The sequence below is a fragment of the Serratia sp. H402Y genome (assembly GCF_051172415.1).
Taxonomy (GTDB): domain Bacteria; phylum Pseudomonadota; class Gammaproteobacteria; order Enterobacterales; family Enterobacteriaceae; genus Serratia; species Serratia ureilytica.
In genome coordinates, this window is the sequence record NZ_JBPIYZ010000001.1 from 2759953 (window position 1) to 2814429 (window position 54477).

Here is a 54477-nt window from a genome sequence, read left to right on the forward strand (position 1 = left end):
AAGTCCGATCAGCGTTTTTCAGCTTTATTGTTGTCCAGTTTGCGCCGGGGCGCCAGCGCCGTTAGAATTCGCGGCATCCCTTGAATTTCGAGCCATTGACCGTGAACCACGCCCCCATCCAAACCGCAACGCTAACCTGGAACGAACAGGGTACACCTGTTTCGAAACAGTTTGATGACGTCTATTTTTCCAATCAGGATGGGCTGGAAGAAACCCGCTACGTCTTCCTGCACGGCAATCGGCTGCCGCAACGTTTCGCCGCCCATCCGCGCTCGCTGTTTGTCGTGGCGGAAACCGGGTTCGGCACCGGGCTCAATTTCCTCACGCTGTGGCAGGCCTTCGCCGGCTTCCGTCAGGCCGAGCCGGACGCAGCGCTGCAGCGCCTGCACTTTATCAGCTTCGAAAAATTCCCCCTGCAGCAGGCTGACCTGGCGGCGGCGCATGCACGCTGGCCGGAGTTGGCGCCTTATGCCGACGAGCTGCGCGCCCAGTGGCCGCTGCCGTTGCCGGGTTGCCATCGCCTGCTGTTAGCCGAAGGCCGCATTACGCTCGATCTGTGGTTCGGCGACGTCAACGATCTGCTGCCGCAGTTTGACGCCAGCATGAATAACCAGGTGGATGCCTGGTTCCTCGACGGTTTCGCGCCGGCAAAAAACCCCGACATGTGGACCGATCAACTGTTCGTCGCCATGGCGCGCTTCGCCCGGCCGGGAGGCAGCTTCGCCACCTTTACCGCCGCCGGCTTCGTGCGCCGCGGCTTGCAACAGGCCGGTTTTCAGGTCAACCGCTGCAAAGGCTTCGGCCAAAAGCGTGAGATGCTCGCCGGCGAGCTCCCGGCCGATGCGCAGCCCGCCGCACATCCGGCGCCCTGGTATCGACGCCCGGCGGCGGACAACACCGCCGACATCGCCCTGATCGGCGGCGGCGTCGCCAGCGCGCTCACCGCGCTGGCCTTGCTGCGCCGCGGCGCCACCGTCACGCTGTACTGCGCCGATGAGCAGGCGGCCGAGGGCGCATCCGGCAACCGCCAGGGCGCGATTTATCCTTTGCTGAACGGCAGCGGCGACGCGCTGGAGAGCTTTTTCAGCGCCGCGTTTCCCTTCGCCCGCCGCCAATACGATGCCCTGTTGCAACAAGGCGTCGCCTTTGATCACCAGTGGTGCGGCGTCAGCCAGTTGGCCTATGACGAAAAGAGCGGCGCCAAGATCGCCAATATGCTGAAAACCGACTGGCCGCAGGCCTTGGCGATGGCGGCCGACCGCGAGACGCTCAGCGAACGGTGCGGCGTCGATACCGGCTTTGGCGGCATCACCTACCCGCTAGGCGGCTGGCTCTGCCCGGCCGAGCTGACGCGCGGCGCTATCGCGCTGGCGCAGCGTCAGGGCTTGGTCTGCCACTACCGGCACGATGCACAGAGGTTGGCGCAGGAAGAAAACGGCTGGCGCATCGATTTCGCCAACGGCGACAGCCGGCGCCATGCGACGGTGATCCTGGCCAACGGCCATCGGTTGGCCGAACTGGCGCCGACGGAAGCCCTGCCGCTGTATTCGGTACGCGGGCAGGTGTCGCATATCCCGACCTCGCCGGCCCTCGGTCAATTGAAACAGGTATTGTGTTACGACGGCTACCTGACGCCGGTTAATGCCAACAACGGCCACCACTGCATTGGCGCCAGCTACCAGCGCGGCGACATCGCCACCGACTACCGCGAGCAGGAGCAACAGGAGAACCGCGAGCGCCTGCTGCGCTGTCTGCCGGAGCAGGCCTGGCCGCAGCAGGTGGACGTCAGCGCTCATCAGGCGCGCTGCGGCGTGCGCAGCGCCACCCGCGATCATCTGCCGATGGTCGGCGCGCTGCCGGACTATCAGGCCACGCTGGCACAGTATCAGGATTTGCAGCGGCAGAACCAGCGCGGCGAAACCGTCGCCGATGCGCCGGTCTATCCCGGTCTGTTCGCTATCGGCGGGTTAGGCTCGCGCGGCTTGTGCTCGGCGCCGTTGGCGGCGGAAATTTTGGCGGCGCAGCTGTTCGGCGAACCGTTGCCGGGTGATGCGCGCCTGCTGGCGGCGTTGAATCCGAATCGGATGTGGGTGCGGAAATTGCTGAAAGGACGTGCGGTTTAATCAACCTTGAGGGGCGCGGCGACGCGCCCCGGCATGACGATCAGGCGGCAGGGGTTGCAGCCTGATAGAGGTTTTCCCACATGCCGCGCACCAGGATCTGATCCGGCGGCGAGAGTTCCCCGGCGGCGATCGCTTTGTGCAGGCTCTCCTCCACCCGCGCTTTCAGCGCTTCGGCGGTGTGTTCGCCCTGCTCTTCCGCCTCGGCCACCGCCAGCGTCAGATGACCGCGCAGGTAGCCACCGGCAAACAGTTCATCATCGCTGGCGTGCTCTACCATGTCATCAATCAGCGCCAAAATGCGCGCTTCAAATTCTGCGATCATCAAATTTCCTCATTAAATAACGGGCTGTGGCGTCAGTTGAGATCTTCCGGATACGGAAAGTGCTCGGCCGCCAACGGTGGCGTATTGTAGAACGATTGCAACGCCTGAATAAAGCGCGCAGGCCTTGTGGGTATTCCCTGCTCCAGCAGCGCCAATACCCGGGCGCGCACCTTGCGTTGGAACGCGATGCGATCCGGCTCGCAGTCGCCGTTCAGGTTGTCGCAGCTGACGTTGAACGGGAAACCGGCCGCCACGCAGAACATCCATTCCAGCGCCTGCGGTTTGATCTCTACCGCTTCAAATTCGCTCTGGGTCTGCGCGTCCCGCCCATCCGGGCAATACCAATAGCCGAAGTCCACCAATTGACGGCGCGCTTCACCGGCGATGCACCAGTGCGAAATTTCGTGCAGGCCGCTGGCGTAGAAACCGTGGGCGAACACGATGCGGTGATACGGCAATTCGTCGTCGGCCGGCAGGTAGATCGGTTCGTCGTCGCCCTTCACCAGGCGGGTGTTGTAGTCATCGCTGAAGCAGCGATTGAAGATCTCGATCAACTGCTCATAATGATGGCGGGTCTGCGTGTCTGACATAAAAAACTCTATAACCACAAAAATAAAGAGGCCATTATACCCGATAACCGGCGGGGGGATACGGGCGCATAAACGGCGCCCATTTTCATCGTCAGCCGTGCACGAAGGCGGACAGCCACTGCTGAATCTCTGCACCGTGATTGTCGTAAAGCAGCTTGAGGCTCATCACCAGCGAGACGATCACGATCATCGGCCGAATCAATTTCTGGCCACGGGTCAGCACCATGTGCGCGCCCAAACGCGCCCCCAGCACCTGCCCCACCAGCATCACCAGACCGATGCTCCACACCACCTTGCCGCCGATGATGAACAGCGCCAACCCGCCGACGTTGGAGGTAAAGTTCAGCACTTTGGCGTGCGCCGTAGACTTGGCGAGGTTGAAACCGCACAGCGTCACGTAGGCCAGCGCGTAGAATGAGCCGGCGCCGGGGCCGAAGAAACCGTCGTAAAACCCGACGCAACCGCCGGCTACCAGCCCGAACGGCAAGGCGCCGAGGCGGCGTTGACGATCTTCCTCACCCAGTCGCGGCATCAACAAGAAATAGAGACCGATGCCGATCACCAGCAGCGGCAACATCTGCCGCAGCAAATCGGCGCGCATGTGCTGCACCAGAATCGCACCGGCGATCGAGCCGATCAGCGTCAGAAAAATCGTCAGCTTCTGGTCGTTGAGGTTCACCGCTCGCCGACGAATGAAGTACAGACTGGCGGAGAAAGAGCCGCCGACCGACTGCAGCTTATTGGTCGCCAGCGCCTGCGCCGGAGGAACCCCCACTGCCAGCAAGGCCGGCACCGTCAGTAATCCGCCGCCGCCGGCGATGGAGTCGATAAACCCCGCCAGCAGCGCTACCGCAAACAACACCCCGAGCATCTCGGGGCCAATGACGAACCAGTCCATGTGTTATTCCGCTGAGAAATGGTGATCCAGCAATGCCTGACAGGTAGGCGGTAACGGCGGCGGCACGGGTTTGCCCGGCTTCGCGTTCGGCTGATGCGGTACGAACCAGCTCGCCAGTTCGGCGCCGCAGCCATCGCCCGGCGGCGGCGTATCCTGCTCCTGGCACTCCAGGCTGCCGGCCGGACAACGCAGACGCACGTGCATGTGCGCACGGTGGCCGAACCACGGCCGCACCTTGTGCAGCCAGGCGCGATCGGCGCCGGCGTCCAGGCACAGACGCTGCTTGATCGCCGGGTTGACGAAGATGCGCGTCACGTCCGCATCCTGCGCCGCCAGTTTGATCAGCGACTCAATCTGCGGTTGCCATTGGCTCGCCACCACCTGTTTGCCGTCGCCCGACACCAGGTCGATCGGCTGCGGCTTGAGCAATTGCTGCGCGCTCCAGCGTTGGCGCGGCAGCTGCAGCCAGATGTCGACGTCGAGCCCAGACTGGTGGCTGGCGTGGCCGCTGCTGAAGCGCCCGCCGGCCGGCATCGCCATGTCGCCGATCAGCACCGTGCCCAGCGCTTTCTGGTTCGCTTTGCTGCTGAGACGCTGTATGAACGCCAGCAGATCCGGATGGCCGAAATAGCGGCGCTGGTCGGTACGCATCACCTGATAGTCCGGTGAATTCAGCGGCAACGGCTGCGCGCCGATGATGCAGCCGTTGGCGAAACCGCCCACCGCCTGCGGCGCGCCGGCCACCGGATGGTCGATTTTCTGCCACGGCGTCAGCGCCATGGCGGAAGCGGAGGCCGTCAGGGCCACCAGGCCCAACATCCAGTTTTTCATGGCGATTACCAGCGAGGCACGTCGGAAACCACATCACCGTTTTGCGCACGCTGGCGCAGCAGGTGATCCATCAACACGATCGCCATCATCGCTTCTGCGATCGGTACGGCGCGGATGCCCACGCACGGATCGTGGCGACCGCGGGTCACCATTTCCACCGCTTCCCCGTGGCGATTGATGGTGCGGCCCGGCACCATGATGCTGGAGGTTGGCTTCAGCGCCAGATGCGCGATCACCGGTTGGCCGCTGCTGATGCCGCCGAGAATGCCGCCGGCATGGTTGCTTTGGAAGCCTTCCGGGGTGATTTCATCGCGGTTTTCGCTGCCGCGTTTGGTCACCACGGCAAATCCGTCGCCGATCTCCACGCCTTTCACCGCGTTGATGCTCATCAGCGCGTGCGCCAGATCGGCATCGAGGCGGTCAAACACCGGCTCGCCCAGGCCAACCGGCACGTTTTCCGCAATCACGCTGACCTTGGCGCCGATGGAGTCACCCTCTTTTTTCAGCGCGCGCATCAGTTCGTCCAGCGCTTCCAGCTTGTCCGGATCCGGGCAGAAGAACGGGTTCTGTTCGACCTGATCCCAGTCTTTCAGCTCGCAGGTCACGTCGCCGATCTGCGCCAGATAGCCGCGCACCTGCACGCCGAACTTCTGCTGCAGGTATTTCTTGGCGATAGCGCCCGCCGCGACGCGCATGGCGGTTTCACGCGCCGAAGAGCGGCCGCCGCCGCGATAGTCGCGCAGACCGTATTTCTGTTCGTAGGTGTAGTCGGCATGCCCGGGACGGAACACGTCTTTGATGGCGCTGTAGTCTTGCGAGCGCTGATCGGTGTTTTCAATGATCAGGCCGATGCTGGTGCCGGTGGTCACGCCTTCGAATACGCCGGAGAGAATGCGCACCTGATCCGGTTCGCGACGCTGGGTGGTGTAACGCGAGGTGCCCGGACGACGGCGGTCCAGATCGTGTTGCAAATCGGCTTCGGTGAGCGGGATGCCGGGCGGCACGCCGTCGACGATACAACCCAGCGCCACCCCGTGAGATTCACCGAAGGTGGTGACGCGGAAAATCTGCCCAATACTGTTTCCTGCCATCACGGCTCCTTACCGTTAGTCTTTTATCGTTATGAGGCCCGCCATGCGGGCCTTGGAAATGCGGCTTAGCTGCGATAGAGGCTGAAGTGATCCTTGCAATCCACCAGCTGCTGTTTGGTCAGCATGAACACGCCGTCGCCGCCGTTTTCGAATTCCAGCCAGGTGAACGGGATGTCCGGATATTGTTCCATCAGATGTACCATGCTGTTGCCCACTTCACAAATCAGCACGCCGTCGTCGGTCAGGTAGTCCGGCGCGCAGGCCAGGATGCGGCGCACCAGCTTCAGGCCGTCGCTGCCCGCCGCCAGACCCAGTTCCGGCTCAAAGCGGAACTCCTGCGGCAGATCCGACATGTCTTCCGCATCGACGTACGGCGGGTTGGTGACGATCAGATCGTACTGGATCGCGGGAACGTCGCGGAACAGATCGGAACGGATCGGGATCACCTGGTGCTCGACGCCGTGCGCCTGAATATTGCGCTCGGTCACCGCCAGCACTTCGCTGGAGATGTCCACCGCGTCCACTTCCGCTTCCGGGAAAGCGTAGCCACAGGCGATGGCGATGCAGCCGCTGCCGGTGCACATGTCGAGAATATGGCGCGGCGGGTGCGGGATCAGCGCGCTGAAACGATCGTTGATCAACTCGCCGATCGGCGAGCGCGGCACCAGCACGCGTTCGTCGACGTAGAATTCCATGCCGCAGAACCAGGCCTTGTTGGTCAGGTAGGCGACCGGGATACGCTCGTTGACGCGGCGGATCACGCGCTCAACGATGCGATGGCGCTCGCTGGAAGTCAGACGAGCGGTATGCATGTCCTCCGGAATGTCCAACGGCAGAAACAGGCTTGGCAGCACCAATTGCACCGCTTCGTCCCACGGATTGTCGGTTCCGTGACCATAATAGATATTGGCGGCGTTGAAACGGCTTACCGTCCAGCGCAGCATATCTTGAATGGTGTGCAGTTCGTTCACTGCTTCGTCGACGAAAATTTTGTCCAATTTGCCCTCCGGCAGGCGCTGTGTTTCATGATTTAGCCGCATAGTTTGCCATGAAGCCCGCGACAAATCACGCGCGCCCCTCGCGCTTTTCACTCTGGCCCGAGTTTTGCGTCGACAGCGCTCATTCACAAGGTAAACTAGCGAAATAAACGATTTCCGGTGAATGAAGCATGAAGAACAAGCCCCCTCTGAGCAAAGACGAACAACAGCTCTTCAGAGAGTCGGTGGCGGGTGCAAAAAAGCTGCGCCAGGACACCATCGTCCACCGCCCGCCGAAGCTCAAGGTCAAACAGGTTGCGCCGCAGCGGCTGCGGCAGGAGCAGGTCGATGCCAGCTATTATTTTTCAGATGAATATCAGCCGCAGCTGGAAGAGGAAGGCCCGACGCGCTACGTGCGCCCCGGCAGCAGCCCGTATGAGCTGAAGAAGCTGCGACGCGGCGATTATTCGCCGGAGCTGTTTCTTGATTTGCACGGCCTGACTCAGCTGCAGGCCAAGCAGGAATTGGGGGCGCTGATCGCCGCCTGCAAACGCGAGCATGTGCACTGCGCCTGCGTGATGCACGGGCACGGCAAACACATTCTCAAACAGCAAACGCCGCTGTGGCTGGCGCAGCATCCCGACGTGCTGGCGTTCCATCAGGCGCCGAAGGAATGGGGCGGCAACGCCGCCGTCCTGCTGTTGGTGGAGCTGGCAGAATAGCCTCCCGCAGAAACGACTCAGGGCGATGTCAGACATCGCCCTGAGTTTATTCCGCACCGCATCCGCGGCTCACACTTTGGCCATCACCTGCGACGGGCTGACCTGCCATTCAAATTTGCCGTAGCTGCCGTCCGCCGGCAGATCGACGTTGGCGATCGCCGAGGTCGCGAACATCGGCGGGCACTCGCCCGGACACAGTTCCGCCACCAGATACCCCACCAGCGGCAGGTGCGACACGATCAGCACCGAGCTCACCCCTTGCATCGCCAGCGCCTGAAGATAGCTGCCGACTTGTTCGGCGTTCCCGCCCGGCGTCAGTTCGGGCAGCACTTCTTCGCCCTCCGGCAGCGTCAAGGCTTCACGCACCGTCGCCAGCGTCTGTTCGGCCCGCAGATAGGGGCTGACCAGCACGCGTTCAATATCCACAGACTTGGTGTTCAACCAGGCCGCCATCTGACGGGACTCGTCGCGGCCGCACAGGGTAAGGGGCCTTACCGCATCGCTGGCTGCCTCGAGCGCCGCCTCTCCGTGACGCATAATCAAAACTTGCATATTGCACCGCTGTTGTTGACAAAGTAACGCTATACAGAAACGCCGTGCGTGCTGTACCGCCGAGTTTTACAACCCCAAAGCCAAAGCTTTAAAACGATAACGCGCCGTCTCTTTATGGCGGCCGGGCATTTTGCCTGAAAGTTTGCGTAAAGAAAATGCTGTTTTTTACAGCAATCCTCCCCGGGCAAACCTCGATTGCTCATAGAACAATCAATTCAACGGGTTAAATTTTAACCTTTTCGCCATGAAAATTATTGATGGCGCTCAAGCTAACTTACCGCTGCCGCAGCCTTGCTGTACAGCCTCACGGGCTGACGCTGTCGCAAGGAGTGATGGCGATCACAACGCGGCCCTGTTGCAACTATAGTGCAAATCGGGCCGCCCTGCGTTCAACTCCCCAGCGGGTAAAAACGTTCGCCCTGCTGCGCCATGCGCTGCAGGCGCTCGCACGGCGCGAAGTGCTCGCCGTGCTGCTGACGCAGGTAGTCCAGCGTCTTCACCACTTTCTCGGCGCCGAGTTCATCCATATAACGGAACGGGCCGCCAAGGAACGGCGGGAAACCGATGCCGAATACCGCACCGATGTCGCCGTCGCGCGCGCTGCGGATCACGCCTTCATCCAGGCAGCGCGCCGCTTCGTTCAGCATCATCATCACGCAGCGCTGGGCAATGGTCGCCGGCAGCATGTGCGCCTTCGGCGTGACGCCGAGCAACGTATACAATGAGGTATCCGCGCGCTTACGCCGCTGACGCTGCTGCCCCTCGCTCGGGTAAAGATAGAAGCCGCGGCCGTTCTTGCGCCCTTTGCGCCCGTCCTTCAGCACCGCATCGAACGCGGCAGGCGCGGCGAAGCGCGGCCCCAGCGCCTCAACCAGCACCGGAATGATCTTGGTGCCGACGTCGATGCCCACTTCGTCCAACAGGGTGATGGGGCCGACCGGGAAGCCGAAGTCCACCAGCGCTTTGTCCAGCGATTCAATGGGCTCGCCTTCCAGCAGGCAGCGCGCCGCTTCGTTGATGTACGGCGCCAGGATGCGGTTGACATAAAAACCGGCGCTGTCGCCCACCACGATGGCGGTCTTGCCCTGCTTGTGCGCCAGCGCCACGGTGGTGGCGATGGTTTGTTCGCTGGTGCCAGCGTGCGGGATCACTTCCACCAACGGCATTTTGTCCACCGGGCTGAAGTAGTGCAGACCGATCACCTGCTGCGGCCGCTGGGCCTGTTCGGCGATTTGACCGATAGGCAGCGAGGAAGTATTGGAGGCGAACACGGTATGCGGTGCACAGTTCGCTTCGACCTCGGCCACCATCTTCTGCTTCAGCGCCAGATCCTCAAACACCGCCTCGACCACGATATCCACCTGCTCGAAGCCGGTGTAATCGGTAGAGCCGGAGATCAACATCATCTGCTTTTGCCGTTCCGCCGGGCGCATGCGCTTGCTGCGCACCCGCTTGCCGAGCACGTCCCAACTGTATTTCAGCGCATGATTGATGCCGGTTTCATTGATATCTTTGATGCGAACCGGCAAACCGCCGCGCGTGGCGGTGACGCAGGCGATGCCGCCACCCATCAGGCCGCCGCCGAGAATGCCTACGCGATGCAAGGCGCGCGGCTGAGCATCGCCGCCCCGCTCTTTTTTCAGCGCGGTGGAAGCGAAGAACAGGCTGCGCAACGCCGCCGATTGCGGCGTCATCGCCAGTTCGCCAAAGGCGCGCGCTTCGGCTTCATAGCCGCTGGCGCTGCCGTGATCCAGCCCGGTGCGCACCACCTGAATGATGCGCTCCGCCGCCGGGTAGTTGCCGTGCGTTTTCGCCAACGTTTTCTTGCGCACGATGCTGAACAGCAGATTTCTGCCCAGCGGGCCGTTGAGCAGGCGATCCTGCCACGGCAGCTCGCGCTGATGCTTCCAGCCCTGTTTCACCCGCTCGATGGCGGTCTGCAGCAAAATCGATTGCGGCACGGCGTCGTCCACCAGCCCCATGCGCAGCGCCTGGCGGGCGCGAATGTGCTTGCCGGTCAGGATCATGTCCAGCGCCTTGGCGGCGCCTATCAGGCGCGGCAGGCGCTGAGTGCCACCGGAGCCCGGCAGCAGGCCCAGCTGCACTTCCGGCAGACCGAGCGCGGTTTTGTCATCCAGCGAACAGACGCGGCCGTGGCAGGCCAGCGCCAATTCCAGCCCGCCGCCCAGGCAGGCGCCGTGGATGGCCGCCACCACCGGTACCGGGAAGGCGGCGATCTGCGCCAGCGTGCTCTGCCCTTTCTTGGCCAGCGTTTCCGCCTCTTTGGCGCTGGTGCAGGCGGCGATCATGGTGATATCAGCGCCGGCGATAAACGAGTCCGGCTTGCCGGAAACGATCACCAGCCCTTCCAGCGCAGTATGCTGCTGCGCGCGGATCAGCACGTCGTTAACCTGTTCGACGAACTCGGCCTTGAGCGTATTGACCTTGTCGCCCGGCACGTCGATGGTGATCACCCCGATGTTGTCGGGGCGGATCGTCAGTTGAAAGGCCGACGGTTTGGCGCGCTGCTCGTGCAATGCGTTTTCGACGCTCATCATTCCACCTCCACGATCATCGCGGCCCCTAACCCGCCGGCGGCGCAGGCGGTGGTCAGGCCCAGCCCGCCGCCGCGGCGTTTCAGCTCACGCAGCGTCTGGGTAATCATGCGCGCGCCGGTGGCGGCGAACGGGTGACCATAGGCGATAGAACCGCCCAATACGTTGAATTTGTCCATGTCCACTTCGCCGATTGCCTGGCTGCGGCCAAGCTTCTCGCGGGCGAACGCTTCGCTGGCGAACATCTTCAGGTTGGCCAGCGTTTGCGCGGCGAAGGCTTCATGCATGTCGATGAGCGTCAGATCGGCCAGGCCGATGCCGGCGCGATCCAGCGCCAGCGGCGTGGCGTAGGAGGGCCCCAGCAGCATGTCTTCCCACACGTCGATGGCGGCAAAGGCGAAACTTCGCAGATAGCCGAGCGGCTGCAGCCCCAGCGCTTTGGCGCGCGATTCGCTCATCATCAGCACCGCCGCCGCGCCGTCGGTCAACGGCGTGCTGTTGGCCGCAGTGACGCTGCCGTGTTTGCGATCGAACGCCGGTTTCAGCTTGGCGTAGGAAGCCAGGCTGGAGTCTTTGCGGATATTGTTGTCTTCAGAAAGCTGAGCGCGGTAAGGCGGCACGTAGGCGGTCATGACCTCGTCGCGCAGCCACCCCTCCCGCCAGGCCTTGGCCGCCAGCTCGTGGGAACGATGCGCCAGCGCATCTTGCGCTTCACGGGTGATGCCGTGGCTTTTCGCCATCTGTTCGGCGGTATCGCCCATGCGCAGGCCGGTGGAATACTCCGCCACCGCCGGCGGCACCGGCATCAGATCGCGGAATTTCAGCCGGCTGAACAATTTGAGGCGCTGCGACAGCGTGCGCGCCTTGTTGACGTCCACCAACGTGCGCGCCAGCGCCTTGCTGACGCCGATCGGCAAGACGGAAGAAGAGTCGGCCCCGCCGGCGATGCCGACGCTGATGCTGCCGGCCATGATGCTCTCCGCCACGTTGGCGATCGCCTGGAAACTGGTGGCGCAGGCGCGCGACACGCTGTAGGCGTCGGTATGAACGCTCATGCCGGTGCCAAGCACGATCTCACGCGCGATGTTCGGCGCCTCGGGCATTTGCACCACCTGGCCGAACACCAGTTGTTCGATCAGTTGCGGCTCGATACCGCTGCGCGCCAACAGCTCGCTCACCGCCGTTTTCCCTAAATCCACCGCCGGAATGCCGTGATAGGCGGTCGCCTGTTTGGCAAAGGGGGTACGCAGTCCATTCACAATCGCAATGCGGTCACCATGACGGGTCACCAACGGCAGTGCCTTACTCATAAATGCTCCTGAAGAAAATAACGTCAGCGCAATGGGCAGAAAGAGGTCTGACCTGATGAGGTCATTGTTAACCAAACGGTTACATTTGGCAAACCGGCAGAGATCAAAACTGCGAGCAGGCGCACTTTCTATCGGGAACGAGGCAGGGAAGGAAATCCCCGGCGCGCAGCAGGCGGCGCCGGGGGTAAAGCGGGGATTAACGCAGGCCGAGCTGGAAGATCAGGGTTTCCGCCTGGCAGGCGAAGGTAAAATCGGCTTCCAATTGTACGCCGCCGTCAACCGGTTTAATGCTACTGCTGATGTCACAGGGATCGGATTCGACCGCGCGAGCCTTTTCGCTCAGGGCCGCCAGCATCGCCTCCGCATCTTGTTGATTGCTGAACACCTGGCTGTAGGATGCGGTGCAATCGGTGTTATCCATCACGGTGCCGACATCCACGCAGCAACACGCGGCGGTTTCCTGGGCGCTGCATTTATTAATTGCATCTGACATGATTGGTTCTCCTCAAGGGCCTCTGTTATCAGCCCAAATTGCCGTTTTATTCACCGGCGCAAAGCCACAAAATTCTGTGGGTATTTTACGCTCCCAAGCCGGCAATCACTAGCACTTACTTTTACTGGGTGTTTTAAGTGATGGAAATCACAAATAAAAATGAGCGCCTGCTAAGAAATGGTAAGAATTTTGTTATTTACCACTGTCTTTTTGTTAAGCAGATCTCTTTTTTGATATCAGAGTGGAAATATTTCAAAAACAAACTTGCAACATTTTCACAGGTCAGACCTATACTTCAGCCACTGGTCTGATTTGTCTGAACGATAACGGACCCTACAATCCCGCGCTCCTTGTTACTTCGTGTAACAATAGTTTAAATAATAAACACATAATGAGGTTTTGGTCATGAGCCAGAAAAACCTATTGACTAAATCAGCTCTCGCAGCTGCAGTGGCAATTATTTCTTCAAACGTGTCTGCCGCAGGATTCCAGCTGAATGAGTTCTCATCAGCTGGTTTAGGACGTTCGTATTCTGGCGAAGGCGCCATGGCGGATACGGCGGCCTCCGCAAGCCGCAACCCGGCGTTGCTGATGATGTATACCCGCCCGGAACTCTCTTTCGGTGCAGTCTTCATCGATCCGGACGTCGATATCAGTGGCCAATCCCCTTCCGGTGCCAGTCTGGATGCGAAAAACATCGCGCCGACCGCTTGGGTGCCGAACCTGCATTATGTTCACCCGATTAACGATCAATTCGCCGTAGGCGGCTCGGTCACCAGCAACTTCGGTTTGGCGACCGAATACAACAACGGTTATGCGGCGGGCTCCATGGGCGGCAAAACCGATCTGGAAACCCTGAACCTGAACCTGAGCGGCGCTTATCGCCTGAACAAAAACTTCAGCTTCGGTCTGGGTTTTGACGCCGTCTACGCCAAGGCTAAACTCGAGCGTTACGCCGGCGATCTGCCAAAATTGATCGCCGGTTCAGGCAAATTGCCGCCACAGTTGGCCGGCCCGGTTTCGCAGATCCCGGCAGATACCCAAATTTCTCACCTGAAAGGCGACGAATGGGGCTTCGGCTGGAACGCCGGTATTCTCTACGAAGTGGATGAAAACAACCGTTACGGCTTCACCTATCGCTCTGAAGTCAAAATCGACTTCGACGGCGATTACAAGAGCAGCCTGCCTTCTGCATTCAACCCGCTGCTGGCCTCTCAAGGCCTGCCATGGGGCACCAACGGCACCACTATCCCGGGTTCTCTGAGCCTGCACCTGCCTGAAATGTGGGAGCTGTCCGGTTACAACAAAGTGGCGCCGCAGTGGGCCGTTCACTACAGCCTGGCCTACACCAGCTGGAGCCAGTTCCAGGAGCTGAAAGCCACCGGCAACAACGGCCAGACGCTGTTCCAGAAGCATGAAGGCTTCAAAGACGCTTACCGCATCGCGCTGGGCACCACCTACTTCTACGACGATAACTGGACCTTCCGTACCGGTATCGCCTTCGATGACAGCCCGGTGCCTGCCCAAAACCGTTCGATCTCCATTCCCGATCAGGACCGTTTCTGGCTGAGTGCCGGTACTACCTATGCGTTCAACAAAGACGCCTCGGTTGACGTCGGCGTGTCCTACATGCACGGCCAGAAAGTCACCATCAACGAAGGTCCTTACACCTTCACCTCCGAAGGCAAGGCCTGGCTGTACGGCGCCAACTTCAACTACCGCTTCTAATCTCGCTTGAGATGGATGCCAAAGCGCCCCGCGGGGCGCTTTTTCTTTGCCTGTCGCTCGCCGCGGGCGTAAAAAAACCCGCCAGACGGCGGGTTTTCATGGGCATAAGGCCGGCGGTTACTGCGAGTCGATCTCGTCCAGATCGCCCTGAATCGCCTTGGCGTTCGGGTTCTCTTCCGGCTTGAGCGAACCGCCGTTGGCGATGAAGTCGTGGCGCTGGAAGTAAGCTTCGCGCACCATGACATAAGGATCGGAGGAGTTGCGCAGCAGGCCGTCGGAATCCAGCAGTTGAGCGCGAGTTTCGATACCCTCGACCACCCATTTGCCCGCCGACATCCAGAAAGTCAGGTAGCTCAGCATCGGATACAGCGTATCCGCAAAGTCGCCGCCGTCTTCACGCAGGGTAAAGCTGCCGTAGCCCGGCAGCATCACGTACGGACCGTAGCCCACATCGTAATGCCCCAACGTGCTGCCGAAACGGTTCGGCTCTTCGCGCGCCAGTTTCGGGTTGGCCATGCCGGCCACGTCGATCAGGCCGCCCATCCCGAGCAGGGTGTTCAGGAAGAAACGGTTGAAGTGGATCATCCCGCGGTAAGGATCCCCCTTCAGGAAGGCGTTGACCATGCTGGCCGGCTCTTCCAGGTTGGAGGTGAAGTTGCTGATGCCGTTACGCGCCGGCATCGGCACGTAGTCACGCCAGGCCACCGCGACCGGACGCAGGATATAAGGATCCAGGACGTTGTAGTTGAAGTCGAACATCGTCCGGTTAAATCCTTCCAGAGGATCGGAACGCCCTTGCGGCTCATTGTCTGGCGCGCTGGCACAGCCCACCAGTAATGCCGCTGCGAATGCCACCCCAGTCAGGCGAAAGTTCATATTTTTCTCCATAAAAACACGTTCGGTCTTATTTTTCAGGGACCTGCTTGTTTATCTGAACGCTAACCTGCTCTTTGCCGCTGAATGTCTGCAGCGAGCTTTCGCCGAACCAGTCCCCCGGCTGCGGCGTGGCCAATCCGTCCTGTGAGAGGCGCACACGCACCTGCACCTGATGCTGTGCCGAGAGTAGACGCTCGGGCATCATGGCGTTGCTGTCGTCCAGAGAGAAAGACAGCGGAAAACGGCTCAGCGGCAATTGTTTTACCGCGACCGGCACCGGGCTGACGCCGTCGGTCACCGAGATAACCAGCGTCCCCTGCGGCGGCATGGCTTTCGCCGCCTGCGGTGACAGTGAAACAGTCACATTCAGTTTAACAGTTTCTCCGCCGGCCTGGGCTTTTGCTTGTGCAATACTGCGCTTTATCACTTCCGCGCGCGGATCGTTGGCCGGCAGCAGCTGCAGCATCACTTGCCAGGCGCCGATCGCCTGTTTGAAATCGCCCTGTTCGAAAGCGTTGAACGCCAACAGGCTGAGCACCCGCGGATCGCTGTGATTTTCCGCGATCATGCGCCGCAACAGCTGCGTCGCCTGCTTGTTATCCTCCGGATCGTTGGATCGCGTCAAGACCTCGGCATAGCCGAGCCGCACTTCCAGACTATTCGGATCCAATTGATAGGCATGAGCAAATGCCTGCGTGGCGGTGGTGGCGTTGTTCAACGCCATGCCGACGCGCCCCAGCATCATCCAGTCATTGATATTGCGATCGTCCTGCTGCAGCTCGGTGCGCAGCCCCAGCCCGAGGCGAGCGATCTCTTCCATGCTCAGCGGTTTGGCGCGCTCATTGGCGACACGCTCACGCAATTCCGGCATTTGCGCCTGCACCAGACGCCAATCCAGCACCTGCGCCAACCCGCCGGTTTTCAGATAAAAGCCAACGGTCACCGCCAGCAATAACAGCACGCCCGGCACTAACGCCCAACGGTTGATCGGTTTCGCCTGCTCTGCCTGTTCGACGGGGATGTCGTTCAACAGGTTCTGTTGCAGCTCTTTAACCAGCTCCGGGCGCTCGGCCACCACGCCCTGCTGCTCGTCCTGCTCCAGTTCGCTGAGGCGATCCTGATAGAACGCCTTGTTCAGCGCATCGCGCGTAGCGGCGCTCTGCTTGCCGTGGCGCATCGCCGGCACCACCAGCAACGCGGCGGCGCCGGCCAGCAACACGCAAATAATCAGCCAAAAAGCCATTAGGGTTTCTTCCTGTCAGTCTCTTGCAACAACGCCGCCAGGCGCTGCCGTTCCCGTTCGGAGAATTCATCGTCCACCGCCGCATCGGGCCGGCGACGGGTGCGCAGGATCACCACCGCCCCGCCTATCAGCACGAACAGCAGCGGGCCGATCCACAAGATCAGCGTCGCCGGCGTTACCGGCGGTTCGTAGGTGACGAAATTGCCATAACGCGCCACCATGTAGTCGATGATCTGCTGCTTGCTTTGCCCCTGCATCATCAGCTCGTACACCTTGGTGCGCATGTCTGCGGCGATAATGGCGTTGGAATCGGCAATGCTGTTGTTCTGGCATTTCGGGCAGCGCAGCTGTTCGGTCAACTCGCGATACTGTTGCTCCTGCTCGACGGAGTTGAAGCGATAGGTATCGATCGCCGCAGCGGCACTCCAACTCAGCAATGCGGCGAACAGCAGGGCAATCAGCCTCATGCCTCACCCCCGTACTTTCTATACAGCGGCAGCACTTCCTGCTGCCAGACGCGCTCGTTCATGTCGCCGGCATGGCGATAGCGAATGATCCCCTGTCCGTCGATAAGGAAGGTCTCAGGCGCGCCGTACACCCCAAGATCCAACCCCAGCATGCCGTCGCCGTCGTACAGGCTGAGCGCATAGGGATTGCCGAGGGAATTAAGCCAGGTCACCGCCTTGGCGCGATCGTCTTTATAGTTCAAGCCGACCACCCGCACGCCGCGCGCCGCCAGCGTATTGAGATACTGGTGCTCCGCGCGGCAGGTCGGACACCAGGTGGCCCAGACGTTGAGCAATATCGGCTTGCCGTCGCGCAGCACCGCCTGATCGTAGGTTTTGCCCGGCTGATCCAACGATTCCAGCCTGAAGGTCGGCACCGGTTTGCCGATCAGCGCCGACTCCAGCATGGTCGGATCTTCGCCGCCGGCGTTGCGTGTCAGTTGCACCATCAGGGCCGCCACCAGCAGCAGGAAGAGCACCAACGGGATAAACAGCAGCTTACGCTTCATGATTGCGCCTCCAGCTTGCCTTCACGCTTGAGCTTTTTGCTCATGCGATAACGCGGGTCGAGAATGCACAGCAGGCCGCCGAGCGCCATAAAGACGCCGCCGAACCAGATCCAGCGCACGAAGGGTTTGTAATACAGACGCACCGCCCAGGATCCGTCTTCCAGCTCCTCGCCCAGCGCTGCGTACAGATCGCGGCTGAACCCGCCGTCGATCGCCGCCTCGGTCATCATGCTGCGCGCCACGCTGTAGTAGCGTTTCTCCGCGTGCAGCGTCGCCTCCGGCTTGCCGTTGCGCGTGACGTCGATGATGCCGACGCCGCCGCTGTAGTTCGGGCCGCGAATGTCGTGCACGTCGCGGAACACGAAGTGATAGTTGTGGATATCCACGCTGTCGCCGGCCTTCATCCGCACGTCGCGCTCCACGCTGTAGTTCTGGCTGAAGGCGATGCCGATCACCGTCACCGCCACGCCGAGGTGGCCGAGCACCATGCCCCAGTGGCTACGGGACAGCTGCCGCAGGCCGCGCCAGAAACCGTGACGATGGGTGGCGCGCTCATGCAGCTCCATCAGCGTCAGGATGATCACCCACAGCGCCATAATCAGGCCCACCACCGTCATGCCGGCGATGCTGTCCTGCAACAGCCACGGCAGCAGAATCGACAGCACCAGCGTCACCAGCAGCGCCACGCCGAGGCGGCGCCACAGCTTGCCCGGCTCATCGCGGCGCCAGCGCACCAGCGGCCCGATGCCCAACAGCAGCGCCAGCGGCGCCATCAGCCAGGTGAACATGGTGTTGAAGAACGGCTCGCCGATCGAAATGCTGCCCAGCCCCAACTGTTTGTGCACCAGCGGCAGCAGCGTGCCCAACAGCACCACCAACATGGCGGCGATCAGCAGCACGTTGTTGCCCAGCAGGAAGGTCTCGCGCGAGAAGGTCTCGTGCTGCACCCGGCTGCGCACCTGGCCGCCCTTGACCGCGTACAGCAGCAGCGAACCGCCGATGACGATCACCAGATAGGCGAGAATAAACATGCCGCGCGCCGGATCGGAGGCGAAGGAGTGCACCGAGACCAGCACGCCGGAGCGCACCAGGAAGGTGCCCAGCAGGCACAGCGAGAAAGCGGTGATCGCCAGCAACACCGTCCAGGCTTTGAACGTGCCGCGTTTCTCGGTCACCGCCAGCGAATGCATCAGCGCGGTGCCGGCCAGCCACGGCATAAAGGAAGCGTTCTCCACCGGATCCCAGAACCACCAGCCGCCCCAGCCCAGCTCATAGTAGGCCCAGGCCGATCCGAGCACGATGCCCAGCGTGAGGAACACCCAGGCGGCGGTGGTCCACGGGCGCGACCAGCGCGCCCAGGCGGTGTCGAGCCGGCCGGCCATCAGCGAGGCGATGGCGAACGCGAAGGCGACCGAGAAGCCGACATAGCCCATGTACAGCAGCGGCGGGTGGAAGATCAGGCCGATATCCTGCAGCAGCGGGTTGAGATCGCTGCCGTCGATCGGGAAGTTAGGCAACGTGCGGGTGAACGGATTGGAGGTCATGATGATGAACAGCAGGAAGCCGGCGGTGATCATGCCCATCACCGACAACACCCGCGCCACCGCGTCCTGTGGCATCGCCCGGCTGCACAACGCCACCGCCAGCGACCAGCAGCTCAGCAGCAGCACCCACAGCAGCAGCGAACCTTCGTGCGCCCCCCAGGTGGCGGCGATGCGGTAATACACCGGCAGTTGGGTATTGGAGTTGGTGGCCACGTAGGCGACGGTAAAGTCATTGACCACGAAGGCATGCACCAGGCACAGGAACGCCAGCGCAATCGCGGCGAACATGCCGTAGGTCAGCGGGCGGGCCACCGCCATCATGCGGCTGTCCTGCCGCGCCGCGCCCCACTGCGGGTAAATGCTCAGCAGCAGCGCGATCGCCAGCGCCAGGCACAGCAGAAAACTGCCCAGTTCCGGCATCATGACTTGGCGCCCTCCGCCTGCGGCGCGTTATACGCTTCCGCCGGCCCTTTGTGATTCTCTTTCATCGCGTCGGCCACTTCCGGCGGGGTGTATTTCTCGTCGTGCTTGGCCAGCACTTCGCGCGCGTTGACCACGTTGCCCTCGCCCAGCACGCCCTGCGCCACCACGCCCTGCCCTTCGCGGAACAGGTCCGGCAGAATGCCGGTGTAGGTCACGCCGATCGCGCCGCGCGCATCGTAAATCTTGAAGCTGACCTGCAGCGTATTGGGATCGCGTTTCACCGAGCCGGGCATCACCATGCCGCCGATGCGCAGCCGCTGGCCGACCTCGGGCTTCTCATGGTTTTCGCCCTTACCCTGCAGGATTTCACCCGGGGTGTAGAACAGATCGATGTTGGAGCGCAGCGCGTACAGCATCAGGGTTGCGGTCAGCGCGATGCCGATCAGCACAACGATCGCCAGATAAAGGCGGCTTTTACGACGTGGATTCACAATGATTTCTCCCGCGGTGCGGCGGATTTTTGTTTTGATTGTTGCGCATGGCGAATGCGCCGCTCGCGCGCCTGACGGCGGCCGATCTCGGCGAGCAATAGCCGTCGCTGCCAGACGGTGTGCGCCACCAGCCCCAACAGCGAAATCAGCGTGACGGCGACCGCCAGCCAGACATAGAAGGCATAACCGCCCATGGCGAAAAACGCCGGCCAGGAATCGAACGCGGCATTCATGACTGACGCTCCTTATTCACCAGCCCGGCAACCCACGGGCGCTGGCGCTCCTGGAACAGGATAAGATTGCGCAGGCGCATCAGCGTCAGCGTGATGAACAACAGCAGATAGCCGAGGATCGCCCAGCGCAGCGGGGTGCGCATGCTTGGCGCGATGGATTGCTGCATGTTGGTCGAGCCCTGATGCAGCGTATTCCACCATTCGACGGAGAAATGGATGATCGGAATGTTCACCACGCCCACCAGCACCAGAATGCCGGCGGCCCGGCCCGCCAGGCGACGGTCTTCAAAAGCGTTATACAGCGCGATGACACCCATATAGAGGAACAGCAGCACCAGCTCGGAGGTCAGCCGCGCGTCCCATACCCACCAGGTGCCCCACATCGGCTTACCCCAGGCGGAACCGGTCACCAGCGCGATAAAGGTGAACACCGCGCCGATCGGCGCCATCGCCGCCACCACGGTATCGGACATTTTCATCTGCCACACCAGGCCGATAAACGCCGCCACCGCCATCGAGGCGTAGATGCCCATCGACCACATGGCCGCCGGCACATGAATATAAATGATGCGGAAGCTGTCGCCCTGCTGATAATCCTTCGGCGCGAAGCCAAAGCCCCATGCCCAGCCGAGCAGCAGGCAGGCCGCCGCCGCCAGCCCCAGCCAGGGGATAAAGCGGCCGCAGACGTGATACAGCCGTTCGGGCCGCGCCAGTTGATGTAACCATTTCCACATTGTCGTCAGTGCTCACGGTAATTTTTATGCGTCGGCCGCTCCGAGCGTTCGAAACGGCGAAAATCTTCTGCGGGGTACGCTCTTGTCGGCCTTGCCCCGTCTGTTCATTCAATACGTTAGCTAGTGCACGCTCACTCGCAGCGCCGCCGCGGTGGCAAACGGCGCCAATGTCACGCTGCCCGCCAGCATCGCGCCGAGTATCGCCAGATAACCGTCGATCGGCATGCCCATCGAGGCGGCGTCGATCGCGCCGGTGGCGAAGATCAGCACCGGGATATACAGCGGCAGCACCAGCAGGCTGAGCAGCACGCCCCCTTTGCGCAGGCCGACGGTCAGCCCCACGCCGATAGCGCCGATCAGACTCAGCGTCGGCGTGCCGAGCAGCAGCGTACCCGCCACCGCCAGCCAGGTTTGCATATCAAGCGACAGCAGCAGCGCCACCAGCGGCGACAGGATCAGCAGCGGCAATCCCGTCACAACCCAGTGAGCACACACTTTGCCCAGCACCGTCATCGGCAGCGGCGTCGGCAGCAGCAACAGCTGCTCCAGCGAACCGTCGAGAAAGTCGTCGCGAAACAGCCGCTCCAGCGACAGCAGCGAAGCCAGCAGCGCCGCCACCCACACGATGCCCGGCGCAATGCGCGCCAGCAGCTGCGGTTCAGGGCCAATCCCCAGCGGGAACAGCGTGATCACAATCAGGAAAAACCACAGTGGGTTGACGATCTCCGACCCTTTACGGCAGGCGATCTTCAATTCGCGACGCACCAGAGTCAAAAACATCACAAACTCCCCGCGTCGTGTTCCGCCAAACGAATTTTGCCCACCGTTTGGCTGACGCCGGCCAAATCCTGATGCGTGGTCAACAATACCATGCCGCCCCGCTGCGCATGTTGTTCAAAAAGGCTAATCAACTCGGCCACGCCCTGTTTATCGATTGCCGTCAACGGTTCATCGAGGATCCACAGCGGCGCCGCGCTGAGCCACAATCGCGCCAGCGCCACCCGCCGCTGCTGCCCGGCCGAAAGCTGCGCCACCGGCAGATCTTCGTACCCCACCAACCCCACCTGCTCCAGCGCGCGCCAGATGGCCTGATGCTCGGCCGCGCCGCGCACCGCCTGATAAAACTGCAGATTTTCAAAGGGTGTCAATACGGCTTTGATGCCCGGTTGATGGCCGATAAACAGCAAATCTTGCTGATACGCCGCGCGATCGCGCAGCGTGTTGCGCCCGCGCCAACACACCTCACCGCCGTCCGGCCGCGCCAGACCGGCGAGGATGCGCAGCAAACTGGTCTTGCCCGCGCCGTTCGGCCCTTCTACCTGAATGATATCGCCCGGCTGAACTGAAAAGCTTAGCTCGCTAAACAGGATGCGCTCATCGCGCACGCAACTCAGACTTTTGGCTTCCAGCATCAGGGAACTCATATTTTTCTTTGGGATAGCGAATCATAGCATAAGCCTTTCCCCGCACGCAGCCTGCGGCGGGCGCGCCGAGGGGCCAATATGGCGAGCAGGATCAAGAATGCGTGGAAAAAATCGGCGGATTTTAACTCTTGTTACCTTTTTCTGTATTTCGCCGCATTTAGACCGGGCAACTACGCTTAATGACGTGAACTCACCCTTATTGAGCAGGAGCGACAGCATGAACGAACAGCCACGCCAGGAGCACGAGCCGGATGAGACAATGCAGGTAGAGAGCGAAGAGCAGGAACAGGGCAAACGCGAAATCGAAGTCAGGGAAGAAAATTTGCCTTCGCGCGCGGCGGCGGTGCATGAACAGATCCGGATGGAAGGCGAAAAAGAGCTGGAGCGCGACGGGCTGGCGCTGCTGTGGTCGGCGATCGCCGCCGGACTGTCGATGGGCGCCTCGCTGGCGGCGAAAGGCATTTTCCACGCCCGCTTGCCGGACGATCCCAGCCGCTTTTTCATTGAGAACCTCGGCTACACCTTCGGTTTTATCATTGTCATTATGGCGCGCCAGCAGCTGTTTACCGAAAACACCGTCACGGCGGTGTTGCCGATCATGCATAAACCCACGCCGCGCAACCTGCTTATCCTGCTGCGCCTGTGGGGCGTGGTGCTGCTCGGCAATCTGATCGGCACCGCGCTGGCGGCACTGGCGTTTACCCATATGCCGCTGTTCGACGCCGAAACGCGCCGCGCCTTCATCAGCCTGGGCGAAGAGGTGATGCGCCATACGCCGGGAGAAATGTTCGCCAACGGCATCCTGGCCGGCTGGATCATCGCCACCATGGTATGGATGTTCCCGGCCGCCGGCGCGGCGAAAATCTGGGTGATCGTGTTGATGACTTACCTGGTGGCGATTTGCGATTTGACGCATATCGTGGTCGGCTCGGTGGAGATCCTGTATCTGGTGTTCAACGGCGCGATGGGATGGCAAGCATTCGTTTATCCGTTCGCCCTGCCGACGCTGGCGGGCAACATCATCGGCGGCACCTTTATCTTTGCGCTGATAAGCCACGCACAAATCCGCAACGATTTGAGCGCCAAAAATAAGGCGGCGCGCCTGCAAGAGGAAAAACGGCGCCACGGCGGGGAAAAACCGTGATCGCCGTCGGTTAGCCGAGGAAATTTCGGCGCGAACTGGCGAGGTATTGAGCAAACGCGCCGCTAAGCGCTTATTCTGCGGGTAAAAAAAGGTATAATGCCCCGGCAGCTTCGGTTGCCGGTCCGCAGCGTCCCCGTAGTTAAACGGATATAACAAGCCCCTCCTAAGGGCTAGTTACTGGTTCGATTCCAGTCGGGGACGCCATTTTTCCTTATCGAGCCAATGCGCATCGACCGCCTGCGGCCCCTGCTTCAATCCCTTGCTCAGCCCTAATTTCATCCCTGCGGGTACAGGCACGCCATCCAGGTCATTCCTGCCAACGCGATTGGCTGATGTTCCCGATTATTGGCCATCGCATTTCCTGAAAACATGAACAGAATAAATGCCAGCATGAATTGAATGGCCCGTTTTCCTAAACCGGCGACGATGATTCGGCCAAAGGCAGACAGCCTTAAATACAGTAGCAGGAGTGCGCGGTGCCGTTTATTCATCGAATCGGGGAGATTTTCTCTATCCATGACGTCTCCTTTTCCATCACTACGTCACAGGAATAAGTATATCGACATTGATAACCTTACTGTTTGAACTTTCATCTCTATATAGCTCGATAAAGAAGCTTTCCCTCATTTTGACGTTGATGGCCGGCAAGTAAGCGTCATATATCCCCTCAAAAAAATTAACGTACTCAGGCAACTCGCCCATAAAGGGAATAACAATATATTTGCCCATAGGGATATAGAAGTTGAAGATGGAGTGAAAAACCGCCTGCTCCTTGCCGTTGGCATGGCATTTATTCCCCCTGCTTTTCTCTACATTATATGCCCCCCAATTTTTGCTTAGCCGTTTCTCATTAGTCTGCGCAATATCATTGGCATCTCTGTATTTCCTTATAGAATGGAAAATTAATGTTTTGTAATGCTTCAGCATCTCGATGTCATCCGGCATGACCGTATGATAGAAATAGGGTTTATTATCGTTGCCGTACGGGGGGATCTGCGTGGAAAAATCCCATCCCCGGCTGTTTCTAAAGCTGTTGGGCGTTTCGCCAAAGAAACGTTTGAATGCCCGGGTGTAGCATTGCTGAGAGGCAAACCCCGATGCCAAGGCGACATCCAATATGTTCCCTTGATGCTGTTTGAGCAAGACAGCCGATCGGCTCAGCTTTCTATTCCTGATATACGTCCCGAGCGTAATGCCAAAATAATGCTTAAACAACCGCTGTAAATGCCATTTAGAGTAACCCGAGATAATTGAAACCTTCTCAACCGAAAGCCCCTCCACAATATTCTTTTCCATATACTCCAATACTTGTAAAAGAATATCTCTTCTGTAATCCATGTGCGCTCCTTGCATTTATAAAAGTCGTATCCTTTTCATTAAAATCGTTAAGCGAAGAAATTAAGTCATTAAGATTAATCCTAAAAAATCACGCCCTCTTCTTTTTATTCTCACACCCTCCAAGAGGTCATTATATAAATAACTGAAAATGATCATGTTATATAAATCCACCCACAAAAAAATCGAAAAACAAAATTTAACGACACAAAGTGCATCTATTGAAGGAGCACTTGCGCCGCCAGTGAGAATCACACTTTCTGTTAAATTTTTTATCTTAAAGTGTTTTTTATCGCATCAATTGCATGGCCGAATAGGAATTTCATCATCAGAAATGAAATCGCATTTTATAGCCTTGATTGTTGATAACACTTATTGCAGCTAATGGGTAAAGCCTGAGCCGTGGCTAAGGAAGCTGAGAGGAATAAACGCAAAGCCTGAACATCAGGCTTAATAATCACATGTCGCAACAGTGAGTTTCTTTTTTATCTTTCCCTGCACAGAAAAAGCGGATGCATCAACAAATCATGTTAGAGGTCATATATTGCCTTCCCGTCCCGGGGGCATTGATGCTCCCGCACCGCGCCAGCCTCTCCGCCGTCAAGCGCCAAGCCGATACGCGCCATAGTTTGTTACCGTAACCGCCCGCTCCTCAAAAAAAAAGCCCAGCACGCAAAGCTGGGCTTTTCATCCAATGAGCGGATTAGTCCGTCAGGTTGTCGATCTCTGCCGCTCTGTGCTTACGCAACAGATACAGCAGCAAGGACACCCGTCGCTCGGTCCGTTCCGGGGTATCCGGCGGCAAGTTATAGCGCAAGGTGTAGCGCTCGTTGTTCTCGTTGCAAAAATCGATGACCAGTACGGGCGCAGACGCTCCCGCCACTTTTCGATAATTCAGCGAGATGCACGACAGGTTTTTGCCCATCTCAACTCACCGTGACGGTACGGCGGGTTGACTCGGCAATTCGCCCCACGCCGGCGCTCAACGCAGCGCCCAGCAGCAGTATCAGCAGTGAGCCCCACGCGGCGCGAGAGAGTTGCTTGGCCGCTTCATCAGCCGCTTCACGCGCTTTCTGCTCGGCCTCGGCCTTGAGTTTTTCCACCTTCTGCACCGCCTGCTGATAAGCCTGGGCGTAGTTATCGACGATTTGGCTCGCTTCATCACGGCTCTTGCCGGTGCGTGCCGCAACAATATTCACCAGCGCGTCCTTATCGGCGGCGCTCAACGTCGGCTCACCGGACTGCTTAACGCGCTCGAACCACTGCTTAAGCTCGGTGGCAGCCTGCGCCGGATCGGCCGCAGCATCCACGGCCGACTGTTTGCCGTCGGCGGCCGCCCGATTGGCTTTCTGCTCCAACCGAGCCGGATCCAGCTCCGGCTTACCGGTCTGCTTAAGCGTTGCGTTCAACTGGCTTTCCAGGTTTCCCCAGTCCAGGCTGATGCCATTTTTATCCAACTGTTGCTTCAGGCTGTCGCCCACGCTTGGCGCCGCCGCCGCCAGGCCGCTGCCCGCCAGCGAGAGCCCTTTGCCAACCGCGTTGCCAGCCAGCCCCACCACGCCGCTTGCCAGCGACACCATCAACCAGGTGGTCAGCAAGGTGGTGATCGCCCAGCTCAACAGGCCATGCAAGCCGCCGCGATTCGGCGCGGTGCGGCCGGCGACGAACGCGCCTGCGGCCAACGACGCCAGCGTTGAAACCAGCAGCCAGATCCCGGTGCTGGTGCCAAATCCGCTCAGCGGGTTGCCCTTTTGCATCATATCCACGGCCTGGGCGCCGATCGCCGTCCCCAGCACGCTGAATATCAGATAAGTCACCAGCGCCACGGCACTCCCGGCCAATATCGAGCCCCATGACACCTGAAACGCAAAGCGATTTGATTCATAGACAGTGGTCATCGTTGTTCCTTATATTTTCTGGACAAGTGATTGCACGCACGGCAGAAAACCGCGCAGACAAATTCAGTCTGCCGCGCGACATCATCGGCCGTCCCGGTTCATTTGCACCAGAACGCCTGGTGCATTCACACCCTGCGAATACGCACGTTATGCACTAAGCTGCTCAGCGAGTAGCGTAACCCGCGGCCCCTAGAGAGGCCGCTCCCCTTCTGTCTAGCGGAGAACACATGAGCCAATCCGTCTTGGCCAGCGAAACCAACCGCGGCCACCTGCAGCAAATCATCTCCGGCTTGTCCGACGGCGTGATCCTGACGGATACCGATCAAACCCTGCTATGGGCCAACGAGGCCGCGTTAGCCATGCATGGCGTGAGCCACCAGCAAGCCCTGGGGGCCAATGCCGGCGAGTACGCGGCGCGTTTTGCCCTGCGCTATCGCAACAACCATCCGCTGGCTTTGGAACAGTACCCTTTGAACCGGGTTGCCGATGGCGAGACCTTCACCGATGTGGTGGTGGAAGTTCGCCAGGTCGACGATCCGGACAGTTTCTGGGTGCACCGCCTGCGGAGCCTGATCGTCACCGATCCGCAGGGGCAGCCGGAGCTGCTGGCGCTGATCATGAGCGACGCGACGGAGTGGGCCAGCGCCGAACAGCGCTTTGAAAAAACCTTTAACGCCAATCCGGCGCCGGCGGTCATCTGTCGGCTCAGCGATCTGCGCTACGTCAAGGTCAATCAAGGGTTCCTTGATATGACCGGTTACCAACGTGAACAGGTCTTGGGGCGTTCGGTTTATGAACTGGACGTCCTGCAACAGGCCGAGCATAAAGAGCTGGCCGTGCAGCGCCTGGGGGAAGGCGCCACCATTCCGCAGATGGAGGCCGAGCTGAAACTGCCCGACGGAGGCAGCAAGCTGGTGGTGGTTGCCGGTCAACCGTTGGACATCAATGAAGACGACTGCATGCTGTTCACGTTTACCGATCTCGAACCCCGGCGCCAGGCTGAATCGGCGCTGCGAGAAAGTGAAGAGCGGTTCGCCAAATCTTTCCGCCTGAGCCCGGTGCCAACGCTGGTGTGCACCGCAGACGGGCGGCGCGTGCTGGATGTTAACGAAGCCTTCACCCGCGCTATCGAATACGACGCCGAAGCCTTGGTCGGCAAATCGGTCGACGAGATCCCGGTTTTTGACGATCCCGAGGCGGGCAGCCGTTTGTTTGCCGCCCTGGAAAAAACCGGCAATGTCGAAGGGATGGACATCCGGGTGCGCAAGAAAGGGAGCGAGTTAATCGACTGCGTGGCCTCGGCGGATGCCGTCAGCATCCATAATGCGCCCTGCTATCTGTTGGTGCTCATGGACATTACCGAACGCAAGCGCTCGGAGCTGGAGCTGGTGAACGCCATCGAGGAAGTGATGCAGGACGCCTCGTGGTTTAGCCAAACCCTGATCGAAAAACTGGCTAATGTGAAAAGCATCAATCGGTCCAACCAGGCCGGGTTTGCCGCCAGCGATCTCACCCCGCGCGAGCGCGATGTGCTGGGTTTGATCTGCGAGGGACTGCCGGACAAGAAAATTGCGGCGCGCCTCAATCTGGCGCTCAACACCATTCGCAATCATGTCGCGACGGTCTATTCCAAACTCGGCGTGCACAGCCGCAGCGAAGCCATCGTCTGGGCCAGAGAACGCGGGCTGTTTACCGGCGGACCGGCCTCGATGAATGGCAAGTAACCTGCAAATGCACTAGCCATACCGATGCAAACGCCCCTTATGAGCACCGAGTGAAGTGCATAACATGGCGGTGCAAATGCAGGCTTTCGCCCTGTGCGAACGCCAAACGGATCGAACCTAAGGAGCGCATCATAATGAACAGCGAAAAAGCCAATGGCATGATGGAAAAAGTGGCGGGCAAAGCGCAGGAAATCGCGGGCGACGTCAGCGGCAACGAACGTTGGCAGGCCGAAGGCGTCACGCGCCAGGCAGTGGGCGCGCTGCAAGAAAAATACGGCGACGCCCTGAGCTGCGCCGGCAGCATGATGAAGAAAAATCCCCTCGCCGCGTTGGCACTCGTTGCCGGCGCAGGTCTGTTGGCCGGCCTGCTGCTGCGTCGCCATTGATGGGCGCCGACCAGCAAACCGCTTTTCCCTGAATGCCGTGTCCGGTGGGCAGCCACCGGGCACGGTTCTCTGGCCAGGCGGGGGATTGCTGCCTCCCTCTCGTTGGCATCCGGGCTTAACGCGTGCTCTGCGTCGCCATGCGACGGATTATTATGGCGAAACCGTTATATCCCGGATGGAACATGAGCCTTTATCGTTCAGGCTGTCGCACACCGCCTTTACTCGCGGCTTAACGGCACCTCTTTTATTATATTCGTCCTATTGCTGATTATCATCGCCCTCTCAATCAACGCCCCCTGTGCCTGTTATTTCTGCTTGTTATGCCAGTAAGTTAATTTTCCCTCAACATAACGAAATTCCTCGGCATAAAAACCGAATATATCAATCAGGCTGGGTTTATCCTCCGTGCCATTAAATGTTAATATTGCCGGATTATGCGCACGGAGAAATAGCATGTTCCCCAGTAAAAAACATTCGCAGCGGGCGACCCCGCTGACCAGCTATCAATTTTCCAGGCTGCATACTTTCGAATGCGTCGCCCGTCATTTATCTTTTGCGCTGGCGGCACAAGAATTGTCGATCACCCCCAGCGCCGTGAGCCACCGCATTAATTTGCTCGAAAAGGAATTGGGGTTTCTGCTATTCCAACGCTTTCATCGCAGAATTACGCTGACGCCGGAGGGCGAGCGTATGCAATGGGCGCTGGACAGCTCCTTCAACACCTTGAATCAGGAAATCCTGGACATCAAAAATCGCGAGTTGACGGGGACCTTGACCCTCTACTCGCACCCGTCCCTGGTGCAATGTCTGCTGCTGCCGCGCATCGGCGATTTTATCGCCCAGCACCCCACCATTCACCTCAACATTCTGACCGGGCAGGAAATCATCAACCTGGCCAACCGCGGCGTGGATCTGGCGATGTACTTCGGCAAACTGCGCTCGGGGCGGCATCTGGAAGAAGCCTTTATGCAGGAATCGATGGTGCCGATCTGCACGCCACAGTACGCCGCCGCACACAATCTGTATGGTGCGCCGGAAAACCTGGCTCGCTGTACGCTGCTGCACGATCGCTACAACTCCGGCGAAGATGAGTGGCAAACCTGGTCACAACACTTTGCGCTGGGGCTGGATACCGACAGTAAAAGTATGGAGTTCGACCGTTCCGATCTCGCGGTGCTGGCCGCTACGCGGCACCTTGGCGTCGCCATGGGGCGGCTTAATCTGGTGCAGGACTGGATCAAAAGCGGCGAGCTGATCATTCCGTTCGCCGATATGACCGTGCCCTGCGAACACTGCTATTTTACCTCGACCATCTCCGAGCGGCAGTGGCCGAAGATCCTCGCGTTTAAGCAGTGGATAATGAAAATATCCCCTCTGGTCTGATGGCCAGAGGGTTATCGCCATACTTTGGGAGAATAAGAAAAATGCAACGCGCAGGCATAGAGCCGGCCGGCCTTTGAATAAGAGATATATTTGCGATTTTTATCCCAGGTCAGCAGGGAATTATTGGCAAAGTAATAAACCTCCAGCGGCATCCCGTTAGCCAATTTCGACCAACCTCGGCTTCTTATCACGGTAAAGTCACCGTTATCGCTGAGCGTAATCAACGGCACGCCCCAGGCATAGCGGGATATTTGCATCTGAATAATGAATTGGCTTGCGCAGCTTATTTGGTAATTCTGTACATCAACATCCATAATTTATATTTTTGGTGCCACCCTACGGTCAAAATAAATAAGATATGAACAACTCACCACGATTAACCCCAGCACGATCAGCACGGCACCCAATACAAACTCAATTTGCAGCGGCTCGCCGAGCATGACGACGCCGGCCAGGATGCCGAATACCGGCGTCATAAAGGTGAGAATGCCCAGCGAGGACGCCTGATAACGGCGCAACAGTGAAAACCAGATCAGGTAGCTGAAAAACGACACGATCACCGTTTGGAACAGCAGGCTGCTCCAGGCCACCCGGCTCAGAGCGACGTGCAAATTGCCCGACGCTATCGCCAGCAACGACAGCAGCACGCAGGCGCCCGTCAACTGGAACAGCAGCGTCTGTTTAGCCGGGCACTCCGCCAGACGCGTGGTACGGATCACCAGCGTAGAACCGCCCCAGGCGATCCCCGCCAGCAGGCCGTAGAGATCGCCCTTCAACCGAGCTGCGTCGCCGCTGCCCTCAGCCATGCCCGATATGGCCAACACCACGCCGCCAAAGGCGATGAGCATGCCAAGCCACTGCACCGGCGACAGGCGTTCCTGGCGAATCAGAAAATGCAGGCCGAGAGCGGAAAACAGCGGCGCGGTGTACAAAAACACCGCCATATGCGAAGCGCTGGTATAGCGCAGCCCTTCGGAGACAAAAAAGAACTCCAGCGCGAACAATGCCCCTACGCTCAAACCGGCGCTCAGCGTGGCACGATCCCAGGTGAAGCACTCGCCGCGGCAGCGCGCCAGCAGGTAAACCCCCAGGGCGGCAAGACCGGAGCGAATGGCAATTTGCAGCACCGCCGACACATCCGGTTCAGCGGCCTTGATCGCCACCTGCTGCATCCCCCAAATGGCGCATAGCATCACCATGGCGGCGGCAGCCCTGCCGTCGATACCGATTCTTGCATTCATAATAGGGTTCCCGCCGCCGTTGAAATAATCACAGGCTGCCGCCGCGTTATTCTTTATACACCACGATTTCCTGATAAAGCTTAATAACTTCGCCATCGCTGTCGACGGAGTCGGTATATTCAGTTTGCTGCGCCAGGTGAATCACCTTCCAACCTTTTCGCGCCAATTCCGGGATCGTCAGGCGCCCCACGCCGCGGCAGAAAAACAGAGTATCGTCAGACAATCTTAGTTTACTAACCTCTGCATAATCATAAGCTTGAGAATGACAGACGTGCGACTCCGCCGCCATCGCCGGTAATGAAAACAGCCCCACCAACAACATTAACAGGTTTCTCATGGCGACCTCCCAATCGCTTATTCCTGCCAACCGATTACGCAAAAATGCCTCACGTTAATACGGCGGTGACAGGCTGGAATTAATTATCTCTTGCATGGCTGAAATTACAGGCTGGGGTTGGTGACTGACAAATGAAAAATATAAACCTTGGCGTTAAATGAATTCATCCGAGTGGAGAGAGAGGCAGAGCGGCCACTTTCACCGCACGAAATGGTCAAAAACCGGCCAATAATTAGCAAGAAAAGTAATTATTTATTTCACCGTTTATGCTACAAATGCCGCCCGCCGCTAAAACACCAAAAAAAACCGTCAAAATGCGCAAAAACGCAGCTTTCTGCGCAAAACATCGGCATGGCGGCGCTGATGAGGGCGGTCATACCTAAAACAGGGATAACACATGGCAATGAAATTGCGCGTAATGACTCAAGCGGTGGCGCTGGGTCTGGCGATCGGCAGCGCGTCGTTCGCCGCTCAGGCGGAAATCACCCTGCTGAAGCAAGATCCACAGGCCGGCGATCCGCTCAGCCGCCTGAACTTCACCGTTGGCGGCAGTATTCGTCCGCAGTTCAACAACATGACGGGCGACGGTGACAAGGGCTCGTACAAGCGTAACGGCTTCGACGGCGGCACCCGCTTCCGTTTCGCGGCGGACTACTATCTGTTCGACGATATCAGCTGGATCAGCTACTACGAGCTGGGCGTGAACATTCCGGCGCTGTTTGACTGGGATCATCACTATGCCGACGGCGCGAGAAACACCAGCCGCCGCATGCTGTACACCGGCCTGAAAAGCAACACCTGGGGCCAGATGACCTTCGGTCAACAGAACAGCGTTTATTATGACGTGGTGGGCGCCAAGACTGATATCTGGGACTACGACATGCTGGCCCAGGCGCCGGGCAACGGCATTAACGGCGACTACGACGGCTCTTACCGTTCACGCAAAATGCTGAAGTACAAGAACCGCTTCGGCGATGCGGACGTTTACGCCTCGTACCTGTTCAGCGACAGCGACTATCTGCCGGGCAACGGCCTGCGCTACAAGCGCAAAGGCGGCGGCTCTCTGGGTGTGGATTACCATATTACGCCGGATCTGACCTGGGGTACCGCCTGGAACTACACCCGCGCCGAAATGCGCAACCCGTCCACCAGCGGCAGCAAAAGCTACGATCAGAACATTTTCGGCACCGCCATCAGCTGGAAACCGGACAACTGGACCCTGACCTTCGGCGGCGGTTACTACAACGACTTCCTGACCACCAAGAAAGCCGACGTCAATAATTACTTCGCCGGCGATGCGTGGGGTATCGAATACCTGGCCGGTTATACCGTGCCGGTAGGTCAGTACGCGGTGAAATCGGTGATGCCGTACTTCATGGGCGACCGCCTGGAATACATCACCGGCCGCAACTACCAGCGCATCGATAACGGCCTCGGGGTGACCGTACAGTTTGACTACGGTTTCCGCGTTGACGTGGAGCACGTGCTGACATCGAGCACCGACAACCTCGGCGATATGACCGTGGTGCGTCTGCGCTACGATTTCTGATTGCTCAGAATGCAAAAAAGGCCGCGCAAGCGGCCTTTTTCGTTTATTGACGCAGCGTCAGAAGCCGCCGCGCGCCGAGCGCCCGACCGCTTCGCCCAGTTGCCATACCGCCATGGCGTAATGGGTGCTGTGGTTATAGCGGGTGATGACGTAGAAGTTCGGCAGACCGTACCAATACTGGTAGCCGGTGCCGACATCCAGCCGCAGCAGGCTGGCCTCTTGGTTATCACCAAGCGACCCCTGCGGGCTCAGGCCGGCTTCGGCCAGCGCGGCGACCGAGTAGCGCGTCTTGAAGCCGTTTTCCAACCCCGGCGCCTGGCCGTTGGCCTGAATGGCGACCGGCTCGCCTTTGGACCAGCCGTGCGCTTTGAAGTAATTGGCCACGCTGCCGATGGCATCGACCGGATCCCACAGGTTGATATGCCCATCGCCGTTGAAATCGACCGCATAGCTTTTGAAGGAAGAAGGCATGAACTGCCCATAGCCCATCGCACCGGCGAAGGAACCGCGCAACTCGAGCGGATCGTCGCCTTCGGTGCGCGACATCAGCAAGAAGGTTTCCAGCTCACCGGCGAAGTAATCGGCGCGGCGCGGGTAGTCGAAGGCCAGCGTCGCCAGCGCATCGATAATGCGGGTTTTACCCATTACGCGGCCCCAACGGGTTTCCACGCCGATAATCCCCACGATAATCTCCGGCGGCACGCCGTACACCTGCCAGGCGCGCTGCAGCGCATCCTGATATTGATTCCAGAACACTACGCCGTTTTGCACGTTATCCGGGGTGATGAACTTGTTGCGGTAGCGCAGCCAGGAGCCATTCGGCCCGGTTGGCCCCTGGGTAGACGGCGTCGGCGCCTGCCTGTCCATCAGCCGCAGCACCGAATCCAATCGCCGAGCCTGCGCCAGCACGTCGTGCAGCTGCTGCCGGTCAAAACCGTGTTCCTGCACCATCTTCTCGATAAAGCGCGCGGTATTCGGGTTATTGGCGAAATCCCCACCCAGCGGCGCGCCGCTGTGCGCCGGGCTCAGCAAAAAGCCGCCCTTTACCGGGGCGCTCTGCGGCGTAGCGGTGGTACTGGGTTTCGGCGTGCTGCTACAGGCAGCAAGCAAGGTAATCAGCGGTAAAAGCGCAACCAGGTGACGCATCGGATATCCATATAGCCATGCAAGAGATAAGTGGGAGTTATGTTAATGCATTGTTCAACGCGAACAAACAGGATTATGCCGCCAATGACCGCGTCAGGTAGCCAAACGTGCCAAATTGTGACGTTTTGCACGGGCAAAGAACGCCCGGTGCGGCCGCGCTGAATCTCAACCGCAACTAAATGAGAAAAGTTATCACCTTGACGCCCACGTTTGCCCCGATAAAATGCCCGACTGCTTGCCACCCGGCTATCGCCGCAATGATCACGACAATGGACTGTGATGGAATCTCTCGGACAACTCGCCAAAGACCTGTACCGTGGGCGCATCTCGCGCAAACCGTTTATTTTCTCGCTGGCGATCTTCGCCATCGGTATCGTGCTGCTGTCGTTTCTGTCGACCTATCTGGATAAAAACCATTTTCGCGCCTACGCGCACGGCGACGGCGCCGAATTCGTCTCGGTGCTGCTGTATCTGCTGTGCATTATGGTGTGGGCGTTGTTCTGTTTCGGCCTGGTCACGTGGTTCATGGCCAAAACCGCGTTCCGACTCAACGATATCGGCCTGCCCGGTTGGGCGTTGGCCGTCGCGTGCTATGTTTGCTCGGTGCTCAACAACTACTCCCCCGGCCCGGTAGCGCGCTGGCTGCCGCTGTTCAGTCTGGCAGTCATGCTCTGCGCCCTGCTGTTGCCGCCCGACGGGCTGCGACGCAAGCCGCGTGAACAGACTGATTGAGCGCCATTCCGCTCAAGGCTATGGCTATCCGCCGGCCGTGCCGTCACAATAGCGCCTCATTCAGGTTTTAATCAGGGATCGCCATGTTCAGCCATTACTTCGCCCATTACGCCTTCGATCGCGACAGCGACGCCTGGCAGATCGGTTTTCGCGACTTCCCCGAGTGGCAAACCGCCTGCTATAAACGCGAAGACATCGAACTGGAGGCACAGGAAAGCCTGTTGGCCGCCATCGCCGCCACGATGGATGAAGGTTTGCCCCTGCCCGCCCCTTCCCCTCTGCAAGCCGATGAGTTGAGGGTACACCTGCCGGCGCTGGTGGCGCTGAAAATCGAACTGCACAACGCCATGCTGCGCAAAAACACCGGTAAAGCGGCGCTGGCGCGCAAGCTGGGTTTCAACGGCGGGCAAATGGAGCGGTTGCTGGATATCGGTTACGCCTCGAAGGTGGAAGCGTTGGAGCAGGCGCTGTATCTGTTGGGCTACGACGTGCGCGTGACAATAAGTGAAGTTTGCCAATAAGTTAGCAACAGGTAAGCAAAATATTATCCGCAGGGGCTAAATTTTCCTCCATTCACGCCGATGTGATCGTTACCTAATCCTCTGTCGCAACAACGAAGGCTAAAAATGGAGTGGAGTCGCCGTCATATTTGGGCCGTTATTCTGCTGTCTTGTCTCGTTTTTTGGGTCATTCTGGCGACCGGCATCAACGCCGTCGCCTGAGCGCCTGCCGCTGCATTGCTTCATCCCTTATTTTACAGCCCGCCACGGCGGGCTAGTTCCTGTCGCCCGCCGATAAAAAGCGTTATAAAACAGCGCGCCCTGTTCAAAAAACAGCCAAGAATTGTGATCAAAAACACAGTATTGAAATCAGACCAGTATTGAGAGTACATTAGCGCCGATCCTGTCGCGGTTCGGATTTTACCTCACGGAGCATGAGGCGCGACAACCGGACAACCCGCGCGCGAGGACGTTGTTCTTTCGTTTGGAAGAACCCGCCCGACAAACAGGTTGCCCATAAAACACTCAGCACAACAATCGGGATCATTGCTGGCGAGGACTCCAGACAGGAGTTGTTCAGTGAAATATTTTTTGATGGGCGTGTCATTCATGCTGGTTGCCTGGGTTGGCACCTTCATGTTGATGGTTGCCTGACCGGGAACACAGCCAAAGGGACGCGCGAGCGTCCCTTTGTCGTTTCCGTCGTTCGCCGTTATTTGCCCGGCATCATGCGGCGCAGGGTGTCGTCCTTGCGCAGGTAGTGGTGATACAGCGCCGCCAGCGCATGCGCGCCAATGATAAAGTAGCCGATATTCGCCAGCGTCTCATGAACCGTTTTAACCAGCTTGCGCATCACCGGATCCGGCGTCACCCATTGCGGTACCGGCCACCCCAGTAAAGTCCACGATTTCCCGCCGTAGGCCAGGGTTAACACGCCCAGCAGCGGCAACATCAGGAATACCACGTACAGCAGCCAATGGAAGATCTTGGCGCCCACTTCCTGCCATTCCTCCAGCGGCGGCGTGGTCGGTGGCGTCGCGTGGAGGGTGCGCACCGCCAGCCGAATCAGCATCAGGGCAAAAACCGAAGCCCCAAAATTAAAGTGCAGATTTTTGACCAGCGGCGCCCACGCCTCCGGCACCGAATCCTTCAGCAACATCGCCGCGTAGGTAAGGATCACCATCAGCAGCGTCAACCAATGTAAAACGATTTGCGATTGCGCGTAGCGGTTGCTCATACACTCTATCCAAAAAAATAAAATTCAGCGTAGTCGAGCATAATGGGGAAATAATGAAGAAAACCTTGGGACGGGAAAAAATAAGGCCGGACAAACGTCCGGCCTGACAGGATTATTTGGCGCCGCCGCCTTTGCCCGGCATCAGCAACCCGTCCGCGCGGAACATGGCCTTGATGCCGCGCACCGCCTGGCGAATACGGTCCTGATTTTCGATCAGCGCGAAGCGCACATGGGTATCGCCATAGTCGCCGAAGCCGATGCCCGGCGAAACGCAAACCTTGGCTTCCGCCAGCAGGCGTTTGGCGAACTCCAGCGAACCGAGATGGGCATAAGGTTCGGGAATTTTCGCCCAGACGTACATCGACGCCTTCGGGTTTTCCACCATCCAGCCGGCCTCATGCAGCCCTTTCACCAACACATTGCGACGCTGCCGATACTGCTCGGCGATATCGCGCACGCACTGCTGATCGCCTTCCAGCGCGGCGATGGCCGCCACCTGCAGCGGCGTAAAGGTCCCGTAGTCGTGATAGCTCTTGATGCGCGCCAACGCGCTGACCAGTTCGGGATTGCCGACCATGAAACCGATGCGCCAGCCGGCCATGTTGTAGCTTTTCGACAGGGTGAAGAACTCCACCGCAATGTCTTTCGCCCCCGGCACCTGCATGATCGACGGCGCTTTCCAGCCGTCATAGACGATATCGGCATAGGCCAGATCGTGGATCACCAGCACGTTGTACTGCTTGGCCAGCGCCACCACCCGCTCGAAGAAATCCAGCTCCACGCACTGCGCGGTCGGGTTGGACGGGAAGCCGAGGATCATCATTTTCGGGCGCGGAATGGTTTCCCGAATGGCGCGCTCCAGCTCGCCGAAGAAATCTACGCCGTCCACCAGCGGCACCGAGCGCACCTGAGCGCCGGCGATCACCGCGCCGTAAATGTGGATCGGGTAACTGGGGTTCGGCACCAGAACGGTATCGCCGTGATCGAGGGTCGCCAGCATCAGGTGCGCCAGCCCCTCTTTCGAACCGATAGTGACGATGGCTTCGCTTTCCGGATCGATATCCACCTGATAACGATCGGCATACCAGCGCGAAATGGCGCGGCGCAGGCGCGGAATGCCGCGCGAGGTGGAATAACCGTGGGTGTCGTCGCGCTGGGCGACGGCGCACAGTTTTTCCACGATGTGCGGCGGCGTCGGGCCGTCGGGGTTACCCATGCTGAAGTCGATAATATCCTCGCCGCGACGGCGTGCGGCCATCTTCAGTTCGGCGGTGATGTTGAATACGTAAGGGGGAAGGCGTTCAATGCGCGTGAAACGGCGCTGTGGACTGTTATCAGCCATAAGGGATTCCTCGATAGACGTTAGCGCCCGGACCGTCCGAGCGACGCTGGCCAGCGAACTGACCGAATATCGAACATAGCGCAGCGCCGACGAGCTTGTCGATACCCTGCGCGATATTTTTATTTAGCGCTCTGAAACTCCGCCGCCAGCAGCCCGAACAGCCAGTCGTCGCACCACTGATCCGCCAGACGGTAGTTGTCGCGCAGCGTGCCCTCCAGCTGGAAACCGCACGACTCCAGCAGGCCGCGCGAGGCGAGGTTGCCGGCGGTCACGGTGGCGGTCAGCTTGTGAAAACCGCAGGCGTTCACCGCAAAATCCAGCACCGCCCGCAGCGACTCCTTGCCATAGCCCTTGCCCTGCCCGGAAGGCAAACTCCCATATCCCACTTCCGCCTGCCGATACGGCGCCCAGTGCGGGCGAAAGCCGGTAATGCCCACCGCCTCTCCGCTGTGCTTCTCACGCATCACCAGGCACAGCCACTGGTCGCCGTGTTTGTCCCAGACCGGCAGGCGCTCCTCGAACCGTGCGCGGATCTCCGCTTCGCTGCGCGGATCGGAGATGTAACGGATCACCTCGGGATCTTGGTACAGGCGCAGAAACAGCGGCCAATCCTCGGCGGTTATCGACTGTAACTGCAGACGTTCAGTGACCAGCTTCATAAAATCTCCGAAAAACGAAAAAGAGGAACTTACGAATGAAATATATCTCTTTATTTTCCCCGATTGGTTGCCGATAATCATTTACGTTAAAACCACAAAACCATAACGTCTTGCCCGATTCCCTACAACTGCCCGCCGCCGTTACCCACGCGGCATCAGGAGAACACCATGGCCTCTTTAGTCATCGACGATATTCCGCAGGCGATCGTTAACGTCAAGCGTCAGCTGCGCCAGGCATTGCCCAACTATCGCGACGTATTCCAGGCGCTGGAAGAGAACATCCGCGGCCAGGTCGAACAGATTCGCCGCGAACTGGCCGCCGGCCACAACCCGGTACCGCAGATTGACGCGGAAGATATCCTGCAGCAGCGCGTCACTGAACAACAAAAAGCGCTGATCAAACAGCGCGGCGCCTGCGCTATTCGCGGGGTGTTTCCGCGCGCCAAAGCCGAGGGCTGGAACCGCGAAATCGGCGATTACCTCGATAGCAACAACTTCGTCGAGCGATTGAAGAACGCCGCCGAAGACAACTATTTCGGCAAGCTGGCCGCCAGCAAGCCGCAGATCTACGGCATCTATTGGTCAAAACCGCAGGTTGAAGCGCGGCAGGACGCGCGCATGCATGCGGTGCAGGTGTTCCTCAACAGCCTGTGGGCCACCGAAAGCAACGGCAAACAGCATTTCGATCCGACTCGCGTCGCCACCTACGCCGATCGCACCCGCCGCCGCCCGCCGAACTCCTCGTCGCTGGGCCTGTCGCCGCACGTCGACAGCGGCACCATCGAGCGCTGGCTGGACGAGAACTTCCGCTATGTGTATCGCCACGTCTTCTCCGGCGACTGGCAGCAGTACGATCCCTTCGCCGCCGACGGCCGCACCGAAGTGCGCGAGATAGCCTCTCCGGCGGTCTGCTCGATGTTCCGCACCTTCCAGGGCTGGACGGCGCTGACGCCGCAGCGCACCAACGCCGGCACGCTGAACCTGGTGCCAATCGCCAACGCCATGGCCTATGTGCTGCTGCGCGCGCTGCAGGACGACGTCGCCGATGACGATCTGTGCGATGCGGCGCCGGGTCGCGCGCTGTCGATCTCGGAAAAATGGCATCCCCTTTTATTAAGCGGGATTTCCCCTATTCCCGATCTGGAGCCGGGCGACACGGTCTTTTGGCACTGCGATGTGATCCACGCGGTGGAGAACGAACATAACGGCGAGTTCGACAGCAACGTGATGTACATCGCCGCCGCGCCGGGCTGCGAGAAAAACGACGCCTATCTGCAGCGCCAGCTGCCGAGCTTTATCGACGGCAGAACGCCGCCGGACTTCGCCCCCGACGACTTCGAGGTCGATTTCGAGGGCCGCGCCACCGTCGAGCTGCTGACGCCGCTGGGCAAAGCGCAGCTCGGCATGCGCTGACCGCCGCCCCCAGCCACGGGCCTCTCTCGCTGTGGTATACTGCCGTCATCCGTAGGCCGCAGCGAGAACCCGTCGTGCACCCTTTTTTTGAAATGCTGTTGGCGGTGTTTGATCGCGCCGCGCTGATGTTGATCTGTCTGTTTTTCCTGACCCGCACCCGGCTGTTCCGCCAACTGCTGCAAAAAGAAGACCATACGCCGCTTGAGCTCGGCATCGTCACGGCAATCTTCTCGCTGTTCGCGCTGTTCAGCACCTATTCCGGCATCAACGTTGAGGGCTCGCTGGTCAACGTGCGCGTCATCGCCATCATGGCCGGCGGCATCCTGTTCGGCCCCTGGGTGGGGATCGTCACCGGCATCATCGCCGGGGTGCACCGTTATCTGATCGACATCGGCGGCATCACCTCGGTGCCCTGCCTTATCACCAGCATCATCGCCGGCATCAGCGCCGGTTACATCAACCTCAAGGTCAAAAAAGAGCAGCGCTGGCGCGCCGGCATCGTCGGCGGCATGCTGTGCGAATCCCTCACCATGCTGCTGATCGTGCTGTGGGCCAAGCCGACCGAGCTCGGGCTGGACATCGTGTCGCAGATCGCCCTGCCGATGATCCTCGGCACGGTGTGCATCGGCCTGATCGTGCTGCTGGTGCAGAGCGTCGAGGATGAGAAAGAAGTGATCGCCGCGCGCCAGGCCAAGCTGGCGCTGGATATCGCCCACAAGACGCTGCCCTATTTCCGCAACATCAACAGCGAATCGCTGGCCACCATCTGCGATATCATCCGCCAGGATATCCGCGCCGACGCGGTGGCGATCACCGATACCCATCAGGTGCTGGCTTACGTCGGCGTAGGGCGCGAAGCCTACCCGATCGGCCGCGAAGGGCTGAGCCGCGTCACTCGCGAAAGCATTCGCCACGGCAAAATCATCATCAAAAACAACCTGGAAAACCCGGCCGCGCCGCAGATCCATTCGCAGCTGGTGGTGCCGCTGTGGGAAAAAGGCGAAGTGACCGGCGCGCTGAAAATTTACTACTGCCACGCTCACCAGATCACCAACACGCTGAAGGTGATGGCGGTCGGGCTGTCGCAGATCATCTCCACCCAGATGGAGGTTTCGCGCATCGAGCACCTGCGTCAGATGGCGGATAAAGCCGAAATGCGCGCGCTGCAGAGCAAGATTAACCCGCACTTCCTGTTCAACGCGCTGAACGCCATCTCTTCCTCCATCCGCCTGAATCCGGACACCGCGCGCCAGCTGATCATCAACCTGTCGCGCTACCTGCGCTACAACCTGGAGCTGAACGACGAACTGATCGATATCCGCAAGGAACTGCATCAGATCCAGGATTACATCGCCATCGAACAGGCGCGTTTCGGCGCCAAGCTGACGGTGATTTACGACATCGACGACGACGTCTCGGTGCGCATTCCGAGTCTGCTGATCCAGCCGCTGGTGGAGAACGCCATCGTGCACGGCATCCAGCCCTGCAAAGGCAAAGGGGTAGTGGTGATCGCAGTGAAAGATCAGGGCGACCGGGTGAAGATTTCGGTGAAGGATACCGGCCACGGCATCAATCAGGAAACCATCGATCGGGTGGCGCGCAACGAGATGCCGGGCCACAATATCGGCCTGCTCAACGTACACCACCGCGTGTCGCTGCTGTACGGTGAAGGGATGCATATCCGCCGCCTGGAGCCGGGCACCGAAATCGCGTTCTACATCAGCAAAAACGGCGGCAAGCTGCATCAGGAGCCGAGCGCGCCGCCGGTCGGGGAGGCCTCATGAAAGCCATTATCGTGGAAGACGAATTCCTCGCGCAGGAAGAACTCAGCTACCTGATCAAGAAACACAGCAATATCGATATCGTCGCCACCTTCGAGGATGGCCTCGACGTCCTCAAATACCTGCAGACTCACCAGGTCGACGCCATTTTCCTCGACATCAACATCCCGTCGCTGGACGGCGTGTTGCTGGCGCAAAACATCAGCAAATTCGCGCATCGCCCGTCTATCGTGTTCATCACCGCCTATAAAGAGCACGCGGTGGAAGCGTTCGAGATCGAAGCGTTCGACTATATCCTCAAGCCCTATCACGAGGCGCGCATCGTCACCATGCTGCAAAAGCTGGAGGCGCTGCATCATCGCCCCGCCGGCGCGACGGAGCCGGCCAGCGCGCCGAGCCGCGGCAGCCACAGCATCAACCTGATCAAAGACGAGCGGATTATCGTTACCGACATCAACGACATCTATTACGCCGCCGCCGATGAAAAGGTGACGCGGGTCTATACCCGCCGGGAAGAGTTCGTGATGCCGATGAACATCACCGAGTTTTACGGCCGGCTGCCGGAAGAGCATTTCTTCCGCTGCCACCGCTCTTACTGCGTTAACCTGGCGAAGATCCGCGAGATCGTGCCCTGGTTCAACAATACCTACATTCTGCGGCTGAGCGATCTCGAGTTTGAAGTGCCGGTCAGCCGCAGCAAGGTGAAAGAGTTCCGCAAGCTGATGCGCCTGTAAGCGCTTACCAGCGCGGGCCCGGACGGTAGTAATACCCCGGCGGCGGCGGTGGCGGCATGCGGTAATGCGGCCGGTCGCGCCAGTCGCGCCGCGGCGGCCCGTAGTAAATCACCCGGGGCGGCGGGCCGTAATAGTACCCGCGCGGGCGTTCATACCGGCGGTGATCGGCCCACCAGCGCGGATCGCGCCAGCGATAGCCGTCCCAGTAATGGCCGCGATTGTCGCGATCGCCGATATGCAACGACAGGCCAGGCACGTTCACGCCGATGGAGACGTCGGCCTGGCTCGCCAGCGGCAGCGCCAGCAGCGCAGCCAGTAACAACAGCGTTTTTTTCATTTCATGGCTCCTGCAGAGCGGACCTTGTCCGATCGCAGATAACATAGCCCCGCGCTCACCGCCGCTCTATAGGCGCAATGCCGATTTACGCCTTTCAGACGCATCCTTCACAATTCCACCACAATCGTTCACCGGCGATTAACAATAAATCGTTGATATCTTTGATGTAGATCACGTGTCACCCCCCGGCATTTCACGGGCTTTCAGGCGCAAAAACGGCAACTCACGCCGCATAAAATGCATTTCATTCCTTCCGTCGTGCAACTCATTCCCGATCCGCCGCCCGCCGCAGGGGCCGGCCATATAATAAGCCCATACCGCGGGATCGCTGATTCACCCCGCAAATTTCAGCCAACGGCTCACGCCCGGCAACGCACACACAGGAAGGAGACCGGCCATGAACACCAAACCGGCAAATCGCAGCTTAATCGTTCTCGGCACCATCATCTGTCAGATGGGTCTGGGCACCATCTACACCTGGAGCCTGTTCAACCAGCCGCTGGTCGACAAGTTCCACTGGGGGCTGGCGGACGTCGCCACCACCTTCTCCATCACCAGCTTCTTCCTGGCCTTCGCCACGCTGTTCGCCGGTAAGCTGCAAGAACGCTTCGGCATCCGCAACCTGACGCTGTGCTCCGGCATCCTGGTCGGCCTGGGCCTTATCGCCAGCGCCCACGTCAGCTCTCTCGACATGATCTACCTGCTGGCCGGCGTGGTGGTGGGCTTTGCGGTCGGTATCGCCTACATCTCCACCCTGTCCAACCTGATCAAATGGTTCCCGGCCAACAAAGGCCTGATTTCCGGCATCTCCGTCGGCGCCTTCGGCAGCGGCAGCCTGCTGTTCAAATACGTCAACGCCGCCCTGATCGCCGACGTCGGCGTTTCCGGCGCCTTCTTCTACTGGGGTGCCATCGTGATGGGCCTGATCGTCGTCGGCTCCCTGCTGCTGAAAGAGCCGGTGCTGGCGACCAACGCCGCACAGCCAGGCGCCAACGGTCTGGGCAACGACTTCAGCGTGCGCCAGATGCTGGCCACCAAAGAAGCCTACCTGCTGTTCACCATCTTCTTTGCCGCCTGCATGAGCGGTCTGTATCTGATTGGCATCGTGAAAGACATGGGCGTTCAACTGGCCGGGATGGACTTGGCCACCGCCGCCAACACCGTGTCCGCCGTCGCCATCTTCAACACCGCCGGCCGCATCATCCTGGGGACGCTGTCCGATAAAGTGGGCCGTATGCGCGTCATCAGCTTCACCATGCTGGTTACCGTGCTGGCGATTGTCGCCCTGAGCTTCATGACCCTGAACCACACGCTGTTCTTCATCTGCGTCGGCGCGGTGGCCTTCTGCTTCGGCGGCAACATCACCGTGTTCCCGGCGATTGTCGGCGACTTCTTCGGTCTGAAAAACCACAGCAAGAACTACGGCATCATCTACCAGGGCTTCGGCCTGGGCGCGCTGGCCGGTTCGTTCGTCGCCAAATACTTCGGCGGCTTCCACGCCACCTTCATGGTGATTGGCGTCCTGTCCGCCGCCTCCTTGCTGATTACGCTGTTCATCAAAGCGCCGAAAGCCGTGGAAGTGGAAAGCGAAGAAACGGCACAGGCGGCAGAGCTGGCCAAAGCCTGATACCCCGCGAAAACGACAAGGGGCGCAACCTGCGGGTTGCGCCCCTTTTTTTATCGTGCCGCCGCGTTGCTTACAGCTGCATGCCCAGCGTCTGGCGCAGATGCGCGCCGGCTCCCAGCAGGCCCGGTTGGCCATGGGTTATCATGAACACCGGAATGTCTCGCACATAGTCACGAAAACGCCCTTTGTCTTCGAAGGCGGCGCGGAAGCCCGAGGCCTTGAAGAATTCCATAAAGCGCGGCACGATGCCGCCGGCGATGTACACGCCGCCAAAGGTGCCCAGATTCAGCGCCAGGTTGCCGCCGAAGCGCCCCATGATCACGCAAAACAGCGACAGCGCACGGCGGCAGTCGATGCAGCTGTCGGCCAGCGCCCGCTCGGTAATGTCCTTCGGCTCCAGTTTCTCCGGCAGGCGGTTGTCCGCCTTGACGATGGCGCGATACAGGTTGACCAGGCCCGGCCCGGACAGCACGCGCTCGGCGGAAACGTGCCCCACTTCACCGCGCAGCACCTCCAGAATAATGTCTTCTTCTTCGCTGTTCGGTGCGAAATCGACATGGCCGCCCTCGCCCGGCAGGCTGACCCAGCGGCGATCGACCTGCACCAGGTGGGCAACACCCAGCCCGGTGCCGGCGCCGTACACCGCGATCGGTTTGCCCGGCTGCGCATCGCCGCCGCCAAACTGCAGCACGTCGTCCGGCGAGAGCATCGGGATCGCCATCGAGACGGCGGTGAAATCGTTGATCACTTCCAGATGACTCAACCCCAGGTTGGCCTTCATTTCTTTGATAGAGAACGCCCAGCTGTGGTTGGTCATCGCAACCCAGTCTTCCGTCACCGGGCAGGCGATCGCGATACAGGCGTCCTGCACCTCGATATCGCACGCTTTCAGATAGTGGCGGATCACCGCCTCCAGGCTGTCGAACTCCAGGCCGGAATAGGTTTTCGCCTGGGTAATCTCACCCGTCGCAACAGTGCACAACGCCAGGCGGGCATTGGTGCCGCCAACATCACCTACGAGGGCATAGGTCATTGATTTCGTCTCCGCAAAATGAAAAATAAAAAGCTGCCCACACTGTAAAATCCTGCTGCGAAAACAACAATCACCCGCCTCGGATCTGCGCCCCAATAGCGATCCGGATCACAAAAAACGTTTCAGCTGGCCCGCCAAGCCGCGATTTGAAACAAATTGCGGCAAAAAACGCGCCGCCGCGACTGTTAACCGTCATCGACGCCGGGCAATATCAATGCGTGCCTGCTCGCCGATAGTCTGGCAAGCTGTGGTCACTGTCCAACCACCCGCTCTCCCTGCCCTGCATGGAGGCATCGACAAGGGATTATCCATGCTGCATCCGCGCGCCAATGCCATGTTGGCCTTTGCTTTGCCTGCGCTGATTATCGGTTCCGCCTCCAGTCTGGTGCTGCTGTTGATGATGAAAGTCGCCGCTACGCTGCAGCAATGGCTGTGGGTGACGCTGCCCGACGCGCTGAGCCTGGACGCCCAGGCACCCTGGTGGCCGCTCGGCATGCTGACGCTGACCGGCGTGGCGGTCGGCCTGATCGTGCGCTATATGCCGGGCCATGCCGGGCCGGATCCGGCGACGGAATCGCTGATCGGCATGCCGCTGCCGCTCTCCGCCCTGCCGGGGCTGGGATTGGCGCTGATCGTCGGCCTGGCCGGCGGCGTCAGCCTGGGGCCGGAGAACCCGATCACCGCCATCAATATCGCGCTGGTGGCGGCGGCGGGGGCGCGCCTGCTGCCTAAGGTGCCGCGCATGGACTGGATCATCCTGGCGGCGGCGGGCACCATCGGCGCGATGTTCGGCACGCCGGTCGCCGCCGCGCTGATTTTCTCGCAAACCCTGGCGGGCAATAACGAAACGCCGCTGTGGGATCGGCTGTTCGCCCCGCTGGTGGCCGCCGCCGCCGGCGCGGTCACCACCCAGCTGTTCTTCGTGCCCAATTTCGCCCTGCAACTCGACGCCTATGACGTAACCCGGCTGCCGGACATCTTCAGCGGCGCCATCGTGGCGCTGATCGCCATCGCGCTCGGCATGGTGGCGCTGTGGTGCTTCCCGCACGTTCACCGCCTGTTCCATTCGATGAAGAATCCGGTGTTGATGCTAGGACTGGGGGGCTTTGTGCTGGGCCTGCTGGCGCTGGTGGGCGGTGAGATTACCCTGTTCAAAGGGCTGGATGAAATGAAGCGCCTCGCGGCAGACGGCAACTATTCGGTGCCGGCGCTGTTGGCCGTTACCCTGACCAAGCTGGCGGCGCTGGTGATCGCCGCCGCCTGCGGCTTTCGCGGCGGGCGCATCTTCCCGGCGGTGTTCGTCGGCGTGGCGCTGGGGCTGATGCTGCATCAGCACGTTCCGGCGGTGCCGGCGGCGATCACGGTCTCCTGCGCCATCATGGGGCTGGTGCTGGTGGTCACGCGCGACGGCTGGCTCAGTCTGTTTATGGCGGTGGCGGTGGTGCCGGATCTGCACCTGCTGCCGATCTTGTGCATCGTGATGCTGCCCGCCTGGCTGGCGCTGGCGGGCAAACCCTTGATGCTGGTGAACCGCCGGCAACCGCCGCACGACGATTAGGCCAGCGCGAACGCCGCGGCGGCGCGAGCGTGGATCGCGGTAGTGTCGAACACCGGCACCGACGCATCCCGCTCGCTCACCAGCAACCCTATCTCGGTGCAGCCGAAAATAATCCCCTGCGCGCCCTGTTGTTCCAGATCGCTGATGATCCGGCGATATTCGTCGCGCGAGGCGTCGCGAATTTTACCGAGGCACAGTTCGTCATAGATGATGCGGTGCACGATGTCACGATCGGCGCTGACCGGCGTCACCACATCGATGCCGTGCAATTCCTGCAGGCGGCCGCGGTAGAAGGTCTGCTCCATGGTAAAACGCGTGCCCAGCAGCCCGACGCGGCGAATGTTTTTTTCCCGCACCTGCAGCGCCGTGGCATCGGCGATGTGAATCAGCGGCAGGCCGCTGGCCTGCTCGACCGCCTCCGCCACCTTGTGCATGGTGTTGGTGCAGATCACGATAGCTTCGGCGCCGGCGGCGCGCAAAGCCACGGCGGCGGCGGCCAGCAGCCGGCCGGCGCCATCCCAATCGCCCTGGTGCTGCAAGCGTTCAACCTCCTGAAAATCGACGCTGTAGAGCACGATTTTGGCCGAATGCAGCCCGCCGAGGCGCGCCTTTACCTGCTCGTTGATGGTGCGGTAATACGGAATGGTGGATTCCCAACTCATGCCGCCCAGCAGACCCAACACTTTCATCCTTCATTCCTCAGCATTTTCCGACGATCCTCTGACCTTACCTGAGAATCGCCGGGCTGACGACGCCTTATTTGGCGCCGGAATTGATCGGCCGGCGCGCTTCGAACCAGCGCTGGCGCAGCGTGTCGTACAGCCAGTTGTAGGCCATGGTGTACGGCAGGAAGAACAGGAAGAAACCGATTTCCAGCATAAACGCCTGCGCCCAGGAAATGCTCAGCATCCAGGCGGCGATCGGCACGCCGATCAGAATAAAACCGGCTTCAAAGCCGACGGCGTGCAGCGCACGCACCTTCAGGTTACGCACCACCCGGCTGACCGGCCACAGGCGGTCGAACACCGTGTTGTAAACCATGTTCCACAGCATCGCGACGGTGGACAGCATCACCGCCAACGCACCGACCTGCACCATTGAGCGGTTCAGCAGCCACGCGCCCAGCGGGGCGCAAACCATCACGGCGATGGCCTCGAAACCGACGGCGTGGACGATACGTTCAATGAGAGACTTGTTTTGCAGTTGCATACATCACCTTTTTTTCAACAGTTGTTGCGAAAGCCAGGTGATTATCATCGCTTTTTTGGGTAGATTAAAAATAGGTTCCATCGATAAAGTAGATATATGCACTATTCACCGGAAGCGTTACAGGCGTTCGTTGAAGCCGCCGCCCTCGGCTCATTTTCCGCCGCCGCGCGCAAGCTGCGCAAAAGCCAATCCACCGTCAGCACCGCCATCGCCAATCTGGAAGCCGACCTGGCATTGACGCTGTTCGATCGCAGCGCGCGCCAACCGGTGCTCACCGCCGCCGGCCGCAAGGTGCTGGGGCACGTGCAGGAGATCCTCGCCGCCAGCGAGCGACTCGACGCGCTGAGCATTCAGCTGGCGGGCAATGTCGAACCGCGCCTGAGCATGGTATTTTCCGATACCTATCAACCGAAGCATCACGACAGCCTGATGCAGCGGTTTGAACAACGTTACCCGGAGATTGAGCTGGAATGGATGATCGCCGAGGAAGGCGACGTTATCGATCTGCTGCAAAGCGGCCGCGCGCATTTGGGCATGGTGGAAGTGCAAAAACGTTATCCGCCGGATATCGCCTTCTCCCGCCTGCCTGAGCAGACCGAAATGGGGTTGTTCGTCGCGCATGGGCATCCGCTGGCGCAGGTCGCCGCGCCGACCCCGGAGCAATTATCCAGCACTCGTCAGCTGATCCTGAATACTTACACCGGCGCCGAAGCGGCCAGACAAGGCGGGCTGGTCTGGTCGGCGCCCAGCTATCTGCTGTTGCTCGAGATGGCGGAACAGGGATTCGGTTGGGCGGTGCTGCCGCACTGGCTGGTGCAACAATACGGCCACGGCAGGCTCACCCAGCTGCGCCCGCGCGGCTGGCCCAAACTGATTTCGGTGGATGCGGTATGGTCCAAACTGACCCCGCCGGGCCCGGCGGGGTACTGGATGCTGGAGCGATTGCTGGAAGACGACGCGGCTCAGGCGGCGGCGTTGCGCGACTGAATGACGCGCGAGATCGTATCGAGCAGTTCGGGAATATCCATCTTCGGCAGCATCACTTCGATGAAAGCCAGCCGGTCGCCCTGCGCCGCCTCACTCAGCGCCTGGCGCAGCGCCTCCGGCTGACTGACCCGCAACGCCGTCACCGGCCGCCCACCGGCCAATGCCGTTGGCAGCTGCGTCCAGTTCCACCGGGCGATGTCGTTGTAACTCTGCTCCGGCCCGTGGATAGCGCGTTCAATCGTGTAGCCCTGATTATTCAGCACGAAGATCACCGGTTTAAGCCCGTCGCGCAGCATCGATCCCAGCTCCTGCACGGTCAATTGCGCGGCGCCGTCGCCGATCAACAGCACCACCCGGCGCTGTGGTTCGGCGGTTTGCACCCCGAAGGTCGCCGGTAAGGTATAGCCGATCGAGCCCCAGAGCGACTGCACGATCATCCGGCTGCCGCGCGGCAGCGTCAAGGTCGCGGCGCCGAAACAGGCCGTGCCCTGCTCGGCCAGCACGATATCCCCCGGCCGCAGGAAATCCTGTATCTGCCGCCAGAAGGCGTGCTGATCCAACCCTTCCCCATCGCCTTCCGGCAGCGCCGGACGGCCGATCGTCGGCAACGGCCAGCGCGACGCCAGCGACAGAGTCAGGCGGTGCAGCGCCTGCACGGCGGCGCACATCGGGATGCGGCGGAACCGTTGACGACCGACCCAGGCTTCGAACGGTTGGATATCGATGCATTTTTCCGCCGGCAGATGATGTGTGAATCCTCCGGTAACGGTGTCGGTGAGACGCACGCCAACGCTGATCACGACATCGGCATTTTCAATCAGCGCTTTGGTCGCCGCAGCGCTGGCGCCGCCGCTGTAGGTGCCGACAAAACCGTCGCGGTTCTCATCCAGCACGCCCTTGCCGAGCAGCAGCGTGGCGTGCGGGATAGCCACCTCCTGCATCCAGTTATCCAGCGCCGTTTCAACACCAAAGCGGTCCGCCAGAAAGTCCGCCAACAATGACACTTGCCGCGCCGATTGCAGCTTTTCACGCGCTGCGGCGATAAACGCCTGCAATGCGCTCCGCGACAGCCTGGCCTGGCGCAGCATCAGCGGCGCCGGTTTGGCCGGCAGCGGCGCTTCCGCTACGTCGCTGGGCAGCATCAGATAAACCGGACGATGCTCCAGCAAGGCGGCATCGATCAGGCGGTCAATCTCCCTGGCGGCGTTGTCGGCGGTCAGGTTGGCCTGTGCGACGCTGACTTCTTTGGCTATCCGCGCAAAGTGAGTGAAGTCGCCATCGCCCAGCGAATGGTGCAGCAAATCGCCGGCGCGCTGGGCACGCTGCGCCGGTGTGCCCACCACGTGGATCACCGGCAGGTATTCGGCATAACTGCCGGCCACGCCGTTCAGCGCGCTCAGCTCCCCGACGCCGAAGGTGGTGAGCAGCGCCGCGGCCGGTTTGCAACGCGCATAGCCGTCGGCGGCGTAGGCGGCGTTCAGTTCGTTGGCGCAGCCTACCCAGGTGATTTGCGGATGAGCGATGACGTGATCGAGGAATTGCAGGTTGTAATCCCCCGGCACGCCGAAGACGTGGCGGATGCCAATCTGGGCCAGACGATCGAGCAGATAATCGGCCACCGTGTAGATCTGAGTCATGATCATCACCTGTCTGCAGCTGAAGCGATTATCTTTAAGTATCGAAGATGCCGGTTAATTTTCGAACAGCGCTTTCCGTGTCGAGCGGCAACCTGGCGTTACATGCCGGCCTTGTGATCGCCCCCTCGACGGCACGTTGTGAAAACGCATACACTCAAAACACGCCACTTCTTCGCCGACAAAGGATCACGATGTCCTACTCAGCCTCCCCCTCGCGTTATCAAGATATGGAATACCGGCGCTGCGGCCGCAGCGGATTGAAGCTGCCCGCCGTCTCGCTCGGGCTATGGCACAACTTTGGCGACGCCACGCTGTACGACAACGCCCGCGCCCTGATCCGCTGCGCATTCGATCGCGGCATAACCCACTTCGATCTGGCCAACAACTACGGCCCGCCGCCCGGCGCCGCCGAGGAAAACTTTGGCCGCATTCTCAACGCCGATCTGCGGGCCTGGCGCGACGAGCTGATCGTCTCATCCAAAGCCGGTTACACCATGTGGCCCGGCCCCTACGGCGATTGGGGCTCGAAAAAGTACCTGGTCGCCAGCCTCGATCAGAGCCTCAGGCGCATGGGATTGGAGTATGTGGATATCTTTTATCACCACCGGCCGGACCCGGACACGCCGCTGGAAGAAACCATGGCGGCGCTGGATCTGTTGGTGCGCCAGGGCAAAGCGCTGTATGTCGGTTTGTCCAACTACCCGGCCGAGCGCGCGCGCCAGGCGTTCGACATCCTGCAGCGGCTCGGTACGCCGTGCGTGATCCACCAGCCCAAGTATTCGATGTTTGAACGCGGGCCGGAGACGGAATTGCTGGATACGCTGGCGGATCATGGCGTCGGCGCGATCGCCTTCTCCCCGCTGGCGGGCGGCCTGCTGACCGATCGTTATCTGCACGGCGTCCCGCAAGATTCCCGCGCCGCCAGCGGCAGCCGTTTCCTGCAGCCGGAACAGCTGACCGCCGACCGACTGGACAAGGTGCACCGCCTCGATGCGCTGGCGCGGCAACGCGGGCAGAAGCTGTCGCAGATGGCGCTGGCCTGGGTGCTGCGCGGCGATCGCGTTACCTCGGTGCTGATCGGCGCCAGCAAGACTGCGCAGATAGAAGACGCGGTGGGCATGCTGGCCAATCGTCACTTCACTGAAGAAGAGCTTGCGCAGGTCGAGAACATTTTATTGTAATCGCTTACAAATTCCGCCGCTCAATTGAGCGGCGATTCCCCAGAAAAATCTCAAATCTCGGCCTCCGGCGCCCTTTTCAGAGTGGCTCTCAGATTCAACCCCATGCGCCGGCGCTATGATGCCGATATTGCAGTAAAAATAACGATAAGGCCGTTTTTTAAACTGATGAACGCGCTTCATAAAGTGATCAACGGCCAGGCCGCGCAAGCGGAAAGGAGAAGTCATGTTTAAACCTCTGCTCTTGGCCGCCATCTTGGCGGCGACGGTACTGCCCGCCGCACAGCAGGCGCACGCCGAAGGGATCAGCATCGATCTGATGCCGGGCGTTTCATTGCGCATCGGCGATCAGGACAATCGCGGCCGTTACTGGGACGGTTACGACTGGCGCGATCGCGACTGGTGGCAAGGCCATCAGGGACGCTATCTCGGCGATCGCAGCCCGCGCGGCTATTACTGGGATGGCTATCGCTGGCGCGACCGCGACTACTGGCGCAAATATTACTACTCGCGCGACGGGCGCTATTACAAATGCGACCATCATTGCGACAAGCATTACTGGAAGAAAGAGAAAAAACACCACCACGATCATGACCGCGATCGCTGGCGCCGCCACGGCGATGACGACCGCGATTAACGACAACGGGCCGGCGCAACGCCGGCCCGCACTGTTTTCGCCTACAGCACACTGCCGATCAGCAAGTAGCCATTCAAGCCCACCACCACCAACACGATCAGCTTGCCCAGGTTTTGCACCACGGGGCCGTTAACCATCTCCCCCATCAGCGCCCGATTGCCGGTGAAAGCCAGCAGCGGCACCAGCGCCAGCGCAATGCCGAAGCTGAGCAGCACCTGGCTCAGCACCAGAATGCGCGTGGCGTCCACTCCCAGCATGATGACGATAAACGACGGCAGCATGGTCACCGCGCGGCGCAGCCACAGCGGGATATGGAAATGCACAAACCCTTGCATCACCACCTGCCCCGCCAGCGTGCCCACCACGGTGGAAGAAAGACCGGCGGCCACCAGGCTCAGGCCAAACACGGTGGCGGCGGCTTGCCCGAGCAGCGGTTGCAGCGTCAGATAGGCCACGTCAAGATCGGCGATGCCGCTGTGGCCGCTGAAATGAAACGCGGCGGCGGCAGTGGCCATCATCGCCAGGTTAACGAAACCGGCGATGGTCATGGCGACGGCGACGTCGACTTTGGTGGCGGCATAGCGCTCCGCCTTATCGTGCTCACCGCCAACTTGGGTGAGCGACGAATGCAGATAGATCACGTGCGGCATGATGGTGGCACCCAATACCCCGGCGGCCAGGAATACCGCGTCGCCGTTGGGCAAATCGGGCAACGCCATGCCTTTCAGCAGCGGCGCAAGCTGCGGCTGGGAAAACGCCAGCTCGACGATGTAAGCGGCGGCGACGAACAGCAGCAGGCCGCCGATCACCCACTCCAGCGGCTTTTGTCCGCGCTTTTGCAGCATCAGAATTAAAAAGGTGGCGATGCCGGTCAGCACCGCGCCCTGCAACAAGGAGACGCCGAGCAGCAGCTTGAAGCCGATCGCCGCGCCGATGAATTCGGCCAGATCGGTCGCCATGGCGATAATCTCCGCCTGCACCCAATAGGCCCACACCGCCGGCCGCGGAAAGCGATCGCGAATATGCTCGGCCAGGTTTTTTCCGGTGGCGATCCCCAGCTTGGCGGACAACAGCTGGATCAGCATCGCCATCACGTTGGCCCAGACCACGACCCACAACAGGCTATAGCCGAATGAGGCGCCGGCCTGGATATTGGTGGCGAAGTTGCCGGGGTCGATGTAGCCGATAGCGGCGATGAAGGCGGGCCCCATCAGCGAGAGTTTGATTTTTCTGGCGGAGCGACCGGAGGTGGTTTCAACCACGCGACTGTTCAGCATATGTTGAACCCTTACTGAAATTACGTTTATCTCCACTCTATATAAATGATAATAATTATCAAGCGCATTTAGAGTGGTAAAACTTATCTCTGCAATAGCCAACATTAACGGTTTTATCGAAGGGTTCGACACCGTACTTGCCGATTTCCGTGCTTTTGGGTTGGGATTTTGGCTGCAATACCCCTGAAAGACAGGTTAGCACAAGAATACGAATTTCCTATGTCTGAGTTAACATCTTGATTTTTTATGCTTTTGCGCAACACTTTAGGAGAACTCCCACT

General features: G+C 60.0%; 57 protein-coding genes and 1 tRNA gene. 20 read left to right on the forward strand and 38 right to left on the reverse strand.

From position 1 onward, the window contains the following. Positions 1-101: 101 nt before the first annotated feature. Positions 102-2123, forward strand: coding sequence for a bifunctional tRNA (5-methylaminomethyl-2-thiouridine)(34)-methyltransferase MnmD/FAD-dependent 5-carboxymethylaminomethyl-2-thiouridine(34) oxidoreductase MnmC (gene mnmC, locus ACSBQS_RS13320; protein WP_197665937.1), 2022 nt, complete (start codon positions 102-104; stop codon positions 2121-2123). A gap of 40 nt (positions 2124-2163) precedes the next feature. Here the strand turns inward: mnmC and ACSBQS_RS13325 are convergent, their stop codons facing one another. From ACSBQS_RS13325 to prmB, 6 genes are all read right to left on the reverse strand, one after another. Beyond that, entirely contained in the window at positions 2164-2445 is a 282-nt protein-coding gene (locus ACSBQS_RS13325) for a YfcL family protein (RefSeq protein ID WP_016926855.1), read from the reverse strand. A 32-nt stretch (positions 2446-2477) separates the two neighbouring features. Next, positions 2478-3035, reverse strand: coding sequence for an elongation factor P hydroxylase (locus ACSBQS_RS13330; protein WP_033651970.1), 558 nt, complete (start codon positions 3033-3035; stop codon positions 2478-2480). A 91-nt stretch (positions 3036-3126) separates the two neighbouring features. Further along, a complete protein-coding gene (locus tag ACSBQS_RS13335; protein WP_047025284.1) occupies positions 3127-3933 on the reverse strand; it encodes a sulfite exporter TauE/SafE family protein in 807 nt (268 codons plus the stop codon). A 3-nt stretch (positions 3934-3936) separates the two neighbouring features. Beyond that, the gene (mepA, locus tag ACSBQS_RS13340) at positions 3937-4764 is read right to left on the reverse strand and encodes a penicillin-insensitive murein endopeptidase (RefSeq protein WP_025303719.1); all 828 of its coding nucleotides are present in this window, start codon (positions 4762-4764) and stop codon (positions 3937-3939) included. Between the two features lie 5 nt (positions 4765-4769). After that, entirely contained in the window at positions 4770-5855 is a 1086-nt protein-coding gene (aroC, locus tag ACSBQS_RS13345) for a chorismate synthase (protein WP_033643909.1), read from the reverse strand. A gap of 65 nt (positions 5856-5920) precedes the next feature. Beyond that, positions 5921-6853, reverse strand: a complete 933-nt coding sequence (gene prmB / locus ACSBQS_RS13350) for a 50S ribosomal protein L3 N(5)-glutamine methyltransferase (RefSeq protein WP_025160157.1) — start codon at positions 6851-6853, stop codon at positions 5921-5923. Between the two features lie 170 nt (positions 6854-7023). Here prmB and smrB point away from each other — a divergent pair, with 170 nt between their 5' ends. Further along, a complete protein-coding gene (gene smrB / locus ACSBQS_RS13355; RefSeq protein ID WP_197665936.1) occupies positions 7024-7554 on the forward strand; it encodes an endonuclease SmrB in 531 nt (176 codons plus the stop codon). Positions 7555-7623: 69 nt separating this feature from the next. On the opposite strand, the gene sixA is transcribed toward smrB, so the two are convergent. From sixA to ACSBQS_RS13375, 4 genes are all read right to left on the reverse strand, one after another. Further along, a complete protein-coding gene (gene sixA, locus ACSBQS_RS13360; protein WP_004936230.1) occupies positions 7624-8106 on the reverse strand; it encodes a phosphohistidine phosphatase SixA in 483 nt (160 codons plus the stop codon). 389 nt (positions 8107-8495) lie between these two features. Beyond that, entirely contained in the window at positions 8496-10661 is a 2166-nt protein-coding gene (gene fadJ, locus ACSBQS_RS13365; protein ID WP_047025283.1) for a fatty acid oxidation complex subunit alpha FadJ, read from the reverse strand. After that, positions 10661-11971 (reverse strand): acetyl-CoA C-acyltransferase FadI, encoded by a 1311-nt coding sequence (gene fadI, locus ACSBQS_RS13370; RefSeq protein ID WP_042785123.1) that lies wholly within the window; start codon positions 11969-11971, stop codon positions 10661-10663. The genes fadJ and fadI overlap by 1 nt, the downstream gene beginning before the upstream one ends. A gap of 196 nt (positions 11972-12167) precedes the next feature. Further along, on the reverse strand, positions 12168-12464 hold the full coding sequence (locus tag ACSBQS_RS13375) for a YfcZ/YiiS family protein (RefSeq protein WP_072145088.1): 297 nt from the start codon (positions 12462-12464) through the stop codon (positions 12168-12170). A gap of 405 nt (positions 12465-12869) precedes the next feature. Here ACSBQS_RS13375 and fadL point away from each other — a divergent pair, with 405 nt between their 5' ends. Next, positions 12870-14192 carry a long-chain fatty acid transporter FadL gene (gene fadL, locus ACSBQS_RS13380; RefSeq protein ID WP_033651974.1) on the forward strand — a complete coding sequence of 441 codons (1323 nt, stop codon included), beginning with the start codon at positions 12870-12872 and terminating at the stop codon, positions 14190-14192. Positions 14193-14309: 117 nt separating this feature from the next. Here fadL and mlaA read toward each other — a convergent pair whose 3' ends face one another. The 10 genes from mlaA to ccmA form a co-directional block, all read right to left on the reverse strand. Continuing rightward, on the reverse strand, positions 14310-15068 hold the full coding sequence (mlaA, locus tag ACSBQS_RS13385) for a phospholipid-binding lipoprotein MlaA (protein WP_033643913.1): 759 nt from the start codon (positions 15066-15068) through the stop codon (positions 14310-14312). Positions 15069-15096: 28 nt separating this feature from the next. After that, positions 15097-16311 (reverse strand): c-type cytochrome biogenesis protein CcmI, encoded by a 1215-nt coding sequence (gene ccmI / locus ACSBQS_RS13390; protein ID WP_033651975.1) that lies wholly within the window; start codon positions 16309-16311, stop codon positions 15097-15099. Further along, positions 16311-16778 (reverse strand): cytochrome c-type biogenesis protein, encoded by a 468-nt coding sequence (locus tag ACSBQS_RS13395; protein ID WP_033643915.1) that lies wholly within the window; start codon positions 16776-16778, stop codon positions 16311-16313. The genes ccmI and ACSBQS_RS13395 overlap by 1 nt, the downstream gene beginning before the upstream one ends. Then, positions 16775-17326: a DsbE family thiol:disulfide interchange protein gene (locus tag ACSBQS_RS13400; protein ID WP_033643916.1), complete on the reverse strand. Its 552-nt coding sequence runs from the start codon at positions 17324-17326 to the stop codon at positions 16775-16777. Before ACSBQS_RS13400 ends, ACSBQS_RS13395 begins: the two co-directional genes overlap by 4 nt. Next, positions 17323-19293: a heme lyase CcmF/NrfE family subunit gene (locus ACSBQS_RS13405; RefSeq protein WP_033643917.1), complete on the reverse strand. Its 1971-nt coding sequence runs from the start codon at positions 19291-19293 to the stop codon at positions 17323-17325. Before ACSBQS_RS13405 ends, ACSBQS_RS13400 begins: the two co-directional genes overlap by 4 nt. Next, positions 19290-19784 (reverse strand): cytochrome c maturation protein CcmE, encoded by a 495-nt coding sequence (gene ccmE, locus ACSBQS_RS13410; RefSeq protein ID WP_004936264.1) that lies wholly within the window; start codon positions 19782-19784, stop codon positions 19290-19292. The genes ACSBQS_RS13405 and ccmE overlap by 4 nt, the downstream gene beginning before the upstream one ends. After that, positions 19781-20017 (reverse strand): heme exporter protein CcmD, encoded by a 237-nt coding sequence (ccmD, locus tag ACSBQS_RS13415; RefSeq protein WP_033651976.1) that lies wholly within the window; start codon positions 20015-20017, stop codon positions 19781-19783. The genes ccmE and ccmD overlap by 4 nt, the downstream gene beginning before the upstream one ends. Next, complete coding sequence (locus ACSBQS_RS13420) at positions 20014-20751, reverse strand: heme ABC transporter permease (RefSeq protein ID WP_042785127.1); 738 nt, start codon at positions 20749-20751, stop codon at positions 20014-20016. The genes ccmD and ACSBQS_RS13420 overlap by 4 nt, the downstream gene beginning before the upstream one ends. A gap of 120 nt (positions 20752-20871) precedes the next feature. Next, on the reverse strand, positions 20872-21531 hold the full coding sequence (gene ccmB / locus ACSBQS_RS13425; protein WP_025303731.1) for a heme exporter protein CcmB: 660 nt from the start codon (positions 21529-21531) through the stop codon (positions 20872-20874). Then, entirely contained in the window at positions 21531-22163 is a 633-nt protein-coding gene (ccmA, locus tag ACSBQS_RS13430; RefSeq protein WP_015378626.1) for a cytochrome c biogenesis heme-transporting ATPase CcmA, read from the reverse strand. Before ccmA ends, ccmB begins: the two co-directional genes overlap by 1 nt. Positions 22164-22392: 229 nt before the next feature. Here ccmA and ACSBQS_RS13435 point away from each other — a divergent pair, with 229 nt between their 5' ends. Both ACSBQS_RS13435 and ACSBQS_RS13440 read left to right on the forward strand, forming a co-directional pair. Further along, positions 22393-23319 carry a formate/nitrite transporter family protein gene (locus ACSBQS_RS13435; RefSeq protein WP_042785128.1) on the forward strand — a complete coding sequence of 309 codons (927 nt, stop codon included), beginning with the start codon at positions 22393-22395 and terminating at the stop codon, positions 23317-23319. A 129-nt stretch (positions 23320-23448) separates the two neighbouring features. Beyond that, a tRNA-Arg gene (locus tag ACSBQS_RS13440) sits at positions 23449-23523 on the forward strand. Positions 23524-23594: 71 nt separating this feature from the next. Here the strand turns inward: ACSBQS_RS13440 and ACSBQS_RS13445 are convergent. From ACSBQS_RS13445 to ACSBQS_RS13460, 4 genes are all read right to left on the reverse strand, one after another. Continuing rightward, complete coding sequence (locus ACSBQS_RS13445; protein ID WP_172755988.1) at positions 23595-23837, reverse strand: hypothetical protein; 243 nt, start codon at positions 23835-23837, stop codon at positions 23595-23597. Positions 23838-23856: 19 nt separating this feature from the next. After that, positions 23857-24657 (reverse strand): helix-turn-helix domain-containing protein, encoded by an 801-nt coding sequence (locus ACSBQS_RS13450; protein WP_047574208.1) that lies wholly within the window; start codon positions 24655-24657, stop codon positions 23857-23859. Positions 24658-25357: 700 nt separating this feature from the next. Then, positions 25358-25579, reverse strand: coding sequence for a hypothetical protein (locus ACSBQS_RS13455; RefSeq protein ID WP_033643922.1), 222 nt, complete (start codon positions 25577-25579; stop codon positions 25358-25360). A gap of 1 nt (position 25580) precedes the next feature. Next, entirely contained in the window at positions 25581-26552 is a 972-nt protein-coding gene (locus ACSBQS_RS13460) for a YrzE family protein (protein WP_046687574.1), read from the reverse strand. Between the two features lie 227 nt (positions 26553-26779). Here ACSBQS_RS13460 and ACSBQS_RS13465 point away from each other — a divergent pair, with 227 nt between their 5' ends. The 3 genes from ACSBQS_RS13465 to dsdC all read left to right on the forward strand — a co-directional run bounded on the left by ACSBQS_RS13465 (position 26780) and on the right by dsdC (position 30045). Further along, positions 26780-28276: a PAS domain S-box protein gene (locus ACSBQS_RS13465; RefSeq protein ID WP_033651982.1), complete on the forward strand. Its 1497-nt coding sequence runs from the start codon at positions 26780-26782 to the stop codon at positions 28274-28276. Positions 28277-28410: 134 nt separating this feature from the next. Beyond that, positions 28411-28662 carry a CsbD family protein gene (locus ACSBQS_RS13470; protein ID WP_342164031.1) on the forward strand — a complete coding sequence of 84 codons (252 nt, stop codon included), beginning with the start codon at positions 28411-28413 and terminating at the stop codon, positions 28660-28662. 453 nt (positions 28663-29115) lie between these two features. Continuing rightward, positions 29116-30045 (forward strand): DNA-binding transcriptional regulator DsdC, encoded by a 930-nt coding sequence (dsdC, locus tag ACSBQS_RS13475; RefSeq protein WP_273974284.1) that lies wholly within the window; start codon positions 29116-29118, stop codon positions 30043-30045. 11 nt (positions 30046-30056) lie between these two features. Here the strand turns inward: dsdC and ACSBQS_RS13480 are convergent, their stop codons facing one another. Genes ACSBQS_RS13480 through ACSBQS_RS13490 form a run of 3 tightly spaced genes read right to left on the reverse strand, consistent with a single transcriptional unit; the run spans position 30057 to position 31623 of the window. Beyond that, positions 30057-30359 (reverse strand): hypothetical protein, encoded by a 303-nt coding sequence (locus ACSBQS_RS13480; protein ID WP_033643927.1) that lies wholly within the window; start codon positions 30357-30359, stop codon positions 30057-30059. 3 nt (positions 30360-30362) lie between these two features. Beyond that, positions 30363-31286: a DMT family transporter gene (locus ACSBQS_RS13485; RefSeq protein ID WP_033651986.1), complete on the reverse strand. Its 924-nt coding sequence runs from the start codon at positions 31284-31286 to the stop codon at positions 30363-30365. A gap of 46 nt (positions 31287-31332) precedes the next feature. After that, entirely contained in the window at positions 31333-31623 is a 291-nt protein-coding gene (locus ACSBQS_RS13490) for a hypothetical protein (protein WP_033643929.1), read from the reverse strand. 397 nt (positions 31624-32020) lie between these two features. Here ACSBQS_RS13490 and ACSBQS_RS13495 point away from each other — a divergent pair, with 397 nt between their 5' ends. Then, positions 32021-33172: a porin gene (locus ACSBQS_RS13495; protein WP_033632458.1), complete on the forward strand. Its 1152-nt coding sequence runs from the start codon at positions 32021-32023 to the stop codon at positions 33170-33172. 57 nt (positions 33173-33229) lie between these two features. On the opposite strand, the gene mltB is transcribed toward ACSBQS_RS13495, so the two are convergent. Further along, positions 33230-34318 carry a lytic murein transglycosylase B gene (mltB, locus tag ACSBQS_RS13500; RefSeq protein ID WP_033632457.1) on the reverse strand — a complete coding sequence of 363 codons (1089 nt, stop codon included), beginning with the start codon at positions 34316-34318 and terminating at the stop codon, positions 33230-33232. Between the two features lie 279 nt (positions 34319-34597). On the opposite strand from mltB, the gene ACSBQS_RS13505 reads away from it, so the two are divergent. From ACSBQS_RS13505 to ypdK, 3 genes are all read left to right on the forward strand, one after another. After that, complete coding sequence (locus tag ACSBQS_RS13505) at positions 34598-35050, forward strand: DUF805 domain-containing protein (protein ID WP_033651987.1); 453 nt, start codon at positions 34598-34600, stop codon at positions 35048-35050. 83 nt (positions 35051-35133) lie between these two features. After that, positions 35134-35571 carry an antitoxin HicB gene (locus tag ACSBQS_RS13510; protein ID WP_033651988.1) on the forward strand — a complete coding sequence of 146 codons (438 nt, stop codon included), beginning with the start codon at positions 35134-35136 and terminating at the stop codon, positions 35569-35571. A gap of 558 nt (positions 35572-36129) precedes the next feature. Then, a complete protein-coding gene (gene ypdK, locus ACSBQS_RS13515) occupies positions 36130-36204 on the forward strand; it encodes a membrane protein YpdK (protein WP_099782600.1) in 75 nt (24 codons plus the stop codon). 58 nt (positions 36205-36262) lie between these two features. Here ypdK and ACSBQS_RS13520 read toward each other — a convergent pair whose 3' ends face one another. From ACSBQS_RS13520 to ACSBQS_RS13530, 3 genes are all read right to left on the reverse strand, one after another. Next, the gene (locus ACSBQS_RS13520; protein ID WP_033651989.1) at positions 36263-36787 is read right to left on the reverse strand and encodes a cytochrome b; all 525 of its coding nucleotides are present in this window, start codon (positions 36785-36787) and stop codon (positions 36263-36265) included. 112 nt (positions 36788-36899) lie between these two features. Further along, complete coding sequence (gene alaC / locus ACSBQS_RS13525) at positions 36900-38129, reverse strand: alanine transaminase (RefSeq protein WP_033643934.1); 1230 nt, start codon at positions 38127-38129, stop codon at positions 36900-36902. Between the two features lie 119 nt (positions 38130-38248). Continuing rightward, positions 38249-38788 carry a GNAT family N-acetyltransferase gene (locus ACSBQS_RS13530; protein WP_072627244.1) on the reverse strand — a complete coding sequence of 180 codons (540 nt, stop codon included), beginning with the start codon at positions 38786-38788 and terminating at the stop codon, positions 38249-38251. A 168-nt stretch (positions 38789-38956) separates the two neighbouring features. On the opposite strand from ACSBQS_RS13530, the gene ACSBQS_RS13535 reads away from it, so the two are divergent. The 3 genes from ACSBQS_RS13535 to ACSBQS_RS13545 all read left to right on the forward strand — a co-directional run bounded on the left by ACSBQS_RS13535 (position 38957) and on the right by ACSBQS_RS13545 (position 42716). Next, on the forward strand, positions 38957-40201 hold the full coding sequence (locus ACSBQS_RS13535; RefSeq protein ID WP_033643936.1) for a DUF1479 domain-containing protein: 1245 nt from the start codon (positions 38957-38959) through the stop codon (positions 40199-40201). A 92-nt stretch (positions 40202-40293) separates the two neighbouring features. Further along, on the forward strand, positions 40294-41985 hold the full coding sequence (locus ACSBQS_RS13540; protein ID WP_434990902.1) for a LytS/YhcK type 5TM receptor domain-containing protein: 1692 nt from the start codon (positions 40294-40296) through the stop codon (positions 41983-41985). Then, positions 41982-42716, forward strand: coding sequence for a LytR/AlgR family response regulator transcription factor (locus tag ACSBQS_RS13545; protein ID WP_025303751.1), 735 nt, complete (start codon positions 41982-41984; stop codon positions 42714-42716). The genes ACSBQS_RS13540 and ACSBQS_RS13545 overlap by 4 nt, the downstream gene beginning before the upstream one ends. A 4-nt stretch (positions 42717-42720) precedes the next feature. Here ACSBQS_RS13545 and ACSBQS_RS13550 read toward each other — a convergent pair whose 3' ends face one another. Then, a complete protein-coding gene (locus ACSBQS_RS13550; protein ID WP_033643938.1) occupies positions 42721-43053 on the reverse strand; it encodes a DUF2502 domain-containing protein in 333 nt (110 codons plus the stop codon). 397 nt (positions 43054-43450) lie between these two features. Between ACSBQS_RS13550 and ACSBQS_RS13555 the strand changes: the two genes are divergently transcribed. Further along, complete coding sequence (locus ACSBQS_RS13555; protein WP_033643939.1) at positions 43451-44680, forward strand: L-lactate MFS transporter; 1230 nt, start codon at positions 43451-43453, stop codon at positions 44678-44680. Positions 44681-44750: 70 nt separating this feature from the next. Here ACSBQS_RS13555 and glk read toward each other — a convergent pair whose 3' ends face one another. Next, positions 44751-45713 (reverse strand): glucokinase, encoded by a 963-nt coding sequence (gene glk, locus ACSBQS_RS13560; RefSeq protein WP_025303754.1) that lies wholly within the window; start codon positions 45711-45713, stop codon positions 44751-44753. A 310-nt stretch (positions 45714-46023) separates the two neighbouring features. Here glk and ACSBQS_RS13565 point away from each other — a divergent pair, with 310 nt between their 5' ends. Next, entirely contained in the window at positions 46024-47271 is a 1248-nt protein-coding gene (locus ACSBQS_RS13565; RefSeq protein ID WP_033643940.1) for an ion channel protein, read from the forward strand. Here the strand turns inward: ACSBQS_RS13565 and ACSBQS_RS13570 are convergent. Together ACSBQS_RS13570 and ACSBQS_RS13575 are read right to left on the reverse strand one after the other, a co-directional pair. Further along, a complete protein-coding gene (locus tag ACSBQS_RS13570; protein WP_019453821.1) occupies positions 47268-47960 on the reverse strand; it encodes an aspartate/glutamate racemase family protein in 693 nt (230 codons plus the stop codon). The genes ACSBQS_RS13565 and ACSBQS_RS13570 overlap by 4 nt on opposite strands. Positions 47961-48027: 67 nt before the next feature. Further along, positions 48028-48480, reverse strand: a complete 453-nt coding sequence (locus tag ACSBQS_RS13575) for a multidrug/biocide efflux PACE transporter (protein WP_197665930.1) — start codon at positions 48478-48480, stop codon at positions 48028-48030. Positions 48481-48576: 96 nt separating this feature from the next. Here ACSBQS_RS13575 and ACSBQS_RS13580 point away from each other — a divergent pair, with 96 nt between their 5' ends. Then, on the forward strand, positions 48577-49467 hold the full coding sequence (locus tag ACSBQS_RS13580; RefSeq protein ID WP_033651995.1) for a LysR family transcriptional regulator: 891 nt from the start codon (positions 48577-48579) through the stop codon (positions 49465-49467). On the opposite strand, the gene ACSBQS_RS13585 is transcribed toward ACSBQS_RS13580, so the two are convergent. Beyond that, positions 49443-51104, reverse strand: coding sequence for an alpha-keto acid decarboxylase family protein (locus ACSBQS_RS13585; RefSeq protein ID WP_353440321.1), 1662 nt, complete (start codon positions 51102-51104; stop codon positions 49443-49445). The genes ACSBQS_RS13580 and ACSBQS_RS13585 overlap by 25 nt on opposite strands. Before the next feature lie 191 nt (positions 51105-51295). On the opposite strand from ACSBQS_RS13585, the gene mgrA reads away from it, so the two are divergent. After that, positions 51296-52285, forward strand: a complete 990-nt coding sequence (gene mgrA, locus ACSBQS_RS13590) for an L-glyceraldehyde 3-phosphate reductase (protein WP_434990797.1) — start codon at positions 51296-51298, stop codon at positions 52283-52285. Here the strand turns inward: mgrA and ACSBQS_RS13595 are convergent. Beyond that, positions 52277-52510 carry a hypothetical protein gene (locus tag ACSBQS_RS13595; RefSeq protein ID WP_127897177.1) on the reverse strand — a complete coding sequence of 78 codons (234 nt, stop codon included), beginning with the start codon at positions 52508-52510 and terminating at the stop codon, positions 52277-52279. The two genes, mgrA and ACSBQS_RS13595, sit on opposite strands and share 9 nt — an antisense overlap. Between ACSBQS_RS13595 and ACSBQS_RS13600 the strand changes: the two genes are divergently transcribed. Continuing rightward, the gene (locus ACSBQS_RS13600; RefSeq protein WP_046896266.1) at positions 52509-52919 is read left to right on the forward strand and encodes a DUF2502 domain-containing protein; all 411 of its coding nucleotides are present in this window, start codon (positions 52509-52511) and stop codon (positions 52917-52919) included. The two genes, ACSBQS_RS13595 and ACSBQS_RS13600, sit on opposite strands and share 2 nt — an antisense overlap. A gap of 41 nt (positions 52920-52960) precedes the next feature. Here the strand turns inward: ACSBQS_RS13600 and ACSBQS_RS13605 are convergent, their stop codons facing one another. Then, entirely contained in the window at positions 52961-54196 is a 1236-nt protein-coding gene (locus tag ACSBQS_RS13605; protein ID WP_042785141.1) for an Nramp family divalent metal transporter, read from the reverse strand. Positions 54197-54477: the final 281 nt, after the last annotated feature.

Bases quoted from the DNA above. Each gene is read 5' to 3' on its own strand.
- ccmA (WP_015378626.1), bottom strand. From the start codon at position 22,163: ATGCTGGAAGCCAAAAGTCTGAGTTGCGTGCGCGATGAGCGCATCCTG.
- smrB (WP_197665936.1), top strand. From the start codon at position 7,024: ATGAAGAACAAGCCCCCTCTGAGCAAAGACGAACAACAGCTCTTCAGA.
- mlaA (WP_033643913.1), bottom strand. From the start codon at position 15,068: ATGAACTTTCGCCTGACTGGGGTGGCATTCGCAGCGGCATTACTGGTG.
- ACSBQS_RS13325 (WP_016926855.1), bottom strand. From the start codon at position 2,445: ATGATCGCAGAATTTGAAGCGCGCATTTTGGCGCTGATTGATGACATG.
- ACSBQS_RS13585 (WP_353440321.1), bottom strand. From the start codon at position 51,104: ATGACTCAGATCTACACGGTGGCCGATTATCTGCTCGATCGTCTGGCC.
- ACSBQS_RS13600 (WP_046896266.1), top strand. From the start codon at position 52,509: ATGTTTAAACCTCTGCTCTTGGCCGCCATCTTGGCGGCGACGGTACTG.
- glk (WP_025303754.1), bottom strand. From the start codon at position 45,713: ATGACCTATGCCCTCGTAGGTGATGTTGGCGGCACCAATGCCCGCCTG.
- fadL (WP_033651974.1), top strand. From the start codon at position 12,870: ATGAGCCAGAAAAACCTATTGACTAAATCAGCTCTCGCAGCTGCAGTG.
- ACSBQS_RS13330 (WP_033651970.1), bottom strand. From the start codon at position 3,035: ATGTCAGACACGCAGACCCGCCATCATTATGAGCAGTTGATCGAGATC.
- mltB (WP_033632457.1), bottom strand. From the start codon at position 34,318: ATGCGTCACCTGGTTGCGCTTTTACCGCTGATTACCTTGCTTGCTGCC.
- ACSBQS_RS13520 (WP_033651989.1), bottom strand. From the start codon at position 36,787: ATGAGCAACCGCTACGCGCAATCGCAAATCGTTTTACATTGGTTGACG.
- ACSBQS_RS13510 (WP_033651988.1), top strand. From the start codon at position 35,134: ATGTTCAGCCATTACTTCGCCCATTACGCCTTCGATCGCGACAGCGAC.
- fadI (WP_042785123.1), bottom strand. From the start codon at position 11,971: ATGAGTAAGGCACTGCCGTTGGTGACCCGTCATGGTGACCGCATTGCG.
- ACSBQS_RS13550 (WP_033643938.1), bottom strand. From the start codon at position 43,053: ATGAAAAAAACGCTGTTGTTACTGGCTGCGCTGCTGGCGCTGCCGCTG.
- ACSBQS_RS13375 (WP_072145088.1), bottom strand. From the start codon at position 12,464: ATGTCAGATGCAATTAATAAATGCAGCGCCCAGGAAACCGCCGCGTGT.
- ACSBQS_RS13495 (WP_033632458.1), top strand. From the start codon at position 32,021: ATGGCAATGAAATTGCGCGTAATGACTCAAGCGGTGGCGCTGGGTCTG.
- fadJ (WP_047025283.1), bottom strand. From the start codon at position 10,661: ATGAGCGTCGAAAACGCATTGCACGAGCAGCGCGCCAAACCGTCGGCC.
- ccmB (WP_025303731.1), bottom strand. From the start codon at position 21,531: ATGTTTTTGACTCTGGTGCGTCGCGAATTGAAGATCGCCTGCCGTAAA.
- ACSBQS_RS13605 (WP_042785141.1), bottom strand. From the start codon at position 54,196: ATGCTGAACAGTCGCGTGGTTGAAACCACCTCCGGTCGCTCCGCCAGA.
- ACSBQS_RS13535 (WP_033643936.1), top strand. From the start codon at position 38,957: ATGGCCTCTTTAGTCATCGACGATATTCCGCAGGCGATCGTTAACGTC.
- ACSBQS_RS13530 (WP_072627244.1), bottom strand. From the start codon at position 38,788: ATGAAGCTGGTCACTGAACGTCTGCAGTTACAGTCGATAACCGCCGAG.
- ACSBQS_RS13445 (WP_172755988.1), bottom strand. From the start codon at position 23,837: ATGGATAGAGAAAATCTCCCCGATTCGATGAATAAACGGCACCGCGCA.
- ACSBQS_RS13420 (WP_042785127.1), bottom strand. From the start codon at position 20,751: ATGTGGAAATGGTTACATCAACTGGCGCGGCCCGAACGGCTGTATCAC.
- ACSBQS_RS13395 (WP_033643915.1), bottom strand. From the start codon at position 16,778: ATGAGGCTGATTGCCCTGCTGTTCGCCGCATTGCTGAGTTGGAGTGCC.
- ACSBQS_RS13480 (WP_033643927.1), bottom strand. From the start codon at position 30,359: ATGGATGTTGATGTACAGAATTACCAAATAAGCTGCGCAAGCCAATTC.
- ACSBQS_RS13545 (WP_025303751.1), top strand. From the start codon at position 41,982: ATGAAAGCCATTATCGTGGAAGACGAATTCCTCGCGCAGGAAGAACTC.
- ACSBQS_RS13485 (WP_033651986.1), bottom strand. From the start codon at position 31,286: ATGAATGCAAGAATCGGTATCGACGGCAGGGCTGCCGCCGCCATGGTG.
- ACSBQS_RS13580 (WP_033651995.1), top strand. From the start codon at position 48,577: ATGCACTATTCACCGGAAGCGTTACAGGCGTTCGTTGAAGCCGCCGCC.
- ACSBQS_RS13470 (WP_342164031.1), top strand. From the start codon at position 28,411: ATGAACAGCGAAAAAGCCAATGGCATGATGGAAAAAGTGGCGGGCAAA.
- ACSBQS_RS13505 (WP_033651987.1), top strand. From the start codon at position 34,598: ATGGAATCTCTCGGACAACTCGCCAAAGACCTGTACCGTGGGCGCATC.
- ACSBQS_RS13460 (WP_046687574.1), bottom strand. From the start codon at position 26,552: ATGACCACTGTCTATGAATCAAATCGCTTTGCGTTTCAGGTGTCATGG.
- ACSBQS_RS13555 (WP_033643939.1), top strand. From the start codon at position 43,451: ATGAACACCAAACCGGCAAATCGCAGCTTAATCGTTCTCGGCACCATC.
- ACSBQS_RS13405 (WP_033643917.1), bottom strand. From the start codon at position 19,293: ATGATGCCGGAACTGGGCAGTTTTCTGCTGTGCCTGGCGCTGGCGATC.
- mepA (WP_025303719.1), bottom strand. From the start codon at position 4,764: ATGAAAAACTGGATGTTGGGCCTGGTGGCCCTGACGGCCTCCGCTTCC.
- ACSBQS_RS13595 (WP_127897177.1), bottom strand. From the start codon at position 52,510: ATGACTTCTCCTTTCCGCTTGCGCGGCCTGGCCGTTGATCACTTTATG.
- ACSBQS_RS13435 (WP_042785128.1), top strand. From the start codon at position 22,393: ATGAACGAACAGCCACGCCAGGAGCACGAGCCGGATGAGACAATGCAG.
- ACSBQS_RS13400 (WP_033643916.1), bottom strand. From the start codon at position 17,326: ATGAAGCGTAAGCTGCTGTTTATCCCGTTGGTGCTCTTCCTGCTGCTG.
- ACSBQS_RS13540 (WP_434990902.1), top strand. From the start codon at position 40,294: ATGCTGTTGGCGGTGTTTGATCGCGCCGCGCTGATGTTGATCTGTCTG.
- ACSBQS_RS13455 (WP_033643922.1), bottom strand. From the start codon at position 25,579: ATGGGCAAAAACCTGTCGTGCATCTCGCTGAATTATCGAAAAGTGGCG.
- dsdC (WP_273974284.1), top strand. From the start codon at position 29,116: ATGTTCCCCAGTAAAAAACATTCGCAGCGGGCGACCCCGCTGACCAGC.
- alaC (WP_033643934.1), bottom strand. From the start codon at position 38,129: ATGGCTGATAACAGTCCACAGCGCCGTTTCACGCGCATTGAACGCCTT.
- ACSBQS_RS13565 (WP_033643940.1), top strand. From the start codon at position 46,024: ATGCTGCATCCGCGCGCCAATGCCATGTTGGCCTTTGCTTTGCCTGCG.
- ACSBQS_RS13575 (WP_197665930.1), bottom strand. From the start codon at position 48,480: ATGCAACTGCAAAACAAGTCTCTCATTGAACGTATCGTCCACGCCGTC.
- sixA (WP_004936230.1), bottom strand. From the start codon at position 8,106: ATGCAAGTTTTGATTATGCGTCACGGAGAGGCGGCGCTCGAGGCAGCC.
- ACSBQS_RS13450 (WP_047574208.1), bottom strand. From the start codon at position 24,657: ATGGATTACAGAAGAGATATTCTTTTACAAGTATTGGAGTATATGGAA.
- ccmI (WP_033651975.1), bottom strand. From the start codon at position 16,311: ATGGCTTTTTGGCTGATTATTTGCGTGTTGCTGGCCGGCGCCGCCGCG.
- mgrA (WP_434990797.1), top strand. From the start codon at position 51,296: ATGTCCTACTCAGCCTCCCCCTCGCGTTATCAAGATATGGAATACCGG.
- ACSBQS_RS13335 (WP_047025284.1), bottom strand. From the start codon at position 3,933: ATGGACTGGTTCGTCATTGGCCCCGAGATGCTCGGGGTGTTGTTTGCG.
- aroC (WP_033643909.1), bottom strand. From the start codon at position 5,855: ATGGCAGGAAACAGTATTGGGCAGATTTTCCGCGTCACCACCTTCGGT.
- ACSBQS_RS13465 (WP_033651982.1), top strand. From the start codon at position 26,780: ATGAGCCAATCCGTCTTGGCCAGCGAAACCAACCGCGGCCACCTGCAG.
- ACSBQS_RS13570 (WP_019453821.1), bottom strand. From the start codon at position 47,960: ATGAAAGTGTTGGGTCTGCTGGGCGGCATGAGTTGGGAATCCACCATT.
- ACSBQS_RS13490 (WP_033643929.1), bottom strand. From the start codon at position 31,623: ATGAGAAACCTGTTAATGTTGTTGGTGGGGCTGTTTTCATTACCGGCG.
- ccmD (WP_033651976.1), bottom strand. From the start codon at position 20,017: ATGAATGCCGCGTTCGATTCCTGGCCGGCGTTTTTCGCCATGGGCGGT.